The following is a 55,575-nucleotide window of genomic DNA, read 5'->3' as shown; positions in this document are numbered from 1 at the left end:
AAATATGCTCGGCAGCTGTGCGGCCTTCTATTCTGGAAATGAGGGTTCGCGTTGCGATCTGACCGAGTTCCCTGCCCGACTGGTCGATGCTTGCGAGATTGACGAGACCGAGGGCTGCCGTGGACGAGTTGTCGTATCCGATGACGGCGAGATCTTCGGGCACGCGCACACCCATTTCCATCGCTAGGCTCAAAAGGGTGATCGCGTCGAGATCGCTCCAGCAGAACACGGCGCGCGGCCTGTCTTTCCGCGATAGGAATTTTCGCATCGCCTCTTCCCGCTTTGGCGAAACAATGGGAATTTTGCCGATCGCTGGCGAGGAGCCGAGCCCGCCACGCTGCATGGCCCGGCGGAACCCGATCTCACGCTGGCGGACCACGGAGACCGCGTGCCCCTGGCGCTCGCCAAGGCTGAGCATTTCGATATCGCGATAGCCGCAGGCCAGAAGCGCTTCCACGGCGATCTCCGCACCGCGCTGATCGTCTGCATTGATGGTATCGAAAGCCGTGGCGTTGGCATCGTGGTAACCGACCGCGACGATCGGTATCTGGACTGCGAATTTTGCCAGGATCTCCGAGGGCAAACGCGGCGCAACCAGGATAAGGCCATCCATCTTGTAGTCGATCATCGACTCGATCAACGACGTTTCCAGTTGCACGCGCGCATCGCTGACGCCGATCATCGCCTGATAGTGCGAGGGCGCCAGCACCCCGTTGACGCCGGCAATCACCTCCGGAAGAAAGGGATTGCGGATGTCGATCAGGAGCACACCGATGGTGAAACTCCGGCCGCGCAGCCCGCGCGCCGCCCGCGAGGGGCGATATGCGAGGGCCTCGATGGCATCCATCACCCTTGCGCGCAGTGCGTCACTGACGCCGTAAGCATTTCGCATCACCTTGGAAACCGCTGCGACCGATACGCCTGCATGAGCTGCTACGGTCCGGATCGTCACGCGATCGTTTCGTTGCGGCTTTTGTTTTTCTTCGACTGACATGAAATCTCTGACTTGCGGCTGCGGGCCGCCAACATCGCCCGCAGAACCACCATGACAGACTGGCAACGAAAATTCTATTGCGCTTCCGAAGAAAATGTAGAACGTTATATGGAGAACGTTCTACAACTCGTCGGGAGGACTTGATGAACTTTCAGCCGGCAGCCATCAGCGGCAACCTCGTTTTGCGTGCCTGGTCCGGGGATATGATCGCGCCACTATCGGATAGCGGTCAGGGAACGGCCGCAAGCTTCGTCTCCAAGACTTTTGAACATGATGGCGCCAAGCTTCCCGTCGAGCTCTTTATCTCCGCACTTGGCCTCTACCGCTGCTTCATCAACGGCGTTCGCGTCGGCGACGACCTGTTGACACCCGGCTGGACCAACTACGACGATCGCCTTGCCTATCAGCGATATGATGTCTCGGATCTGCTCAAGCCGGGCCAGAACCGCATCGAAATCTGGCTTGCCGACGGATGGTATCGGTCGCCTTTGATGTGGGGCGCCCAGGCGATCCCGAATTGCTGGGGCAACAGGATCGGCGCCATCGCCGATCTGCTCGGACCGGATGGCAACCTTCTTTCCACCGACACCACATGGCGAAGCGGTCTTCTGCCGATCCTGAAGTCCGGGATCTACTTCGGCGAAATCTATGATGCCCGCCAGGAAAATTACGCCGAGACCCATGGCACCGAGAAGCTGGACTTCGACAGGGCGCTGCTTGTCGCGCATGAAACGGCTGCAGTGCGCGAGTTGCGGCCACTCACCCCGGTTGACAGCTGGACCGACGATAACGGCAGGACCGTCTACGATTTCGGCCAGAATGTCGGCGGCTATGCCAGATATACGGTCCGCGGAACCGCCGGTGCCGAAATTCGGGTGGAGCATTCGGAGGTTCTCGGCCCCGGCCGTCATTTCGATAATCGCAACTATCGCACGGCGGCCGCCCATACCGTCTACACGCTGCGTGGCGACGGCGACGAAACCTACGCGCCGCATTTCACCTTCCATGGTTTCCGTTATGCGCGAGTGACCATCACAGGCGACGCAAAGATCCTGTCGATCGCATCCGTCCCGATCTCGTCGGTCCCCGATCCGGCCGGCGGTTTCACCTCGGGCAATGCGCTGGTCAATCGCCTCGTCGAGAATACCATCTGGTCGCAGCGCGCCAATTTCGTCGAAGTACCCACCGATTGCCCGCAACGCGACGAACGTTTGGGCTGGACGGGCGACGCCCAGGTATTTGCCGCAACCGCTTGCTGGCTGAGCGACAGCCAATCCTTCCTGAGGAAATATCTGCGCGACGTGATGGCCGACCAGCGCGAGGACGGCGCCGTCTCGCATTTTTCGCCGGATCCGACACGTCTGCATCCGGCCAACTTCCCGGGCTATGCCGGCTCGACCGGCTGGGGCGACGCGATTGTCGTCATCCCCTGGGTACTCTATACCCATTACGGCGACCGGGCAGTCCTGGCGGAATGCCTGGATTCGATGGTGCGTTGGGTCGATTTCGTCTGGTCGATCTCGGATGGTCCGCTGGTGCGCCCGCCGTCGCATTGGGGTGCCCGCGGCTTCACCTTCGGCGACTGGCTGCAGCCGGTCGGCGACAACCGGAAGCCTCGCCCGACGATCGCCGACGATTGCGCGGCGACGCTCTACCACTTCATCTCGACCGACCTTCTGGCAAGGATCGCAGCCACGCTCGGCGAGCATGCGCTTGAAGAGCGAATGAAAAGCCGCGCCGACGAGATCCGGCGGGCATTCACCAACGAATTCATCACGCCATCGGGACGGCTCGCGCATAACGACCAGACGTCCTATGCGCTCGCCTTCCTCCACGAGTTGATACCGGCCGAGCACAAGCAAGCCGCGCAGCAGCATTTCCGGCAGGTGATCATCGATGCCGACTACAAGATCGGCACCGGCTTCATCGGCACGCCTGCCCTGCTGCCGGCGCTGACGAAGCTTGGGATGGACGATCTGGCCGAAAAGGTCTTCCTGCAGGAAGATGTACCGGGCTGGCTCTATCAGGTCTCGAAGGGAGCGACGACGATCTGGGAGCGCTGGGATTCCATGGCGCCCGACGGCACCATCTACGAACCCGACATGAACAGCTACAACCACTATGCCTATGGCGCCGTCTGCCAATGGCTGTTCGAAAGCGTCGCCGGGATTTCGCCGAGCCCGCGCGCACCGGGATTCGCCGAGGTGATCGTCGATCCCGCACCGATTCCGTCCCTTTCGCCGGTTTCAGCCCATCATGACGTGAGCCAAGGGCGCATCGAGGTTGGCTGGCAGCGCAACGGCAACGAAGTCACCTATGTGCTGACGCTTCCGGAAGGCTGCATCGGTCGTTTCCGGCCCGGAAAGCGACATCAAAACCCGTCGCTCAATGGAGCGCCTGTGGCCGAGGAAGCCGTTCTTCCCGCCGGAACACACAGACTGGTCTTTTCCCTACCCGAATCTTGAGGAGCATACACGTCACACCGTTCAGAGGAGGAACGTCATGACACATCGGATAAAGCTCATTCTTGCCGGCACGTCCGCGCTTTTGGCATTGGTCGCGGCCGGTCCGTCGCATGCGGAAGTCACGCTGTCATTCCTGATCGACAATAACCCGGACACAGTCGCGGCGGCCGAGGCACTGGTTGCCGCCTATCAGGCAAAGGCACCCGACGTGACGATCGAAATCGAGCCGCGGGCCGGTGGCGGCGAAGGCGACAACATCATCAAGACGCGGCTGGCGACCGGCGAGATGTCCGATGTGTTTCTCTACAATTCCGGTTCGCTCTTACAGGCGCTGAAACCGACGCAGACGCTTGTCGATCTGAGCGGCCTGTCGTCGCAAGCGAAGGTCGACGAAAGTTTCAAAGCGGTCGTGCGTGCCGATGGCAAGCTCTATGGCGTTCCCTTCGGCACGGCGATGGCAGGCGGGATCCTCTACAACAGGAAAATCTACCAGGACCTCGGCCTCTCCGTCCCGAAGACATGGGCCGACTTCATGGCGAACAACGCGAAGGTCAAAGCTGCCGGAAAGGTCGCCGTGGCGCAGACCTATCGCGACACCTGGACCTCGCAGCTGTTCGTTCTGGCTGACTATTACAACCTGCATGCGGCCGTGCCGAACTTCGCCGCAGACTATACCGCCAACAAGGCAAAATACGCCGAGACGCCTGCGGCCCTGAAGGGCTTCGAACGTCTGAAGGACGTTCACGACGCCGGTCTGATGAACGAAGATTTTGGCGCGGCAAGCTACGACGATGGCCTGAGAATGGTCGCAACCGGCGAGGCGGCGCATTATCCGATGCTGAGCTTCGCGGTCGGCGCCCTCAAACAGAATTATCCGGACAACCTCAACGATGTCGGCTTTTTCGCGCAGCCGAGCGACGACGCTGCGACCAACGGCTTGACGGTCTGGATGCCGCCAGCCCTTTACATTCCGGTGACCAGCCAGCACGCCGAGGAAGCACGGAAATTCGTCGATTTCGCGGGAAGCGTCGAGGCCTGCAAGATCATGGTGGAAACCAACGCCGTTCAGGGGCCTTCCCTGATCGACGGCTGCGACCTGCCAGCTAGCGTACCGCCTGCGATCAAGGACATGCTCCCCTATTTCGAGGCCAAGGACAAGACGACGCCAGCGCTGGAATTCGTTTCGCCGATCAAGGGACCGGCTCTCGAGCAGATCACCGTCGAGGTCGGCTCCGGCATTCGCCAGCCCGCCGAGGCAGCGAAACTCTACGACGACGATGTCCGCAAGCAGGCCAAGCAGCTCGGCCTGCCCAACTGGTAGCGGTCTTTCGGGCCAGTTATCCTCGCTCCTGACGGAGCGAGGCTCCACCCGATCGAAGAGATTGAGATGACCGAGACACGCCGCCGCTCGCGCAAATCGCCCTACCCGCTCTGGTTTTTCATTCCCGCCGCCGTCATCTACGGCGTGCTGTTTCTGTTTCCGACGATATCGTCTCTCTGGTTCAGCCTGACGCGCTGGGATCTTTCGACGGCCGAATTCATCGGGCTTGAAAACTTTCGGCAATTCTTTTCCGAACCGTTTCTGGTCAAAGGGCTCGTCAACACGCTGATCTACGCCGTGACGACCTCCGGCCTGAAGACGGTCTGCGGACTGCTGCTGGCCGTGCTGCTCACCAGCAATATCTTCGCCCGCGGTTTTCTGCGCACGCTGGTCTTCTTCCCCGTCCTGGTCTCGACGATCGGCATTGGCATCACCTTCACGGTGATGATGCATCCGACCAAGGGCATCATCAATGTCACGCTCGAGACGCTCGGCATTCCGGGACCTGGATGGCTCACCAATCCGGCGCTCGCGCTTTTTTCGGTGGCTCTGGTCGATGTCTGGAAGGGTGTCGGCCTCGCCACCCTGATCTTCATCGCCGGTCTTGCCGCAATCAGCCCCGATTATTACGAGGCGGCGAGAATTGACGGCGCCACGCGTCTCCAGCAATTTTCCCGGATCACTCTGCCGCTCGTGCGTCCGGCCACCGTCATCGTGGTGACATTGTCGCTGATCGGCGGGCTCCGTTCCTTCGATCTGATCTGGGCCATGACCCGCGGCGGGCCCGGTTTCTCCTCCGACGTGATCGCCTCGGTCATCTACAAGCAATACCAGGCGGGTTTCTATGGCCTGTCGACGGCCGGAAACGTCATCCTGTTTGCGCTGATCGCTGCAATCATCCTGCCCTTCACCCTGTGGTTCAACCGGCGCGAGGTCGGGGAATGAGAAACGTCCGCCCTTATGTGACCGGCGCGATAGCCCTTGCGGTGGCTACCGTGATTTTCGTCATGCCGTTCGCCTTCGTCGCTCTCCAGGCGGTCAAATCGAAATCCGAAGCGTCCCGGCTCGATTTCGAATTGCCCGAGCATTGGCTGTTCTGGGATAATCTGGTGGCCGTCTTCAAGGCTCGCGACTATCAGCTTGCGCTTGCCTATTTCAACTCCACCCTGATCACGGTCGTCTCGGTCACCATCCTGATCCTGCTGTCGGCGATGGTCGGATATGTCATGCAGCGCCGCAAGACCGTCTGGAACAGGGTGGCCTCTATTGCCCTCTTCATGGGCCTGATGATGCCGCCGGCCGTGGTGCCCACCATCGGCCTGTTGCAGGATATCGGCCTGTTCAAGACCATGACCGGGATGATCCTGATCCAGGTCGCCTATAATCTCTCGTTTTCAGTATTGCTTTATCGGTCATTCATCTCGACCATACCGCGCGATCTCGATGAGGCGGCGCTGATCGACGGCGCCAAACCCCGGCAGATTTTTTTCAGAGTGGTCCTGCCGCTTCTGAAACCGGTGACCGTGACCAATGTCGTCGTGCAGTCAATCGCGATCTTCAACGATTTCACCAATCCGCTCTACTACCTTCCCGGCAAGGAGAACGTCACGGTGCAGCTGACGCTCTATAATTTCCAGAGCATGTATACGAGCCAGTACAATCTGCTCTTCATGAACATCCTCCTCGTGACGATCCCGCCGCTGATCGTCTTCATCTTCTTCAACCGGCAGATCGTCGCGGGTATGACGGCCGGCGGCGTAAAGGGGTAGCAAAATGGCTGAGCTCACTCTGAAACAGGTTCGCAAGAGCTTTGGCGCCCTCGAAGTCATCAAAGGGGTTGATCTCGAGGTTGCCTCCGGCGAGTTCGTGGTGTTCGTCGGTCCGTCAGGATGCGGGAAGTCGACGCTGCTGCGCATCATCGCCGGCCTGGAAGACACGACCTCAGGCACGTTGACCATCGGCGGCAAGGACGTGACCTATGCCGAGCCCTCCGAACGCGGCATTGCCATGGTGTTCCAGAGCTACGCGCTCTACCCGCATATGACCGTCGCCGAAAATATCGGCTTCGGCCTTTCGCTCGCCCACCGTCCGAAGGCGGAAATCGCCGCCAAGGTCGCGGCGACGGCGGAAACGCTGCAGCTCACCCAGCTCTTGGAGAGAAAACCGAAAGCCCTCTCCGGCGGCCAGAGGCAGCGCGTTGCCATCGGCCGGGCGATCATCCGCGATCCCAAGGTCTTCCTGTTCGACGAGCCGCTCTCCAATCTCGACGCTTCGCTCCGAGCCCAGATGCGCCTTGAAATATCAGATCTGCACGCCCGGCTGAAATCGACGATGATCTATGTCACCCACGACCAGGTCGAAGCGATGACGATGGCAGACAAGATCGTCGTCCTGAATGGCGGGGTGGTCGAGCAGATCGGCAGTCCGATGGAGCTCTACCGTAACCCCACGACACCCTTCGTCGCCGGCTTCATCGGCAGCCCGAAGATGAACCTGTACGGCGGCGAGACGGCACGGCGATTGAACTGCACGACCTACGGCATCCGCCCCGAACATATCAGGCTTTCGCAAGGCGCCGGACAATGGCAGGGCAGGATCCGGCATCTGGAGCGGCTTGGTGCCGACGCGATCCTCTACCTCGAGGTCCCCGAACTCGGCGAGATGGTCGTTCGCGCCGAAGGCGAGACTCCGTTTGCGCCCGGTATGACGGTCTGGGCAAATCCGGTCGAGGGAGCGGAGCATCGGTTCTGAGGCGCGCGCCGCTTGGCATCGATCCAATTGAGTGTCAGACGAAAAGCGCCGGCCAACATCTCGCTGAAAAGTCTGTGGAGTGTCAGGCGAGAAGTCGCGCGGGTTGGCCTTGGCGGACTAGCAGTTCGACGGCCTGCTTGTCGAAAGACACGACGGTCTCGCCGCCAAGCCATGCTCCTTCATGGGCAATCACGCCATCTGCGAAATCGCCACCCGCTTCCAACATCTCCAGTCCTGCTTCGACCGCAGGGCGGTTCATTGCCACATTGCCCGCGTTGAGCAGGTCGTGAACCGTCTGGGCAACATCTTCCTTCGATAGCTTGGCGCCTCGATGCAGTATCCAAGCCAGCTCGCATAGGCTCGACAGCGAAACCGCAATCAGCGATGCTTCCTTGAGGAGTTTTGCCGCTGACTTTCCCTGCTCGGCATCGTCCTGCAGGACGGCCCGAACAAGAATGTTGGTATCCACTGAAACTTTCATTCCTCGCCGGCCCAGCCTGAAGCTGCGATTTCGTTTATCTCTTCGTTGGTCAACGGCTTTTTCGGCTTGCCAGCACGCCGGCCCTCTTGCCGCGATCGACGCCCTCGGCGAGGCCGTTTATCACTTTCATGCCAAGGACACGTTTCTCAACGCATCTGTCCAGGCGACGACGAGCCGGTTGCAGAGCGGCTCGATCGTGAACATCGCCGCTCCCTCGTGGAGCTACATCAAGCTCTGCTACGGCCACGGCGAGAGCTGCTAGCGCGAGTTCTGCTACCGTCTCAGCATGAACGATTACGGCTGGCTGTCGATCGCGCACGAGGACGTCATAACTGTCGAGCACGGAAGGTCTGGTTCGTTCCGTCAACCTTCTCCAAGCCGTCGCTCCGACGGAGCCGAGCGACTACGCACCGCAGGCGATTTGACGAGCAACGATTGCGCGGCGCTGGAAGTTTGAGACGATGCGCTTAGGACTCGTCGGCTATGGAACCCGAGGGCAGCATTTCCATGCTCCGTTCATCCAAGCGGCAAGGGCGTGGAACTGGCGGGTGTCGTCGCCCGCGCGCCCGAGACGATCTCTCGTGTTCGAGCCGACCTGAGCGACATTCCCGTCTTACACATCCATTCTCGGCGGTGATGGCTGGAGCTCCTTCCGCGCACGCGGCAATAGCTCGATGAATGCCAACACACTACCTCAGTCTATTGCGATATTCCGAAGATGTGCTCGGAATAGTGCCTTGAAGTCTCGGAAGCAATTGAAACCGAACGCATGTGCAAGGCGCAGAACCGTCTGCGGTGCGACCCCACACGAGACGGAGATCGACTTGATGGTGCCGAAGGCCATTTCCTCGGGACGCTCGAACGCGAACTGTGCAACCTTTTTAAGTTGATCCGGCAGGACCACTGTCCGGGATACTACCAGACCTTTGAGGTCCTTGATTGTCGTCGGCCGCGCCGATCGCTCTATGTCAATCATGTCCATAGCTCCGGATTGATCGCGGCCGAGTTCGTTGACATCACTTCACGGGCACGGGGGCGTTCTTCTGGACCGACTCGATGCAAGCGAGCGCGATCGCCAGCGCCTGGCGGGCGTCGTGCCCCGTCGCACCTCCGGAGAGCTTGCCTTCGCGAACCGTCTTCGCGAACGAGGCGAGTTGGGCGGTATAGCCGTGGATGAAGTGGTCGGTGTCGCGACGCCATGTGTCGTTGGACACGCCGTCCTTATCGAACATGGTCATGCTGGAGCGGCGGACGTCTCCCATGGTGATCATGCCGCCTGAGCCGAACACCTCGCCGCGGATGTCATAGCCATACATGGCGCAGAAGTTGGCTTCCGCCACGGCCACGGAGCCGTTGTCGAACCGGATGGTGACGACGGCGGTATCGAGAAATCCTTCGTCCTTGGCGTCCGGGCGGACCAACGCGTCGCCAACGGCGTAGACCTCGGTGACCTTCGCACCGGGGTTCAGCCACAGCAGCGTGTCGAAGTCGTGGATCAGGGTCTCGTAGAAGATGGTCCAGAGGGGAATGCGGTCCGGATCGGCACCGAACGGGCCGGGATCACGGGTAAGCGAGCGGATGAGCTGGGGAGTACCGACCTTCCCGGCGTCGATTGCTGCCCGGCCTTCGGCGAAAGCCTGATCCCAGCGTCGATTGAAGCCGACCTGGAGAGGGACGCCAGCCGACTTGGCGGCGGCAACGGCACGCTCGGCGTCTTCGAGGGTAAGAGCCATCGGCTTCTCGCAAAACACGGCCTTTCCGGCCTCCGCCGCCTGAACGACGACATTGGTGTGGAAGCGGGCGGGCGTGGCGATGATCACGGCGTCGAGGCCTGGATGGGCGAGCAGCTCGGCGACATCAGTATAGGAGGCGTCGACGTCAAGCTTGGCGGCTAGGTTTGCGGCGGCACCGGGAGCCGGGTCGGCAATGGCGACGAGTTCGGCATCGACCAGACGACGGGCGACGGTCTCGCCATGGAAGGAGCCGATGCGGCCGGCTCCGATGAGGCCGATGTTGACGGGTTTCTTAGGCATTGTCTTGTTCCTGTTTTGGGAGACTTGAACTGTCAGAGAGTGAAGGCTTTGCGGAAGGCTTCGAGAGCGACGTCGGAGTCTCCGGATGCCCAGGCCTCCATGCCGATCGGACCGGAATAGCCCATGGCGGCCAGCGCCTTGGCGATGCCACTCCAGTTGACCTCGCCTGTGCCCGGTTCAAATCGGCCGGGAACGTCGGCGACCTGAATTTCGCCGATCCAAGGTAGAGATTTGCGGCACAGCTCGATCAGGTTCCCTTCGCCGATCTGCGCGTGATAAAGGTCGAGATTGAGCCTCAGGCGCGGATGATCAATGCTGGAGACCAGCGCCAGCGTGTCCTCGGCGCGGCCGAACGGGACCCCTGGATGGTCGACAGGGAGGTTCAGGTTCTCGAGCGTAAATGTCACGCCTTCCTCTTCGGCGAGGTCGACGATGCGGGATAAGGTGTCGCGGGCCTTGAGCCACATGGCTCCTGTCACGATCTCGATCGGCTGAACCGGGAGGCCGCGGTCGCCAAGTCCGGTGCCGTGAAGGTTCAGGCGTTGAACGCCGAGGCGCTTGCCGACCTGTGCGGTCTCGCGGGCCGTCTTGAGCAGCTCGGCGGCACCATCGTCATCGGTGAGCCGGCCCGTCAGATAGCCATTCATGATCGTGAACGTCGCTCCGGTCGCTTCGAGCTTGCCGATGTCGTGCTCTGGCCAGTTCCAGAGACCCACACCGAAACCGAGTTCTTTGAGACGGGAGGCGCGCCATTCGATCGGCTTGTCGCGCCAGATCATCTCGGCGCAGGCTGCGAGCGGGAACGAAGAAGTCATATCATTACCTGGTCCGGTCGTCGCCGGACTCCTCTTGGCTTGTTTCTGGATCGAGCCGATCATCGATCGGAGTGAGGTGTGGCTCCGGACTCCGGGGCCACGGAGCGGGCTAGATGGTGCCTCCGAGTTCCTGCGAAACGGACTGCAGCTCCTTGCCGCCGGCCATCAGGTTCTGAAGCTCGTCGATGCTGATCTCGCCCTTCGTGAAGGTGCCGAGCGTCTTGCCGCGGTTGAGAACCGTGAAGCGGTTTCCGACTGCGTAGGCGTGGCGCACGTTGTGGGTGATAAAGATTACGCCGAGGCCCTTCGCGCGGACCTGGTTGACGTATTTTAGCACCATCGAGGTCTGGGCCACGCCGAGGGCCGACGTCGGCTCGTCGAGGATCAGGACCTTTGCGCCGAAGTAGACCGCTCGTGCGATGGCGACGCACTGGCGTTCGCCACCGGACAGCGTACCGACGGCCTGCTGCGGATCGCGAACATCGATGCCGATACGGTGCATTTCGTCGCGCGTGACGTTGTCGGCGAGGTCCATGTCCATGGTCTTGAACGGGCCGAAGCCTTTCAGGGGCTCCCGGCCCATGAAGAAGTTCCGGGTGACCGACATCAGCGGGATCATGGCGAGGTCTTGGTAGACTGTGGCGATGCCCGAATCGAGAGCGTCGCGCGGGCCTGAGAACAGCCTCGGCTGGCCATCGACGAGGAATTCGCCTGAGCTGGGTTTGTGCACGCCAGCGAGCGTATTGATCAGCGTGCTCTTGCCCGCGCCATTGTCCCCTAGCAGGCACAGAACTTCGTTGGAATGCACCTTCATCGACACGCCGTTGAGGGCGATCACGGAACCAAAGTGTTTGACGAGGTCCTTGACCTCGATGAGGGGCGTCTGGGAATTGCTCATCACCGTTCTCCCGTAACGCGCTTGCGGATGACGTTGTTGAAGATGACCGCGATCAGCAGCATGCCGCCGAGGAAGACGAGATACCAATCCTGGTCGATAGAGGTGTAGGTCAGGCCAATCAGGACCATGCCGAACACGATGGAGCCGAAGAAGGCACCGATCGCCGAACCGTAGCCGCCCGTCAGGAGGCAGCCGCCGATCACCGCGGCGATGATCGCCTCGAACTCTTTCTGGAACCCGCGACGCGCATCCGTAGAGCCGGCATCGAGGACGGTCAGGATGGCAACGAGGGTGGCGCAAAGCGCGGTGATCACAAAGAGCGTCGTCTTGACCCGACGGACCGGAACACCTGACTTCTGGGCCGCCCATGCATCGCCGCCAGCGGCGAATATCCAGTTGCCGAACCGGGTCCGAAGGAGGAGCCAGGTCGCACCGAGCGCGATGGCGATGAACCACAGGATTTCGACGGGAACGCCGGGCACCTGCGGATTGCCGTTGGGAAGCTTGGCGATTACGCCGAGCTCGGCCATCCAACGGAACAATCCCGCAAACGCATCGCCCGAGAAGATGGGGGCAAGCGGACTGTTGGCGGCGGCTTCCTTCATTCCACGGAGCTGGGTGGAACCGCCGCTGGCCCATTTGAGACCCACGAGTGTCAGGCCTCGTAGAATGAAGAGGAATGCAAGCGTCACGATGAACGATGGTAAACCCGTCCGGATCGTGATCTGGGCGTTGGTGACGCCGATGCAGACCGCGAAAGCCATGGCGATGAGGATGGCGACGCTGAGGGGAAGCTGGAGCACGACGAGAGCTGTGCCGAAGACGAGGCCGGCGAAGGCCACCATCGACCCGATGGAGAGGTCGAACTCCCCGCCAATCATGAGCAGGGCAGCTCCTATCGCGAGGATGCCGAGCTGCGCGGCGGGGGCCATGAAGTTCATGATGCCCGCGAGCGTGAACATCGCCGGGTTCGCGGTGAAGACGAAGAATATTGCAACGAGCACAAGTCCGGCGACGGCCCCGAGTTCAGGGCGGCGCAGAAGCGAGGTGACGGTCGACACCTTCTTGAGCCGCTCATCGGCGCGCGAAGCCGTCGCGCCGTTTTGTTCATTGACGAGGGACATGGCCCGTTCCTTTGCGAATGGTCGTTCAAGTCGCGCCGAAGCCAGAGTGTGCGAGGGACTCCATGGCAATGCGCGTCAGGCAAGAGTGGCGGCCCCCGTGGAGGTTGGGGACCGCCGGGCTTCGCTTAGCGAATGCCCTGGGAGGACTTCTCGATGACGGAAGCGGCGGTGTCCTTCTCGACGAAGCTCGGACCCGACGGGACATTGCCTGCCGGGATGGTGCCGTAACGGGCGTTGAGCGCGAGGAAGGTCACGGGCAGGTAGCCCTGCAGATAGGGCTGCTGGTCGACGGCGAACAGCGCCTTGCCGTCGGCGACGGCCTGGAGGAAGTTGGCGGACAGGTCGTAGGAAGCCACCTTCACCTTGTCGGCAACGCCCATCTTCTCAACGACGGCTACGGCGCGCTCGCCGACAAGCGGAGCGGACAGACCCAGGACGACGTCGATTGACGGATCGGATGTCAGGGCAGCCTGAATCTTGGCTTCGATTTCGGCCGGATCGGCGGTCGTCGGAAGCACGGTTAGCTTGCCGCCTTCAAAGCCCTTCTCGGTTCCGGCGCAACGCTGGTCAAGCGCGGCATTGCCGACTTCCTGGTTGACGCAGAGGACATGCTTAAGGCCGAGCGACTTGAGCATCGCGCCGACCTTGATGCCTGCCGGAGTTTCGTCCTGGCCCACATGGAGCCTGATGCCCAGCTTCTCTTGGGCGGCGATGCCCGAGTTCATCGAGATGACCGGGATGCCCGCGGCGACGGCCTTTTCGATCGCCGGGCCGAGAGCGTCCGGATCGGGATTGGAGATGACGATGCCAGCAGGATGCTGGTTGACGGCGGCTTCGATCAGCTGGCCCATCGCGACCATGTCAAAGGTTTCGGGCGCGCGGTAGTCGACCTTGACGTTGCTGTCCTTGGCAGCCTGCATCATGCCGTTCTTGACGATTGACCAAAACGGGTCCGAAGCCTGCCCGTGCGTGACGGCGATGATGGAGATTTCCTGCGCCTTGACGGCGACGGCGGCCGAGGTGGCGACACCGAATGCGATTGCGCTCATGGCGAGCGTCTTCAGCAGAGCTTTCATTTCTTCCTCCTGGTATGCCGTCCCACTCCTCAGGTCGGCCAAAAAACATCTTGCACCCGGGTGCAAAATCGCTTGCACCCGGGTGCAAGTGGATGCATATTATTGTCAGATGTTATAAAAGCAAGAGATATTTCATCGGCAGGCGATGATGGAATATTTGTTCCATCCCAGGGGAGAGGCATGCGAAAGCGGGCTACGGCAAAGGAAGTGGGGGAGGCGGCGGGGGTGTCTAAATGGACGGTCATTCGCGCGTTCAAGCCCGGCGCGTCGATCACCGACGAAGCCAAACGCAAGATCATGGAGGCGGCGGAGAAACTGAACTATTCGCCCAATCTGCTCGCGCGCAGCCTTTCGACGAATGTGACCCATCAGGTCGCCGTGCTCGTCGACGACTTCGCCAACCCGCAGAAACTTCCGTTTCTGGAATCCCTGACCGAGCGCCTGCAGGCCGCGGGTCTCGTGGCAATGCTCATCAACATCAACAATCACTTCGACCATGTACATGCGCTTCTCAATGCCGACCAGCGCCTGGTCGATGCCATCATTCTTCTCGGCACCGCATTTCGGGACGAGACGTTGAACGACCGTCGCTTGGGACCGGGCATGCCGCCCATGTTTGTCCTCGCGCGCGATAGCCAGATCGAAGGTGTCCCGGCGGTCGTCTGCGACTCGGAAGTCGGCCTGAGGGATATCGTGGACCACCTTTATGAACGGGGCTACCGGCGGCCAGGCTTCATGACCGGGGCCTCGGCGCTGTCGACCGCATTGAAGCGGAGGCACCACTTCGCCGAGTTTTGGAGGCAGAAGGGTGTCGAACACATCGTGGACATCTCAGCCGAGCGCTACAGCCGGGAGGACGGAGGAGCCTCGGCCCGTGAATATTTGAAGAAGACCTCCCCTGAAGACCGGGTCGACGTCCTGATGTGCGAGAACGACATCCTGGCGATCGGCGCGATGGAGACGATCCGCAGCGAGTTCGGTGTTAGCGTGCCGGAGGACATCGCTGTCGTCGGCTTCGACAACTACGAACTCGGCGCGACACCCGCGTTCGGCCTCACGACCTACGAGCAGCCGTGCCGCGAGATGGTCGACCTCATCGTGGAAATGGTCACTGGCAAGCGCGAAGGAGAGACCATTTCCCTTCCGGGCAAGCTCGTCGTCCGGTCGTCCACGTGATCTGAAACCTGTCATTCGAATCTGCGCCCTGCGGCGCGGGATCGAGCACCCATGCGCAAAATTTGGAGACGCAGATGAACCAGTCCCTATCCTCCCTCCCGCCAGGCGTCCGTCTTGGAGTGAGTCCGTTGTCCTGGGCGAACGACGTTCTTGAGGACCTGGGCGCGAACATCCCGCTCGAAACCTGCCTGGATGATGCGGCCGCAATCGGCTACCAGGGGGTCGAACTCGGGCGCAAGTTTCCCCGCGACGCCGCCGCTCTTCGACCGCTTCTGGATTCGCGTGGTTTGGCCTTGGCCTCGGGATGGCATTCAGGCGAACTGGCCGAGAGGGACGTCGAGGCCGAGATGGCTGCGGTAGCTCCTCATGCCAGCCTTCTTCGCGACATGGGCAGCTCGGTCATGGTCTATGGCGAGGTGGCGATGATGACCCCTGGAGCGCCGCTCGACGCCCCGATGTCAAAAAGGCTTGTCATGCCCACCGACGAAATCGCTGCGTACGCGGTCCGGCTTACGGAATTCGCCAAGCGCCTCCAAGATGCCTATGGCCTCCGGCTCGCGTATCACCACCATCTCATGATGGTCACAGAGACCCTTGACGAAATTTCCACATTGTTCGACCGAGCTGGAGGTGATGTCGGCCTTCTTCTGGACACCGGACACGCGGTTGGCGGCGGCTTCGACTACAAGCACCTTATCGATCGCTTCGGCGACCGGATCGCCCACATCCATCTCAAGGATGTTCGTGGCAAGGTAATGGAGGTGGTGAGGGCGGTTGATCTCAGCTTCAATGAGGGCGTGCGCCGGGGCATGTTCACGGTTCCCGGTGATGGCGACGTTGATTTCGCCCCCATCGCCGATTTCGTGCTGAATGGCCGCTATCGCGGATGGTTGGTCGTTGAGGCTGAGCAGGACCCCGAATTGGCTCCGCCTAAGCCTGCCGTGACAGACGCATTTGATCGCGTCCGTCGGCTTTTCGCTTGAGGATGTCCGCTATTGGCGGATTATGTTGACAAACGCCGCAACGGATCAGCGTCTCATTTTGCCTGAAGTGATGTTGCGCGACTACGGCTTGCACAGGCTCTGCGCAATCTTGTTTCGCCACAGGCAAACAGTTGGAATTGTGTTCATCGCGTTTCGCGTGAAAATCACTTCGAATGCGGCCCTAGTGGAGTCTTCCAACACAATCTGCCCAAAGCGACCACGAGCTCCCGTCGACCGGTGACACTTGCTGACGAATTCGTCCATTGCCCCAATCCGCTTCTGGAAATCGTGGGCAGCAATCCGACGCGGATCCTCAGCGCAACCATTTGGCTTGCTGATATCTCCGAGTTCGAAGAGATGAATATCGTCTGGGACGCCTGGATGTCCCCAGGTCATGCGCCGGTGCGCGCCACGGTCGAAGCGAGGCTCGCCGGGCCAGAATTCGCCGTGGAGATCGGCATTATCGCAGCGACTGGCAATTGACGGTCCGTGCCTCGACCCAGCCGTCACATCAGCGAGCGGCTCCGATGTGACATACAGTCGACGCTGACGAGAGGCATTCTGGTCCCGGCCAATTTAGGCAATGCCACCGAGGCATACGTATTTAAGCTCGGTATATTCGTCCAACCCGTGCCTTGAGCCTTCGCGGCCGAGGCCCGACATCTTCACGCCGCCGAACGGCGCCTCGGCGGTGGAGACGAGACCGGTATTGACGCCGACCATGCCATATTCGAGCGCTTCAGCGACGCGAAATACCCGCGACAGATCGCGCGCGTAAAAATAGGAGGCCAGTCCGAACTCGGTGTCATTTGCCTGTTCGATGACGTCCTCTTCGTCGCGGAAACGAAACAGCGGGGCAAGCGGCCCGAAGGTTTCCTCGCGGGCGACCTGCATGCCGGCAGCGACATCGCGCAGGATCGTCGGCTCGAAGAAATGGCCGCCGAGCGCGTGGCGCTTGCCGCCCAAGACGATCCCGGCGCCCTTTGAAACGGCGTCGCTGATATGGCTTTCGACCTTGGCAAGGGCGTTGTCGTCGATCAGCGGGCCGAGCACGACGTCACGGTCGAGACCATTGCCGACCTTTAAGCCCGAAACCGCCTTGGCAAGCTTGGCGGCAAAGGCCTCATAGACGCCGTCCTGGACATAAAGCCGGTTGGCGCAGACGCAGGTCTGGCCGTTGTTGCGGAACTTGGCGATGAGCGCGCCTTCGACGGCAGCGTCGAGATCGGCATCGTCGAAGACGATGAAGGGGGCGTTGCCGCCAAGCTCGAGGCCGAGCTTTTTGATCGTCGGCGCGCATTGCCGGTAAAGCAGTTCGCCCGTCCGGGTGGAGCCGGTGAATGTCAGCACTCTGATGTCACGGCTTGATGTCAGCGCACCGCCAATGGCCGCTGCGTCACCGGTCACGATGTTGAGCAGCCCCGGCGGCAGGCCGGCACGCTCCGCGAGAACGGCAATCGCAATGGCGGAGAATGGCGTCTGCAGCGCCGGCTTGAGGACGACGGCACAGCCGGCGGCAAGCGCGGGACCGATCTTGCGGGTGATCATCGCGTTCGGAAAATTCCAGGGCGTGATCGCCGCCACCACGCCCGCGGGCTGGCGCAGCACCAGGATCCGCTTGTCCGGCTGATGCCCTGGGATGGTCTCGCCGTTAATGCGCCGTGCCTCTTCGGCGAACCATTCGATGAAGCTCGCACCATAGGTGATTTCGCCCTTGGCTTCGGCCAGGGGTTTTCCCTGCTCCAGCGTCAGGATCATCGCCAGATCGTCGCGGTTTTCGATCATCAGGCGGTGCCATGCCTTGAGAACGTTGGCGCGCTCCCCGGCGGTCTTCTTCGCCCAAAGCTTCTGGGCAATGACGGCGGCGCGGATCGCGTCCTCCGTTTCCGCCGCACCAAGGTCTGGGACCACCCCCAGCGTCTCGCCCGTCGCCGGATTGCGGACCGTCGCCGCCTTGCGGCCTTCGGCTTCGATCCAGCGATCGGCGATGGGGCATGCCTGGCGGAACAGCGAGGGATCATTGAGCTTCATAGGACAACTTTCAACAGAATACGTGAGCGGCGCCGGGATCGAAATCCAGATGGACTATATCTCCACGGCTAAGCCCGGCAATAGCCTCATGACCGAACGGCAAGCGGACTGAAAGCGCCTCGCCTGCCGCCGTCTCTGTCGAGACGTGGATATTGTTGCCCAGAAAGGTAATGTCGCTGACCGTCGCGGCAAGACCCGCGCCGGCCGCCCGGGCGCGCGACAATCGAATGCGCTCGGGCCTCAGCATCAGAGCTGCCCTTGCACCGGAGGTCCCTTTGCCATGCACCGGAATTTGATTGAAAATGGTCCCGCCGCCCAGGGTAATGGTGGCTTGTCCGTCGGAAGATGACACCAGGTCGCACGAAATGAAGTCGCTGTCGCCGATGAATTCGGCAACGAAGCGGGTCTTCGGATTGGCATAGAGTTCGGGGCCGGTCCCGATCTGGTCGATGACGCCCTTGGAAAAGACGGCGATGCGGTCGGAGAGCCGCAGCGCCTCCTCCTGGTCGTGCGTGACATAGAGGATCGTCACTTCGGTCTGCTGGTGGATGCGGCGGATCTCATGCTGGATTTCCTCGCGCAGCTTCTTGTCTAGCGCCGACAGAGGCTCGTCCATCAGAAGCACCGGCGGATCATAGGCGAGGGCTCTGGCAAGAGCGACGCGCTGCTGCTGGCCGCCGGACATTTGCGCGGGCTTCCGATCCTCGAAGCCTTCGAGCCGAACGAGGCGCAGCATCTCCTTCACCTTGCTGTCGACCTCGGCCTTGGACTTGCGCCGGACCTTCAGCGGGAAGGCGATGTTTTCCCCCACCGTCAAATGCGGAAACAGGGTGTAGCGCTGGAACACCATGCCGATGTTGCGCTTGTGCGACGGCGTGGCGAGCAGGGTCTTGCCCTCCAGCGTGATGTCGCCTTTCGTCGGATTTTCAAAGCCGGCCAGGATGTAGAGGGTCGTGCTCTTGCCGGATCCGGACGGTCCGAGAAAGGTGAGGAACTCCCCGCGCCGGACGTCGAGATTGACGTCGTGCACGGCGACGACAGGGCCGTATTCCTTGCGTATTCCGCGGATCTGAAGGAATGGTTCTTTCATTGTTTCAGTACCTTACGCACGACGGCAACAAGCGCCATCAAGATGATCGTCAAAAGGATGAGAAGGGTCGACGCGGCGGCGACTACAGGCGTCAGATCTTGTCGCAGCGTCGCCCATACCTTCACCGGCAGCGTCTGCAGGGTCGGACTGGACATGAAGATCGCCACCACCACCTCATCCCAGGATGTCAGGAACGAGAAGACGGCAGCCGAAAACAACCCATGGCTGATCGCCGGCAGGGTGACCCTGATCTTTGCTTCCAGAGGCGAGGCGCCGCAGAGAACCGCCGCATCCTCGATCGATTTGTCGAAGCCCTCCAGCGCACTTGATATGGAGAGGATCGAGAAGGGCAGCGCCAGAACGAGGTGCGAAATGACGAAGCCCGCCAAGGTGCCGCCAAGGCCGATCCTCAGAAAGAAGGCATAGAGGGCAACCGCAAGGACCACGACGGGAAGGATCATCGGCGTCAGGAACAGTGCTTTCAGCGCGTCGCGGAACAGGAACGAACCGCGCACCAGCCCGAAGGAGGTCACAAGCCCGAGCAGCACCGACAGGATGGTGACGATGACCGCGATCTTGAAGCTCGTCAAAGCGGATTCCAGCCAGCGCGGATCGGCAAAGAGCTCGCCGTACCATTGAAATGTCCAGCCGGGCGGCGGGAAGATCAGCCACTGGGAGGAGCCGAAGGAGAGCGCCGCGATAAAGACGATCGGCAGCAGCAGGAAGGCCGCGGTCAGAAGCGTTATCGTCAGCAGGATATATTTCCACCAGCCGAGGCGGTCGAAATTGAGCAGCATGTCAGCGCCCTCCCGGGTTCTGGTTGCCGAAGAAGCGCAGTTGCACGGCATAAAGCGACAGGGTCACCACGAGGAGAACCAGCGCCGCAGCACCGCCCATGCCCCAGTTGACCAGCGACTGCACGAATTGCGCGATCAGTTCTGCGAGCATCATGTTGGCGGTGCCGCCAAGAAGCGACGGCGTGACGAAATAACCAAGCGACATGACGAAGACCATGAGGGCGCCGGCCGCCATGCCGGGCATCGCCAGGGGCAGCAGGACACGGGTCAGGCATTGCCACCGGTTGGCGCCGCAAAGGGCGGCCGCCTGCAGGGTCGACGGATCGATCTTCTTGATCACGCCGTAGAGCGGCAGGATGATGAAGGGCAGCATGATATAGGTCATGCCGATCGTGACGCCGGTCAGATTGTTGACGAGTGCCAGGGGCTTGTCGATCAGGCCCATTCCGATCAGCATCTTGTTGATGAGGCCCGTCCGCTGCAAAAGCACCATCCAGGCATAGGTGCGGGCCAGCAGGTTGGTCCACATCGACAGGAGCAGGATGGCAAAGATCACCGACGCCAGGCGCCCGGGCATGATGGCCAGCGCCCAGGCCACCGGGAAGCCGATCAGCAGCGAGATCACCGTGACCAGACCCGAGACGATGAAGGTGTTGGCGAAAATCTTGAGATAGGTCGCGGAGCCGATCAGCTGCGCATAGTTTCCAAGGCCCGGCACGGGTTCCAGCACGCTTCGCAACAGGAGCACCGCCACCGGTGCGATGAAAAAGATCCCCACGAAGGCGAGCGCCGGAACGACCCCGCTAAAACCTGTTGGCCTGCGCACCTTTGGCAGGGGCGCTATTGCAGCGGAGGCATCGCTATACGTCGACATGACAGTCCTTCCCACCCGTCAGTTTCCACAGGCGCCGAGGCCTGACAAACGGGCACTGACGCTGCGGGAGGCACGGCGAACATTCGCCGTGCCCGTTCATCTCATCTTCCAGGCTATTTCGCCTGCCAAGCGTACCACTTCTCGCCGATGGCATCGCGGTTCTCAGCCCAGTAGTTCATATCGGCATTGACCTGGCTTGCCGTCTGCTGGTCCGGCAGGGTCTTGGCCGTCTCCGGATCCATCAGTTTGGCCGAGTCGACGTTGATAGGCGCATATCCGGTGGCCTTCGCCAGGGCGGCCTGCGGTTCGGCCGAGGTCGCCAGTGCAATGAACTTCATCGCGGCTTCGACATTCGGCGAACCCTTCGGCACGACGAGCGCATCGGCAGCGGTGATGTTCTGTTCCCAGGACGTCTCAACCTTGATGCCGGTCGCAGCAAGTGCGGTCATGCGGCCATTCCAGACACTGCCGAAGGGAGCCTCGGCGGATGCCAGAAGCTGCTGCGACTGCGCGCCGCCCGACCACCAGATGATATCGGATTTGATCGTATCGAGCTTCTTGAAGGCACGATCGAGATCAAGCGGATAAAGCTTGTCGGCAGGCACGCCGTCGGCAAGCAGCGCAGCTTCGATTACACCGGGAGCCGACCATTTGTAGAATGTACGCTTGCCCGGAAACTTGGCGGTGTCGAACAGATCGGCCCATGTCTTCGGGCAGGCGCTGACGGCATCGGCATTGCAGCCGATCACGAAGGAATAATAGAAGCTGCCGACAGAATAGTCGGTGACGAAGCGCGGATCGAGCTTGGATTTATCGATGACGGAGAAATCGAGCTTCTCAAGCTGGCCGTTCTTGCCGGCCTGGGCGGCATAGTCACCTTCGACGTCGACGACGTCCCAGGTGACCTCACCGGCCTCGACCATCGCCTTGAGCTTGCCGTAGTCGGTCGGTCCATCCTGCACGACGGTGATGCCGGTCTTCTCGGTGAACGGGCTTGCCCATGCCGCCTTCTGCGCGTCCTGGGTCGTTCCTCCCCAGCTGGAGAAGACCATGTTGTCGGCGTGTGCCGGTGCAGACACAGCCACGAATGCGGCAACCGCCGCGAAAGCAAATGTTGTTTTCATGTTCCCTTATCCTTGTTCTGGTTTGTCCTACGGGTATGCCTATGCCGTCAGTGCGCCTCGCTCCTGAGAGAAAAGTTAGCTGGCTTCATAATCTTGTTTTCCGCCACTTCGACCAGATCGCGGATCTTGGGCAGGAAGGCCTGCCACCGGGGATCGGCCATAAGCCTCTGGCGCCGCGCCTCCCGGTCGTCCAGGCTGGTAAAGGCCCAGATGTGGACGATCTCGTTGATCGTCCCGATTTCCGAAAAGAAGTAACCGACGAGTGTGCCGAGATGGCCCTTCTGGATCTCGATCCCCTCTTCCTCGACGACCTTGAGATATTGCGGGATCGTGCCGTTCTTCAGCCGATAGGTCCGGATTTCGTAAAACATCGGCGCTACCTCATCACGAAGGGATCGGGGATCGGATCGTCCGATGTCCTGAGCCAGATCGTCTTGGTGCGGGTATAGTCGAGCACTGCTGCCATGCCGCCTTCCCTGCCATGGCCCGACAGGCCGAAACCGCCGAACGGTGCGATCGGCGATACGGCGCGGTAGGTGTTGACCCAGACGATCCCGGCGCGGATCCCCTTCATCAGTCGGTGCGCCCGGGTGAGATTCTGGGTGAAGACGCCGGAGGCCAGGCCATAACGGGTGTCGTTGGCAAGGCGCAGCGCCTCGGCCTCGGTCTCGAACGACACGACGGACAAGACCGGCCCGAAGAATTCCTCGATCAGCGAGGGCGAGGCGACATCGTCGCAGTCGAGGATCGTCGGCGGGAAATAATAGCCTGCACCGTCGATCTTGCTGCCGCCCGTGACAAGGCGGGCGCCGCTTTCGATCGACCTGGCGACGAGCGCGCCGATATGGTCCTGCTGGCGCTTGGTGGCAAGCGGGCCGACTTCGGTCGCCATATCGAGCGGCGCACCGATCCGGATCGCCTCCGCCTTCTCGCGCAGCAGGGCGACGAACTTGTCCTTGACGCTGCGCTCGACGATGAGGCGCGATCCGGCAACGCAGCTCTGCCCCGTTGCCGCAAAGATGCCCGCGACCTGGGCGTTGGCGGCGCTTTCGAGATCCGCATCGGCAAAGACGATGAAGGGTGACTTGCCGCCAAGTTCAAGCGAGGTGGAAGCGAGGTTTTCGGCCGAGTTGCGAACGACGTGCCGGGCGGTTTCAGGACCGCCGGTGAAGGCGACATGCGCGACCTTCGGGTGCCGCCCGAGAGCCGCACCACAGGAGGCGCCGAAACCGGTGATGATGTTGACGACGCCTGCGGGAAAACCCGCCTCGTGCACGAGGCGCGCAAATTCGAGAAGCGGCGCCGGCCCGTCTTCGGAGGCCTTGACCACCATGGTGCAGCCGGCCGCCAGCGCCGGGCCGATCTTGACCGCCGACAGGAAAAGCTGGCTGTTCCACGGCACGACCATCGCAACGACGCCGATCGGTTCACGGCGAAGCCAGACATCCATGTCAGGCTTGTCGATCGGCAGATAGGCGCCTTCGATCTTGTCTGATATGCCGGCATAATAGCGGTAGTATTCGGCGACATAAGCGATCTGCGCCGATGTTTCGCGGATGATCTTGCCGGTGTCGCGCGTCTCCAGCTCCGCGAGGACCTGTGCGTTGGCGGCGACCAGATCGGCCAGCCTGTAAAGCAGCTTGCCGCGTTGCGTGGCCGTCATTTTCGGCCAGGGGCCTTCGTAAAGCGCCCTGTCGGCCGCGTTGACAGCCAGATCGACATCACCTTCGCGCGCTTCGGGCATCTCAGCCCAGACCGCGCCAGAGGCGGGATCGATGCTCGGATAGCTGGCCTCGCCATCGGAGAATTCGCCGTCGATATAGTGCTGGAAACGCCGCATGGTCTTACTCCTGAAATGCCGGCATGACCTCGGTGATGAAGCGTTCGAGCGACGCCTTCTTGCGCTCGAAGCTCATGCCGGTGTCGATCCAGAAGGAATATTCGTCATAGCCGAGCGCTTCATACGCCTTGAGCCTGGCGATGACGGTCTCAGCGTCGCCAACCACATTGTTGGTGCGCATGACCTGATCCGAGAGCATCTCGTTTGCTCTGATCTGTTCGTCCGGAATCCGTTCAATCAGGCCCTGGGTAACCGGCTTCTCATTCTTGAACCAGGCGAAGAAATAATTGTAGTAGACGCTGAGTTCATGGGCGGCCTGGGCGACATCGTCCTCTGACGAGCCGACATAGGTATGGCGCAGCAGCATGATCTTCGGCCGCTCGACATCGGGATTCTTGGCGCAGGCGTCGTTGAAGCGCTCCATCAACGACTGGACCTCGTCGTCGCCCTGCCAGAGCGGCGTCACCTGAACGTTGCAGCCGTTGGCAACGGCAAATTCATGCGAGTTCGGATCGCGCGCCGCAACCCAGATGGGCGGGTTCGGCTGCTGCAGCGGCTTCGGCGCCGAGGTGGTCGAGGGAAACTTGAAGAACTCCCCGTCATGGGCGTAGTCGCCGGCCCATATGCCCTTGACCGCCGGAATAAGCTCGCGCATGCGCTGGCCGGCGCCCCAGGCATCGAGACCGGGCAGCAGACGTTCATATTCGAAGGAATAGGCGCCGCGCGCGATACCGATATCGAGCCTTCCGTCGCAGATGATGTCGGCCATGGCGGCCTCGCCGGCTAGCTTGATCGGGTGCCAGAAGGGGGCGATCACCGTCCCCGTCCCAAGCCGTGCCCGCGATGTGCGGCGCGCCAGATCGGCAATGGTCACGAACGGGTTGGGCGCAATGGTGAAATCCATGCCATGGTGCTCGCCCGTCCAGATCGCATGCATGCCGCCCTTGTCGGCAATCTCGCAGAGCGCGACGAATTCCTCATAGAGGCTTTTGTGGCTCTGGCTGGCGTCGAGCCGTTCCATATGGACGAAGAGGGAGAACTTCATGATTTTGCGCCCTTGGCTGGAATGGGATGAACGGTGCCGCCGGTCTCGTCGCCGAAATAGACGCCGAAATTGCCGATCGAGCTTTCCATCGCAAAACGGTTGACGATATCGGCGGTCGAACTGGTCTTGAACTTTGCCGCAACCAAGGCGTCAGGTTTTACGAACCTGCCGCCGGCAGGCTCGCCCTCGCCGGCAACGGCGTGATAGACGATGTGCTGCTTGCCGTCGCTCTTGCCCTCATAGACCGAATAGAGAAAGCCGATGCTGACCTTCAGCCCGGTGAGCGACTCCAGGTATGTTTGCAACGCCTCGGTCGGGTTGCCATCATAGGCGTCGACGCTTGGCAGGGAGAGCACATCCTCGCCGAGCAGCAGTACCTCTCCGCGGCGCTCGACGACGGCGGCCAGTTTGATATTGCCCTCGCTTGCCGCGGAAACCGCCTTGCTTGCCAGCGTCGGCGTGAAATAACCGCCGCGCGCATAGCCGAGACCGTTGCGGCCGCTATTGTCGAAAGCTTCGATGCGTCCCATCAAAATGACGTGGTCGCCGGCCTCGATGACCTGTTCCATGGCGCATTCGAACCAGGCCGCCACATTCGAGAATATCGGGCAGCCTGCCGATCCCCTCGCCCACTCGACCGCCGCAAACCTGTCTTCGACCGGGCGCGCAAAAGTGTTCGACACGTCTTTCTGCGTTTCCGAAAGCACGTTGATGGCAAAATGCGGCGCTCCGGTCATGATGGCGAAATTGCGCGACGTCTTGGCAAGGCAGACGAGCAGCAGAGGTGGATTGAGCGAGACCGAGGTGAAGGAGTTCGCCGTGAAGCCGATCGGATTTCCATCCCCGTCGCAGGCGGTGACGACGGTCACGCCTGTGGGAAAAGCGCCGAATGCATCTCGCAATGCCCTTGGGTCGACAGTCTGGATTGTCATCGTTCATCCTCCCCGAACGACAGCCACTCAGCGAGCAGCGAATTGACGATATCAGGCGCGGTCAGGTTCACCATGTGACGATGACCTTCGACGATACGGACGTAGCCCTGCGGCGCAAGCTCTGCCATTTGCGTCGCCATCAGGGGTGTCGAATTCGGATCATCGGACCCCGTCAGGAACAGGGCCGGACCGGCCACATCCTTCCAGCCATCGGCGTAGGTCTCGTCTCCGCCCGCAAAGGCAGCGTAAGCGACGGCATAGCCCTGGGGATCAACGAGGTTCAGCCACTTTCGTGTCAATTCACGCGCAACGATGCTGTCCGCATCATCGCCGAACCAGCGGGCCAGAGGCCCTTCCTTGTCGACGCCCGCCACCGGAATGGCCGCAGCCCGCGCCAAGACGGCAGCCTTGGCTTCAGGGTCGCGCCTGTAGACGCCATTGAGGTATGCGACACGGCTGATACGCTTGCCAAAGGTCGCTGCCGCCCCTCCCGATACCAATGCGCCCATCGAGTGCCCGGCAACATTTGCCGCGTCGATCGCCATCTCGTCGAGAAAGCGGCCGAACCAGGCGACGAATTCCTCGAGCCGACTGCCTGCCGGCAGCTTTGCGCTCTCACCGTGTCCCGGCATGTCGACGGCGATGACGCGATGGTCCGCAGACAGAAATGCGATCTGCGGAGCCCAGGCCTCGAGCCGCATGCCGACGCCGTGAATGAGAACCAGCGGCTCACCACTGCCGGCCTCGTGATAGGCCGTGCCGCTTGCCGTCTTCTTTCGGGGCAAGGCACCGGCGGCGTTCGTTGCTGCAGCGGTGCCTGCGGTCGATCCGGCTGTCAGCATCTCAAAGCGCTCCCTCAAACGCCCGCAGGATTGGCGACGTCCTGCCCCAGGTCCTTCAGATCCTGGTAGCGGTCGCCGATGCGGTGATGGGGGCGTCCGCCTATCGAAGCACCGAGGGCCACGACGATCTCGTCGGCGGCAGGCGCGTCGGGGATCGACGTCTGGATGGTCAGGTAGTGCGAGCGGCGACCCTCATCGTTCTTGTCCATCAGCGGGATCATGATCGGCGCGTTGGCAGGACCGCGTGTGTTGCAGAAGGCGAGATAGGACTTGGCGCCGACGGCTTGGCGATAGAAATTGCCGAAGCGCAGCGTATGGATGAGCGCCGATCCGTGTTCGATCTCGCCGTCCAGGCCGACGACCGCGGACTTTCCATATGCTTCGACGGCGTCACCGGAGCCGACCGCATCGATGATCATCTTGGTCAGCAACTCGCCGAGCACCGGAGCGCCTGCATGGATTTCAGGCTTGAGGTCATCGACGAAGCCACGGCCCGCCCAGGGATTCTTCACGACCGCGAAGGCGGTAAACAGCTTCAGCGGAACCGCCGCGGCCTTGCCGCCCTCGATCAACGTCGTCTCGATCTGCAGTCCCGTCTTGCGAATTTGAATGGCCACCGAACACCTCATTTCTCAGTTTCGTATGATGGTATACCATAATATATGAGTGTCAAGTTCGTTCCCGCGAAGACGCGGACTTAGACAATCCTCCCAAGATACTCATTCAAAAACAAAGGCTTATCCGTTGAACGCGATCGCCGCAGATCAGCTGCTGCCAATGTTGGCCGGCTCCCGAATCTCGACGTCGGCACGCGTGCGCATTCGACGCTCCGGAAGCACTTTCCTTCTTTCAGCCTGTGGTGAACCGCCAGGGGCCCCGCGGCGGCCCGCAGGCGCAACGAAGCCGGACGCCACAACCATCCCAGTTCCTATGATACCGCCTCATATATTATTTATTATGGCATACCATCACATTGAGCAAAGTTGAGTGTCAAGCGCGGAGTATGAATTGTCGTGAATTGCACGGGGTCATCATGGCGAATGCCGTCTGCATCCGGCCGGTATGTGGATTCAGTTCCGTGCGGCAGCTCGCTCAACGTCCATGCTCCGCAAAGGGACCTTGATACGGCTTGACGCATTTGTCTGCGGGCGCCTATCGAGCTTTGATCATTCTCGCCCGGGGAATGAGCTTGTCGCCACAAGAAAAACGCATGCGGATGATCCGTCAGGTCGTGATCATCGGCATTGTGCTCCCCGCCTTTTTGGACTTCACCGTCTACCGCCTGAAGACAGGCAATTTTGGATAAATGCGCGCCCTTGCGCAGTGAATGCGTATGTTTCCCAGAAGGATTATGACCGCGGGTCGGGAGAGGGAAAAAGCCGTGTCGTCGATCTATCTCCTTCCGCACATTGCCGAAAGCGGAAATCCACATGCGTCCTGAACGTGGCGCATCGATCGAAGCGAGCTTTGCGTCGGAGAGCGTCAAAGCCGGTCTGCTCGCACGCCTTGCAAGCTCGCAGGGGGTGCCCGCACTTTGACGCAAATTGCCTTGTTCGATGTGCAGAGAAGGTTGCCGGTTTGGCACGCGATGTCGGAGGTGTTCCTCGACAGCGAATTGCAGGCAAAGGACTATCGCCGGATCGCCAAGGCGCTCGACATATCCGGATACTCCCTTGCGGAGCTCCGATCCATCCTGGAGGACGAGGTGGCCCCGGCATTTGCATCAAACCTCTGCTCCGTTGCAGGAGAATGGGCCGGTTGGCGCGAGAACGATGTCCAAACCATCATGTTCCAATCGCTGTCGCGGCGACGTTTTCGTCTTCTGTCATGGCTGAAACGGGTGTTGCGTCGACGGCATATCGAGCAAGAATGGGAGAAGATCGCGCAATTCCTCGAACAGGGATGAGGCCACCCTCGCAATATGCCGCAATACCGCAGCGGCCTGCGCCTCGCCTATTCGGCCGGCTTCTTGGCGGACAGTACCGCTTCGGCGATCGCGCTCGCAGCGGCGACGTGATCCATCGCCGCCCGGTAAGCCCCCTCGCCGTCGCCGCGGCGGATGGCATCGACGATCTTCGACATCTGTGCCGGTCCTTCGATGCCGCGCCCCTCCGTCTTGATCGTCATCGAACGCAAGTGGTTTATGCGCACGGTGAGGAGGTTGACGACGCCCCAGGCAACGTGCCTGTCGACCATCGTGAACAGTGTTTGATAGAAGGAAGAGGTGTTGGTCAGCACACCCGCCATATCGTTATCGCGGTAACTGTTGCGAATCCCACTCAGGGATTCCTCCAGCGCGGCGACGATCTCGGGGCTGCGGCGCTCGGCGCATAGCCGCGCCGCCATGCCTTCGAGCGCGCCGCGGATCTCATAGATCTGTTTGGCTTCCTCGATGTCGAGCTGCGCGACGATCGGCCCCTTGTTCGGCAGATTGGCGACAAGCCCTTCCGATTCGAGATGTCTCAGAACCTCGCGCACCACCGTTCGGCTGACCCCGAGCTGGGCGCAGAGATCGCGCTCGACAAGGCGATCTCCGGGACGGAAATATCCGTTGACGATGGCCTCGCGGACCTTGTCGAGCGCCAATTCCCGCAAGGTCTTTGCAGGACGCTCGACTCTAATGGCGTCCTTCAGAGCACCGCTCATTCTGTACCTCAGTGTTGGACTGACTTCGCACGCTCAAATTCCCCAGCGGCAGCCGAATGCAAGAATCGTATTATGGCGTACCAGATACTGTAGCTGTCGGCGACCGACAATTCAACAAGCGCGGTGCCGCCCGGAAAGGTTCAGCCTCTCGAAACGATCTCCTCGGCTACGGCCTTGGCTTGCACCCGGATATCCGGAACGGCGGTGATCTCCCAGAATTGTCCCGCCGTCAGGGCGCCGACTGCGAAGAGTCGGGCCGGCGAGATCTCGGACGGGGCTGTCACCTCGGAAGCGGCATTCACCTGGATCCCGAGACCAAGGGGATCGGGGACGATCAATTGAAACCGGCTCATCTCCTTCAGGAGCGGTGAGTGGCTGATCCCGGCGCGCTCCATTCCCGTGCAGTTGACGAGCCAGTCCGCATTGATCCCGGCGATCTGCGGCGTTGCTCTCACCCTGTAGCTGGCAAGGAGCCTGCCCTCCTGGGCTCCGAGCGATTTCAGGAAACCCGCGTGGAAACGAACGATTCCGTCCGAGACCAGCTTCTCAAACTTGTCGAACACGTCGGGCGCGACCCGATGGCGATGGATATTCCACCAGGGAAGCGCATGCCTGAGGAATCGCGACCGTTCCTTGCTGGAAAGCCGTTGCCAGAGAGCCTGCGTTGCGGGCCTCAGACCGTCCATCACGCCTCGCCAGTCGGCAACCGTCCTGCTCTTGCCCCGCAAGCTCTTCAATATCTCGCTGATCGTATCCGGAAGCGCCTCGACGTCGATCGGCAATGGCGCCGTCAATTCCCTCGCATGTCCGAGCGGTGCGAGCCCGCGCCGCGAAAGTACATCGATCCTGCCGCTATGGCCGTGGGCGCGTAGCGCCAGAACCTGATCGATCATCGTCAGACCGGATCCGAGGATGCACACCGCATCGGACGATGCGACGCGCCTTAGCCACGAAAGCCGCCACGGGTTCTCGATGATCCGTGATCGCAGCGATGGCGGGACGCCATCCGGATCGACCGGAAGGCTGGCATTGCCGACACCGAGACAAAGCACCACGTTCCTGCCGGCAATCTCGTCGCCATTACCGAGATGGAAGGCCAGCGTGCTGCTGTAACGTTCCACGCATCCGGCCGCCTTGGCCTTGATGAAATCGACCCGGCAACGACCGTCCCGCTTTCGAAGCAGCCGCGCAAGTGTGTCGCGGACATAAAGACCGTAATCGCTGCGCGAGGCGAAATCGCCTGCCTGCATCAGGCGTCCATGACGTTTCAGCCAGTCGACAAAGTCGTCGGGTTGATGCGGCAGCAGGCTCATGCGGCCGGCGGGAACATTGAGGCGATGGAGATAGAGCTCCGTTCGGTACGCCGTCCCGCGCCCGAAACCGGGATCGTCGCCGACGACGGCAACCTTCGCCGAGGCGGGAAGCTGCTCGATGAGATTGCAGGTCACGGCAATCGCTGAAAAACCGGAACCGACCACGATAACATCGTATATCAACGCATTCTCCCTGAAGCTCCGCAACGCCCGGCGAGACATTTCGTCATTCACGCCTCGAGATCGCTCGCCGTGCCTTACGGATCGCACAAGCGGCAGAATCACGAAACAATTATCTCTATCGTCTATAAATATAGTTTGTTATTTCTCCCGCTAGCCCGTTCCCAACCATTACCCTTTTGCGGGTGAGATCGAGGGCCGTGCGGCCCTGAACAAAGGGGCTCAAAATGAATTTCAGGACTTTGGTTGCCGCGATCGCTATCGGCGTCGGCACGCTTGCAACGACTGTTATCGCCGAAGCGGCGGACCAGAAGGTGGTGGTCGGCTATCAAACCGATGCCTTGCCGTCTTCCGTGGCGATCGCCAATGGCGAATTTGCCAAGGAAACCGGGTATGACATCGACTTCCGCAGATTTAATTCGGGCGCCGAGATCTTTGCGGCGATTGCCTCCGGTGACGTTCAGGTCGGTTATGTCGGCTCCAGCCCGTTTGCGGCTGCAGTATCACGCGGGCTCGAGGTCAAGGCCTTTTACCTCGCCTCCATCTCGGGCATCGACGAGGCTCTCGTCGTCCGCAACGGTTCCGGCATCGAAAGCCTGAACGATCTGAAGGGCAAGAAGCTTGCTGCCGCGCCTGTTTCCACCGACCACTATCAGCTGCTGGCGCTGATCAAATCGTTGGGCCTGACCGAAAAGGACGTTCAGGTCTTCGCCATCCCTCAGCCCGAAATCGTCGCCAGCTATAACCGCGGCGATATCGACGGCGGCTTCGTCTGGGATCCGGCGCTCACCGAACTGAAGAAGAACGGGAAGGTTCTTGTCACCTCCAAGGACGTGGCGGACAAGGGTGCGCCGACATTCTCGGCCTGGGTCGCGACCTCGAAATTTGCCGCCGACAACCCGGCATTCCTGAAGGGCTTCGCGTCGGTCATCAACAAATACTACGCATCCTTCGCCTCGGACAAAGCCGCCTGGGGTCCCGACAGCGACAACGCCAAGTCGCTCGCCAAGCTTCTCGGCGGCACAGCCGACCAGCAAGCATCGGCCCTGAAGAACCTCACGCTTCTGACGCCTGAGATTCAGGCATCGGATGCCTGGCTCGGCGGCGGCGAAAAGGCGGGTGCCGGCAAGATCCTCAAGGACACGGCATCATTCCTGAAGGAACAGGGCAAGGTCTCCGACGTGCTGGCCAATTACGGCGCCTTCGTCACCGCCGACGCGCTGACCGGCGTCAGCAACTGATCCTCCCCGACGCCGGCGCGGCTTGCCGCGCCGGCGTCTAACATGCGAGCAGGAATATGCTTAAAGTCGATCACGCCAGTGTTTTCTTCGCAGCCCGCGACGGGCGGACCGTTCACGCGCTTGATCGCGTGTCTTTCGACATTCCCGAACGGGGTTTCGTCGTCGCGCTTGGAGCGTCGGGATGCGGCAAATCAACTCTTCTCAATGCGATTGCCGGTTTCCTTCCGCTTTCGGAAGGCCGGATCACGCTCGACGGCCGCGCGGTCGAACGGCCGGGTGCCGATCGCGGCGTCGTCTTTCAGAAGGACTCGCTGCTGCCGTGGAAATCCGTCGTCGACAATGTCGCGCTCGGTTTGAAATTCGCCGGGGTCAAGCGCAAGGAGCGCGAAGCGCGCGCCCGGGAGTTGCTCAGGCTCGTCGGCCTCGATGAATTCGCCGGCGCGTTTCCCTACGAGCTGTCTGGCGGCATGCGCCAGCGTGTCGGCATCGCGCGTGCTCTGGCGACAAATCCCGACATCCTGCTGATGGATGAGCCGTTCGGCGCGCTCGACAGCCTGACGCGTGAGCAGATGCAGGAACTGCTGGTTTCCATCTGGGATAAAACGGCAAAGAAGGTTTTCTTCATCACCCACTCGATCGAAGAGGCCCTGTTCCTGGGTACGCAGGTCCTGGTCATGTCGCCTCGACCGGGACGCGTCGTGGCGCGTTTCGATCTGGATTTCGTTCGCCGCTTCGCCGAAACCGGCGACGCCCGATCGATCAAGGCGTCGCCGCAATTTGCCGAGCTGCGCGAGGAGATCCGCGCCATTCTGCACAGCACCGAAGATTTAAGGAGCGCCGCATGAGCGATATAGTCCAGGCATCGCCGATTGCGACTGGTAGTGAGGATCGCCGGGTCAAGCTGGTGAAAATGGCAAGCTTCGGAGCCGGTGAGAAGTCGACGGTGGCCATCAGCATTGCCACGGCGCTTGCCATACTGCTGCTGTGGTGGGTCGTATCCGCGCTCGGCGTCGTTCCACACCTATTCCTGCCGCGTCCGGACGAGGTGCTGACACAGATCGGCGCCGTCTATCGCGACGGTTACGCCGGCGCGTCACTGTCCGAGCATATTTTTGCAAGCCTGTTCCGCATCGTGGTCGCAGCCCTCATCGCCATTTCCGCCGGCATTCCGCTCGGCTTGCTCATGGGACTGAACCGCTGGGCAAAAGGCGTGCTCGACGCACCGATCGAGTTCTACTGGCCGCTTCCGCCGCTCTCCTACCTGCCGCTGATGATCATCTGGCTCGGCATCGGCGAGACGTCGAAGATCACGCTGCTGGTGCTGGCGATGTTTGCGCCGATCTGCCTCTCGGCCCAGGCCGGCGTTCGTTCGCTGCCGATCGAGCGGGTCAATGCCGCGCGTTCGCTGGGCGCGAGCCGGCTGCAGCTCTTCCTGGACATCGTCCTGCCCTCCGCCCTGCCCGAAATTCTCACCGGCATCCGCATTGCGCTCGGTGTCGGCTGGGGCACACTGGTGGCGGCCGAATTGATCGCCTCCACGCGCGGAATCGGTTTCATGATCATGTCGGCTTCACAGTTCCTGGCGACCGACGTCGTCTTCGTCGGCATCGGCATCATCGCGATCTGCGCCTTCACCTTCTCGGCCGCCATCCGCTTTCTGGAGGCGTTCCTCGTGCCCTGGAAAGGCAAGCTCTGACCGAATGGCGGGATGGCGCGCCATCCAAACATCGGCTTGCGTACGCGATATTCGGTGCAGCTCGGGGGTTGACGTCAACCTCCGAGCTCGCCCGTTAGGGCCATCCTAGATTCACCGAGTATCGAAAATTCGCGGCATCGCTCGTGGATGTCGCGATCGGTCAGTGCACAGTAACCGCATCGGCCTGGCGCTGCTGCAGGCTGCGGACCAGCATCACGGCCTCCCTGACGATTGCCGAAAATGTTGCATCATCGGCCTCTGCGATCCTTCCGGTCATATTGCGAATGATTGTCGTCAAATGGATAATGGAATGGCGATGCTGCGGATCTTCCGATCCGATTTCGGCATCGGCCATGGCAAGCAGCGTCTGAACCAACCGCTCCATGGTTTGCCGGCGCCTGGTCCTCGGGTCGGCATTCGGATCTTCGCTCAGGCGCAGGAGGTCGGCGGCAATGTCGGACATCCGATTCCACTCACATCGCAAAAGCCGGCGGCATGGCAGCGACATGCCTTCGACCGCGCGTCTGCGCCTTCAAGGTCTGCAACAGGCGGTAGCCGTTGCGCCAGCGGCCGAAGCCGCTGGAAACATTGATATGGCCGGCAAGGCCGATATTCCTGGTCTCGGCATTCCACAGGCGGCCAAACAGGGTCAACCGATCGACCGTCATGTAGGCATCGTTCATGCTGCCGACGACGATACTCGGAAAGGGCAGAGGCGCCGTCGGCATGGCGCCAAACGAGATATGCCCCGGATGCAGAATTTCCGTGGCCGGCAGATCGCACGGAGCGACGAGTAGGGCTCCTTTGACGCGGCGCGCCGCACTTCGCCCGGCCAGCCGGGCGGCAAGCAGGCATCCGAGACTATGGGCAACCAGATAGGCCTCACCGGCCTCCTCAAGCGCGCCTTCCAGTCGCAACAGCCAGCTGTCCAGATTCGGATGATCCCAATCGTCCTGAGCGACGCAACGGCTGTCCGGCTGATCCTCCAGCCAATGCTGCTGCCAATGCCCTTCTCCCGAGCCGAAAAGCCCGGGAAGAATAAGTACATCGATCATCTGGCGCCATCCTCTCCCGGGCGGCGCGCCGGTCCTTTTTCCCATCGGGGCAAACATCTGGCACCATTCATCGGATCAACCCGATCACCAGAGCGAACAGGAATGTGAAAGAGCTGACGATCGTGCAGATCCCGGCCGCATGCCTGAGCTGCGACATGACGCTGCTTCCCGCCCTTCTCGCATTGTGCCGACGCAGCTCGGTCTCAACGACAATCGCCATCACACCGCTCTCCTCAATACCAAAGGCCTGGCATGGCGCCCCAATAATGGAGCTCGTATTCGCGTGCGGACCAATCGCGCTCTTCGTCGCGCGTGAACAATCCATTGGCAGGCGCGTGCGCAGCCGGCGCCTTCGGCTCGAGCAATCGGCCAATCGTCAGTTTCAGCCAGAGGTGAAAATCAAGCTTCATGCGAACCTCCTGTCAGGGACTGGTACTTTTCAGCGAGAACTTTTGTTTTCACGCAATTCCGGACGCAAACCGCTGTGCACTTTTGCTGGAATTGCCCTAGGACATCAGCGAATGACGGCTCGCATTGGCGAGAAGATCGCGGAGCGATGCTGTCGGTCCGTAGAGCATCAGCAGGCGGTTCTCCTCGCGTTTGGCGAGGCGATATCGTCGGGCGAATTCGAAGACGCTCCACAATTGATCGCTTGGCCCCGGCCTTTCCGCATCATCCATTTTCGCCTCCTGAGATCGAACCATGGCGGCGCCCCTTACTCGGCCGCCGCCAGTGCAGGGTTTGCGTCCGGGAAGAAGGCAGCCAATTCGCCGATCACTTCGTTGATGCGGGCCAAAAGCGGATCGGATGAGACCGCATAGTCGGTAAAATCGCGATCGGCCGCATAAACGGCAGTCGGCAAGGTATGGGCCATGAAGAAACCGAACAGCGGCCGAAGCTGATGCTCGACCATCAAGGCATGCCGGTCACCGCCGCCTGTCGCGGTGATGATGATCGGCTTGCCACGAAGCTCGTGCGGATCGAGCAGATCGATGAGGTGCTTGAAATGGCCGGGATAAGAGCCCTTGTAGGTCGGCGAGCCGATGATCAGGGCATCGGCCTGCACGATCTCGTCGACGACATGTCTGGCCTGCTCGTCGAGGTCCTTGCGCCACAAGGCCCTGCCCAGCGATGGACCGACATCATTGAGATCATAGGTCTTGCTCGCAAATCCGTAACGAATGCTCGCGCGGTCGGCGACGTGGCGCACGAGTGCCAATGTCTTCGAAGGACGGTTGAAGCTGCCAGCAATGCCGACGAGTTTGAAACCTGACATGGTTTTTCCTCTCTTTGGATTGCCTCAACTATTGTCTACAAAATTGATAGATTAAAGGAACGTGCATCTCTCCTTATTCGGCTGGTTGAAAAAAACGTTCGCTCTCGCCCCGGCACGCACAGGCTGAAGGGCGATCGTCACCGGTTCTCGCGACCGCAGGCAGAAACGGGATATCGGCTCCAATGGGGAAAGACGTCGTGGAACATGGAAACACCGCGGGGGCGGTCAATGCCGTCACCAGCAAAAAGCGCCGGTGAACCGCTCGGGCTAAATGGCTTTGCCGCAAGGTTGGATATTATTGGTATAAGATTTCCGGTTCAGCGGAACGATTGGATGACACGCTCTGCCCTTTCCGTCGCAGAAAATATACATTCCTTATAGATTTTAGCGGGAGTTTTTCATGCCATTGCAGACGGCTGATGTCATCGATTTCCAGGCTTACCGGCAATCGCGCTGCAAAGATGCGGCTGATGCGTCAAAGGCGCTCGCGCCGGCATCTTTCGCGATGCAGCCCGTTCTGATGTGGGTGCCCTATTGGGGTTTTATCCCGGTGATGGCAATGGGCATTGCCGGATATGGCGTCTGATCAAGCGCTTCTCTCCGACGTCGAAACCATAGACGCCGCCGAGCAGATCACCGTTCAGACAGGACAGAATTTGCGGCGCATTCGCACCCGCCGCGGCTATTCCCTGGACAGGCTGGCAAAGATCGCTGGCGTCAGCCGCGCCATGCTCGGCCAGATCGAAACGGGCAAAAGCAGCCCGACGCTCAGCATTCTCTCGAAGATCGCGCTTGCTCTCGGCATTCCCTGCGCAGCACTGATTGCCGAACGCGGCGAGACCTCGATCATTACAGTGCCGCGGGCAAGATCGAAAATCCTCGCCTCGTCCGAAGGGCGCTTCCGGACACGGGCTCTTTTCCCCTTCGAAGGCGAGCGAAAAGTAGAATTCTACGAGCTGAGGATCGCTCCGCACCATAGCGAAAGTGCCGATGCCCATCAGCATGGAACGGTGGAAAATCTGGTCGTTGCCCAAGGCACCGTCGAAATCATCGCCGGCAGGCAGGCGCCGCATATCCTGGGCGAAGGCGACGCCATCATCTTCGATGCCGACGTGCCCCATATCTACCGCAACATGACGGGAACGGAAGCGATCCTCTACCTGGTGACGACCTATCTCGAAGACGTTCGCGTCTGACGCAAAAAGAGCCCCCGTCTCCGGAGGCTCTTGGTCATTTCCTCTAAGAGGCCAATGGCTCAGGCGGCCATCGTGCAGCACATTATCATGCCGCCGCAGTTCATCATGACAGGCATGCCGCCGGACATCATCGACATCATGCGCTTGCAGCATTCCATGAACATGTCCTTGTCCATGCCTTCCATCGGCTTCATTTCGCAGACCATGCCCTCGGCAGTCATCGTGCACTTCATGGCGCCCATCATCATCATCATCGGCATGGAGGCCATCATCGGCATCATGGCGCCGTTCATCATGGGCATGCCTGACATCATCGGCATCATTCCACCCATCATCGGGTTCATCATGGCGGGCATCATGTTGTTCATCATCGGCATCATGTTCATGGCGGGGTTCATTGTCTCTCTCCGATCAATATAGCGGCGTTTCGCGTTTCGCTGAAACGGGAGATAAAAGAACTAATTAGAGCAAACAATGTAAAAAAATCTTCCCCCATCTTTTCCTCCAATAGAATGGAACGGTTTCGATGGGAATGCGCAATATTGCCAAGATAACGGAATTCCATCCGCTATCATCGCCCGAGCGGGACGATCGCTCTGAACAGTCTCCCTGAATACGCCAGGAGAATTAAGTCCCCCACGCCATTGTGAAGGACTTTCTGAAAGTCTGTCGTTTCCGAACTAAGTTTCCGATATCTCGACCGACAGATCCGGGCCGAGCGCCTGCAGGAAGCTAGCGGCATCGAAAATGGCTGCCGGCGCCTTTGCGCCGATATCGCGGATGCGTCCCGAGAGGATACGCTGGACCGCTTCACAGATGATCGGAGCCGTGACGGCGTAGATGTCTTGTCCCTGTGCGACAATCTGACGGCGCACGTCACCCTGCGTGACGATCACTTCTACTGCAAAGCGCTGCGCCGAACGCCCAGATTCGTCGACTGCCTGCGGCGGAGGCGTCGACGAGTCGCGAACATCCCGCAGAGCGGTTGTGCTCAAGAAGGTGTGCAGTTCCTTCGTCCGGACGTGCCGGGCGATCAGCGGCACTTCCGAAAAGGGAAGCTCGACGAAAGTCTGCCGGCCGAACGGGGCCGGTAAAATCGACACCCTTTCAGCAGGCGGTTGAGGCACCGGCTCCAGCTGCCCACCGCTGACGGCCAGGCGCCGTGCAGTGTTTCTTTCTCCGGTAACGCGTGTGCCTCTCGTCGGCAGCCAGCTGTCAAGCGCAACTCGAATTTCGATGTCGTCAGCGTGCTCCCACTCGTCCATGACAGCTGCCACGAGCAGGTCGGCCAAGCCGCCATAGAAACCCATGGCCGGGATGACGGCTATGCCCGCTTCCCGGGCCGCAACCTCATGCCTCTCGAACGTGGCCTGCACACTCGGTTGCTCGGCCGTCACGTCGAGATAATGAATCCCCGCTCGCAATGCGGCACGCACCACTGCGTCGGCGGTGTCCATGAACGGGCCGGCGCAGTTGATGACCGCCGCCGCGCCGGCTAGCGCCCTGTCCAGTTCCCCGTCATCCTCGACCGCTGCTTCGCGGCATTCGATGCCGCGCTCTGCAAAGCCCGCAGCCGCCAGCCGCTGGGCATTCCGTCCAATCGCGATGGGCTTGAGACCGCGCCGCAACAGTTCGGCGACGACAAAACGACCGGTATGGCCGTTCGCTCCCAAGACCGCGATAGATTGGGACGTCTTCGTGATGTCGGCTTCGTAGATGGTCATTGTTTTCTCCTGCGCTACAGACCTGTCTGTATTCAATAAAACATACAGGTCTGTAGCGTGTCAATCCGTTTGCTGTTATGCTGGCGACCTTGGAGGTACACGAATGTCGAAAAGCGCAACGAACTCCCGTGCCTCTGGCGGCAACGAGGTGCGGGATAGAATTCTCGAGACGGCGTCGGAACTCTTTTACCGGCGCGGCGTGCGTGCTGTCGGTGTCGATCTTGTGGTCGAAAAATCCGGCGTCGCCAAAACCAGCCTCTACCGCCATTTCGGCACGAAGGACGACCTCATCGCGGCCTTCCTCAAGCGCGAAGACCTGGACTTCTGGAGCACCTGGGATCGCGTGACGGAACAGCATCCGGACGATGCCGAGGCCGAGCTCGATGCACATTTTGAGTGGATCGGCGAACGGGTCGGGCGGGAAAACTACCGAGGCTGTCCGCAGATCAACACCGCAGCCGAATTTCCCGAAGCGGATCACCCTGCCCGCAAGGTCGCCGAAGCCCACATGCGCGAGATGCGGCGGCGTCTGAAGACCATCGCCGAGGAGCTTGCGGTTGCCGCGCCCGATCGGCTCGCCGGTCAACTCGCGGTTCTGATCAACGGCGCCTTTGTCAGCATGCAGCTCTTTGAACCCGGCGAGGCCACCGGTTTGCTGCGCGATGCAGCGCACGCCCTGATCGCCGCCAGCCGTAGCTGATCACACTGGACATCCGCTGAAAGTACAAATTGCAGAGCTGTGAAATGGGGGCAAAAGGAAGCCGCAAGACAGGGCGACTGAGCAGCCCCCAAATCCCGGCTTTTCAAACATCATTGCCCGGTCCGGCTCAGGTAGAAATTTTAGGAATGATGAGGATGCGTGGGATCGTCGTGCGGCTTCAGGAAAAACCGGCGCGCAATATCCCCATAGCCATCATAGACAAGCCCGCCATTCAACCGGACAAGCGTTTCGCGGTTTTTGCGATAGACCGCCGGAAGGCGATACCATGAGATGCCCGGCCGGCGGTGATGGAGAACGTGCAGATTGTTGTAGAGAAACAGCAAGCCGAAGAGATGGCTGTTTTCGACGATGGCGGTGCGCTCCTCATGGCTTTCAGCATATCTGTGCTCGGCATAGGATCTCAGCCGCGTCATCGCAGCACCCGTATAGACGAAAGCAAGATAGAGCCACAGCGGCATACCGCAGACGACGGTCGACCAGAATAGGACGCCGACGACGCCGATGCCGTGCGCTGCCCATATCCGCCGCCGTCCCGGTTCGTCCGCCCGTATCAGCCGCCATTCCTGCCCAAGGAAACTCAACAGCATCACCACAGGACCGATGGTCAATCGGCCGAACAGGGTGGTATTCCACCGGGCCAGCAACCGCCCGGTCGCACCGAGCTGCTCCCAGGCGGCCTTGGTGAAATAGGAAGATTCCGGATCCTCGATCGGATCGGTCAGATATTCGTCGCGATGATGCTCCAGATGGCTTTCCCGATAGATCGGATAAGGCAGCCACAGCGACAGCGGTATCGACCCGATCGCATCGTTTATCGCCTGGTTTCCCGTCGGGTGGCCATGAATGACTTCGTGCTGAAGCGATCCGTGCCAGGCAATCAGCCAACCTCCTGCGATCATGACCACGAGCGGCGGCAACGATTGGCACCACCAGGTGAGCGCCAGAAACCCGCCATGAATGACGAGTGCAAGAATGACCGTCGGCCACTCCGTCGAACGCGTGGGAACAATGGTCCCGGCCGCCCGCAAAGTCCTGTCGAGCATGCGTGTGATTTCCCCATCAACCACACCAATTTATCGCAGGGCATCGGCAGAATGGAATAAATTCCATCTATTTTATAGACTTAAGTGAAAAAATCCGTCTCTAAGGCTTGTCGCCGTGAAGATGACGTTCGAGGAAGGACAAATTGTCCTGCCCCCAATAGATCTCGCCATCATAGACATAGGTAGGAAAGCCGAAGACGCCGCTGTCGCGGGCATGCACGCGGTCCGCCGACCATTTGTTCTGGACATCGTCGTCGGCTTGTCGCCGAAGAAGTGCTGCGCCATCGAAACCTGCCGAGGTCACGATCGCCTCGCGCACATCGGGCTTGCCGATATCCTCCGCCTCGCTCCAGAAGGCATGTTGCAGAGCGCGGGAAACGCCGATCCAATCCTGTCCGTCGAGATAGGCGGCAATCACGAATAGGGATGCAGGCGTCGGATCGCTCAAATCCGGGCGATGCTCAAGCCGCAGGTCCTTGCCGCGCACGCGCGCCCAGCGCTTGAGATCCCGCGTCCAGTAGGCACGCCGGATCTCCGGGCGATTGCGCGAAAAGATACCGCCGTTTTCCTCGACCACCGTCGTCAGATAGGGTGTGATGACGACATCGTTCTTCGCCGCAAGTTCGGCAAAGGCGTCGAAGCCGATATAGGCCCAGGGCGAGCCGATCGAAAAGAAATATTCTACCGATTTTGTCACTGATGCATATTCCCTAAGAGGTGATGGTCCGGCGTCGTACGGGCGACGCCTTTCAGGAAGCGGCACGGATGCCGGATTGCGCTTTCCATCCGAGCTCCGGTGCAATTGTCGTCACGAAGTCGTGGAGAATTTGGCGATATTCCGCGTGCTCGAACTCGTAAGGGAGTTCCAGCCTCAGCTCGCTGACCTCGGGCAGGATCGGATCGGCAAAAAGCTGCGCCAAAATCTCGTCCGACGTGCCGACGATATCACGGGCGAAAAGCGTGCGCCGCTCGCCCTGTGGCGAAAGGGTCCGCTCGTGGCGGCCATCGGCATAGTCTCGATATCGGCACCGCGTTGCCGCATCGGCGCTGTCGAAAGGCACGATGACGCGGCCCAGCGCGACGCGGCGCTGCTTGCCCGCGGCGCGAAAGGTTTCGATTAGCCGCGATTGCGCGGTGAAGAAATCATCCGTTCCCTCCCCCGTGATCACATTGCCGGTCAACAGGTTGAAGCCGTTGCGGCCGGCCCATTCGGCCGAGCGCTGCGACCCGCCGCCATACCAGATCCGGTCGATCAGGCCCTTGGCATAAGGCTGCAGCCGCGGCCGCTGCGGGCCGAACGGTGTCTTGATCAAGGTCTGCTCGTCGCCGAGATAGGTGCCGCGCAGATTGTCGGCAAAACGCGCCACGCGATCATGCGAGAAATCGTAACCCGTCCAGTCGCCGTCGAAGACGAGCGGGGCGACCAGGTCTGCGTGCAGCGGCCGGCCGGCGCTGACGCCGATATTCAGCCGCCCGCGCGACAGAATATCGACGGTGGCGAGATCTTCAGCCAGCCGATAGGGGCTTTCATAACCGATCGGAATAACGGCGGTTCCGAGCTCGATCCGGCTGGTGCGCTGCGTCGCCGCCGCCAGGAAGGCGCTCGCAGAAGAGATTCCAGGCTCCAGGTGCCGCTGGCGGACCCAGGCGCTGTCGAAACCCAGATTCTCGCCATATTGCAGCTGCTGCAGCGTCTGCTCCAATCCCGACAGCGGGTCGTCGTCGGGATAGTTGCCGGGGGTGAGGAAGCCGATATGGCCGATGGATATATTGCCCACTCGTGCCATCCCATCAATATTTCGGCAGGCCGGGCGGGTTGGTCTCCGACGCCGGCAGGGCCTCCTCGGACAGGTGCCAGTGGTCGAGGATTTTTGCGTATGTGCCATCCTTGATCAGGCCGTTGGTGGCGACAGTCAGCGCGTCGGCCAGCCCGCTCCCCTTGCGGGTGGTGATCGCAACATCCGAGCGATCAGGCCAGCCGGCGCTCAGCGTGCCGACACGCCTGATGTTCTTGTCGCGCGCGGCAATGAAGACGAGCTGCGCATGCGGCTGGACGATGACATCGGCCCGGCCGGACCGCAGCGCGAGAAGACTTGCTGCCTCGTCGTCGTAATATTGCAGCTCGATCGGCTTCAGGCCGGCGGCGACATCTTCCTGGCTCCACTTCACCAGGATACGCTCCTGGTTGGTGCCGGCGCCGACGATGATCCTGAGGCCGGCGGCGTCCTTCGGCTCCTTGATCGAGGTGACGGCACTGTCGGATTTCACGAAGAAACCATGCAGCCCCTGGCGGTAGGTGGAGAAATCGAATTTCTCCTTGCGCTGCTCGGTGACGCCGACATTGGAGATGACGGCGTCATATTTGCCTGAGGTCAGGCCGAGTGGCCAGTCGATCCAGGCGACGGGCACGATCTCCAGCGTCAGGCCGAGGCTGTCGGCAATGGCATAGGCATAGTCGGGATCTGCCCCGACCACCGACTTGGCGTCCGTGGCATAGGTGGCAAGTGGCGGGCCGCCGGGGCTGACGGCGATGGTGAACTTGCCGGGTGTGACGAACTTGAATTCCCTAGGAATGGCAGCGATGGCCGCATCGTTCCTGGCGGCATGAAGCCGGCCCGGCTGTTCCGGGCTCAGGTCAAAATCCTCGGCCGCGTGGGCGGAACCGAAACCAGTCAATGCTGACACCAGGGCTGCGAAGAGCAAAGTGCGAGATGTCGGATGGATCGTCACGTTCAATATGTCTCCGTTTGCGTCGAGAAGTGGGAACGGACCGGCGCGCTACCCTGTAACGCCGGTCCACCAGACCAAGATTACGAACCGCTCTTCGGCAAGCCGGGCGGGTTGGTCTGAGCCTTGTCGATTGCCTCGGGACCGAGGTTCCACGTATCGAGGATCTTGCGATAGGCGCCACTGGCGATCAGATCGTTGACGACATCGGTCAAGGGCGCTGCCAGGCCACTGCCCTTGCGTGTGGTGACGGCAATTTCTGCCGTGATCGGCCAACCGCCGCTGACGGTGCCGACGAGCTTGGTCTTGCCGTTTATCCCGGCCGAATAGGCCTGCGTCGCGTTTACGCTGAAGACGGTATCGGCTCTGCCGGACTGGACGGCGAGATCCTTGACCGCATCGTCGTCATAATATTGCACCTCGATCGGCTTCAGGCCGGCGGCGACATTCCGGCGGTCCCATTCCAGCAGGATCTTCTCCTGGTTGGTGCCGGCATCGGTGATGACCTTCAGGCCGGCAATATCCTTCGGCTCCTTGATCGCCGCAATCGGGCTGTCGGCCTTGACGTAGAAGCCGAGCTCATCCTTGCGGTAGGTCGAGAAGTCGAATTTCTCCTTGCGCTCTTCCGTGACGGTCACGTTGGAGATCACCGCATCGAACTTCCCCGAGGTCAGCCCCAGCGGCCAATCGGCCCAGGCGACGGAAACGAGCTCGAGCTTCAGCCCCAGGCTGTCGGCGATCGCCTGCGCCAGATCGACGTCGTAACCGATAACGGTCTTGGAATCGGAGGCATAATCGTGCAGCGGCAGATTGCCGCTCGAGCTGATGCCGACGGTGAAGACGCCGTTTTCGACGAACTTGAAGTCCTTGACTTCGGCAATGCGCTTCTCGTTCTTTTCCACCCTCAGCCGGTTCGGCTGCTCGGGGCTGAGATCGAATTTCTGCTGCGCCTGAGCGGAACCGAAACCGATCGCGGCAATGGTGACGGCTCCCGTTATCAGCAGCCTTGCCCTATCTGTAAATGTCATGCCCCTTCTCCATTTCATCTTTGGGTTGTAGTTATTGTCATTCAGCCAGAGCAGCCCGTCGCGGCCCGGCATTTCGCCAGCGCTATCGGGCGCTAGAGAACCTTGGCGAGGAATTCCCGTGTTCGGGGATGTTCCGCTTGCGTGAAGATGCGGGCCGGCGGGCCGGCCTCCAGAATGCGGCCGCCGTCCATGAAGACGACGGTGTCTGCGACTTCGCGGGCAAACCCGATTTCATGGGTGACGATGACGAGCGTCGTACCGGTGCGGGCAAGCTCCTTGATGACATCGAGCACTTCGCCGACGAGTTCCGGATCGAGCGCCGAGGTCGGCTCGTCGAAGAGCAGCACCTTGGGACGGAGCGCCAGGGCGCGGGCGATCGCCACGCGCTGCTGCTGGCCGCCGGAAAGCTGGCGCGGATAGGCGTTGATCTTGTCGCTGAGGCCGATGCGGGCCAACAGCTCCTGCGCCAATTGCACCGCCTCCTCGCGGCTGACGCCGCGCACCTGGACCGGCGCCTCGATGAGGTTTTCAAGCACGGTCAGATGCGGGAACAGATTGAAGCTCTGGAAGACCATGCCGATATCGGCGCGGCGGGTGAGAATATCCTTTTCCTTGAGCTCGTAGAGCGTGTCGCCCTTCCTGCTGTAGCCGACGAAATCGCCGTCGACCGAGATGAAGCCTTCATCGACACGCTCCAGATGGTTGATGGCACGCAGAAGCGTCGACTTGCCGGAACCGGACGGGCCGAGGATTGCGGTCACGCTGCCGGCGGGAAGGCTGAGCTCGACATCATCGAGCACCTTCAGCGAGCCAAAGCTTTTGGAAATACCATGGATACGCACCGCACCACCCGTCCGCAGGGCCGCCGCATCATCGAAGCCGGGCCTGCGCACTCGCTCGCTCGCCGTATCGAGAGCTAGCAGCGGACGGCGGAAGCGTTCGAAGAATGCCTGGAAGGGCAGCGGTGTCGGATTGCGCACGGCACCCTTTGAGAAATAGCGCTCGATATAGTGCTGGGCGACCGACAGCACCGTCATGATGATCAGATACCAGACGGTCGCGACCATCAGCAGCGGAATGACTTCGAGATTGCGGCGGTAGATCACCTGGACGGTATAGAAGAGCTCCGGCAGCGCCAGCACATAAACCATGGATGTGCTCTTCGCCAATCCGATCAGCTCGTTAAAGCCGGTCGGCAGGATCGAGCGCATGGCCTGCGGCAGAACGATGCGGAAAGCCTGGCGGCGGCGCGGCAGGCCGAGTGCGGCGGCGGCTTCCAGCTGACCATGATCGACTGAAAGGATACCGCCGCGCACGATTTCCGCAAAGAAGGCCGACTGGTTGAGCGTGAGGCCGAGAAAGGCGGCGGCAAAGGGTGTCAGCAATTGCACGGTGGGATAATCGAGGAAGACGGTATCGGTGAAGGGGATGCCGATCTTGATCGTCTCATAGAGATAGCCGAGATTGTTCAGGATCAGCAGCAGCACGATGACCGGGATCGAGCGCAGCAGCCAGATATAGCCCCAGGAAAGACCGGAAAGCAGCGGCGACTTGGAAACGCGGGCAAGCGCCAGCGCCGTTCCGAGAATGGAACCGGATATGGCGGCAAGCGCGGTCAGGAGCAGCGTCCTTCCGAGGCCGACGAGCACGGGCTCGGCAAAGAACCATTCGGCAAAGACGCTCCAACCCCAGCGCGGATTGGTGAAGGTGGAATAGAGCACGGCGATGATGACGAAGGCGGCGAACACCGTGCCTGCCAACCGTTCGGGATGGCGCGCCGCCACGATCCGGTACCGGGAATAGTCCTTCGATTCTGCCGTCCTGCTGCCGGGGTCGATGCCGGCGAAATCCGTCGTCAGTGCCATTGTGCTTCCCTTTTATGATTGTCGGTCTTTGCCGCTTTCAGTAATTTGCGCCGGCCACGCGCAACCGCGGCTCGGCATCGTCGAGAGCAGGCTCGGCGAGATGGGTGATGTCCTTTTCGAAAGGCAGGCTCTTGTAGATCTCGGGATCGGCTGACGTGTCGAAGAGCGCGGTGTAGCCATAGTTCAGATAGAGGCCGACGGCCTCGGGTTGGCGAAAGCCTGTCGTGAGATAGATGCGGGCATAGCCCTGGCGGGCGGCCTGGGCCTCCAGCTCCACCAGCACCTTGCGGGCAAGGCCCTGCCGGCGCAGATCGGAGCGCGTCCAGATACGTTTGAACTCGGCCGTGCGTTCGTCATAATGCTTGAAGGCGCCGCCGCCGATGGTTTCGCCATCGCGGATCAACAGCAGAAAATTGCCATCCGGCGGCGCAAAGGCTTCGGGGGGATAGCGGTTGAGCTCGGCGGCCGCACCTTCGGCATTGAAATAGGTGCCGTAGCGGCTGTCATATTCGTAGATCAATTCATCAATCAGCGGCTTGGCGCGCGGGTCGAGAGGACTGGTATAGAGAAACGTATCGCTCATATCGTTCATCACCCGTTGTCATCAGTGAGGAAGGTTTCGGCGAGCCGCACCCAATAGCGGGCGGCGGGCGCGATGATCGCGTCGTTGAAATTGTAATGGGCGCTGTGGAGAGGAGCGCTGTCGCCATTCCCGACGAAGAGGTAGCTGCCGGGGTTCGCCTGCAGCATGAAGGCGAAATCCTCGCTCGCGGTTCTCGGTCGGAAATCCTTCTCGATCGCCGCTGGACCAAGAGCGTCATATGCGACCCGGCTGGCGAATTCGGTTTCCCCGGCATGATTGACCAGCGCCGGAAAGCCGAGGCGATAATTCACATCGGCCTCGGCGCCGAAGCTTTCGGCCTGGGCATGGGCAAGGGCCGGAATGCGCTCTCGCAACAGTTGACGGACGATTTCGCTGTAGGCCCGCATGGTCAGCTGCATCTCGACGCTTTCCGGGATGACGTTCGAGGCGGAGCCGGCATGGATCGAGCCGACGGTGACGACCGCCATCTCCTGCGGATCGACATTGCGCGAGACGACGCTCTGCAGCGCGGTGATGAAGGAGGCCGAAGCGAGCACCGGATCGACGGTGCGGTGCGGTTCGGCGCCATGGCCGCCCTTGCCGATGATCTTGATGATCGCCTTGTCGACCGAAGCCATGGCCGGGCCGGCGACGAAGCCGAATTTGCCCGTCGGCACACCCGGCCAATTGTGCAGCCCGAATACCGCATCGACGGGAAAACGCTCGAACAGACCTTCCGAAATCATCTTGCGGGCGCCGGCGCCAATCTCCTCGGCAGGCTGGAAGATCAGCCGCAGCGTGCCGTTGAAATTGCCGTTCTCTGAGAGATAACGGGCGGCGGCGAGCAGGATCGCGGTATGTCCGTCATGGCCGCAGGCGTGCATGACGCCGGGATTGCTGCTGGCATAGGCCAGTCCGGTCGCCTCCTCGATCGGCAGCGCATCCATGTCGGCGCGAATACCGATCCGCTTCTTGCCGTCGCCGCGCGGGAGGGTGGCGACGACGCCGGTGCCGGCAATGCCCGTCACCACCTCGTAGCCCCAGGCGGAAAGGTGAGATGCCACAAGCTTGCTGGTTCTGAGCTCCTGGAAGGCAAGCTCCGGATATTGGTGGAGATCGTGGCGAAGCGCGATGATTTCATCGAGGTAGGTGGCGATGCCCTTCTCGACCGGATCGTTGCTGCGCGGGTTTTGAGCGATGATATCCATGACGGTTCGCCGGCGCCTCCGGCGCCGACGGCCTTTCCGCGTTCGAGCGGCTCCGCATCCGCCGCATAGCGGCTTTCGCGGAAGGGTAGGCCGAGATGGTCGCGCAGCGTCTCACCCTTCAGGACCGGATCGAAATAACCGCGCTCTGTGAGGATCGGCAGAACGTATCTGGAGAAATCGTCGAAACCCTCGGCGATGACGGGAAAGCCGAGAATGAAGCCGTCGGCCGCGCCCTGATCCACCCAGCGAATGATTTCGTCGGCGATATGCTCGGCGGTGCCGATGAAGGCGGTGCGCGGCGTTGCCGAATCGAGCGCGACCTGGCGGAGCGTCAAGCCCTTCTCCCGCGCCGTCCGTTTGATGCGGTCGGTGGTGGCGCGGAAATTGTTCCTGCCGATATCGCCGAGTTCGGGGAACGGCTCGTCCAACGGATAAACACTGAAATCATGATGATCGAAGAAGCGGCCGAGATAGAGCAGCGCCTCCTCTATCGTGACGAGGTTGCGGATCGCCTGGTACTTGGCTTCCGCCTCTTCCTGCGTCGCCCCGACGATCGGCCCGATACCCGGATAGATGCCGACTTCCGCCGCCGGACGCCCATGAGCGATGACGCTGTCCTTCAACTGGCGATAAAAGGCCTGCGCCTCCTCGAACGGCCCGCCATTGGTGAAGACGGCATCGGCATGCTTGCCGGCGAGCCTGATGCCGGAATCCGAGGCGCCCGCCTGGAACACGACCGGCTGGCCCTGCTTGGAACGGCCGATATTGAGCGGTCCCTCGATACGGAAGAACCGGCCCTTGTGATTGAGGCGATGCATCTTCGTCTTGTCGGCATAGACGCCGGTCTCGCGATTGCGAACGAAGGCGTCATCGTCCCAGGAATCCCATAGACCCTTGATCGCATCGATATAGTCCTCGGCGATCTCGTAGCGCAGTTCGTGTTCGGGATGTTCGCGGCTGTAATTGCGCCCCGAACCCTCTAGCGGCGAGGTCACCGCATTCCACCCTGCCCGGCCGCCGCTGATGAGATCGATCGAGGCGAACTGGCGGGCAATGGTGAAGGGATCGCTGTAGGAGGTCGAGACCGTGCCAACGAGGCCGATTTTCGAGGTCGAGGCGGCAAGCGCCGAGAGGATGGCGATCGGCTCGAACCGATTGAGGAAATGCGGGATCGACTGCTCGTTGATATAAAGCCCGTCGGCAACGAAGGCGAAGGCGATGCCGGCCGCCTCCGCCTTACGCGCCGTCTTGACGAAGAAGTCGAAATTGACGCTGGCATCGGCCGGTCCGCTTGGATGTTTCCAGGCATTCATGTGGCCGCCGGGACCTTGCAGCATGATGCCGAACGTGACGTGTTTCTGAGCCATGGGATCAATCCTTCTTGGAAACGGTCAGGCGACGAGGGAAAGCCGCTCCGCGGCGAGTAGTTCGATGGAGGCAAGACGCTCGGCGACCGAAAGCGCCGGCGTGTCGAGCACGAACTCCTTGACCCCGTAGCTGCGGTGAAGCTCGTCCAGCTCCTTGCGGATCTGCTTCGCCGTGCCATGCAGCACACTCGGCACCTTTTCCTCAGTGCGGTAATCGGTGACGCCGGCTTGGCGAGCGAATTCGGCCGCCTGCTCCTCGCTGCCGACATTCACGATCTGGCCGTTCGGCAGGAACACCTTGACGATGCGCAGTTTGCCGACGCGCTCGCGGGCGTAGTCCTCGCTTTCGGCGGCAAAGGCTGCGAGCGCCAGGATCGGACGCTTGCCGCCGGATACCCGCTCATAGGCCTCGAAGGTCCTGCGCAAATTGTCCGGATCGCCGTTCAGGTGACCGGCAAAGACAAGTTCCCAACCCTTCTCGGCGGCCAGCTCGGCGCTTTCGACGCTGGCGCCGAGCAGGAAACGTTCGGGAGCCATCGGCGGGAAAGGGGTCGCCTGCGCACCGTCGTAATTCGGGTCGGCGGCGAGATAGGTGTTGAGATCGGCAAGCTGGTTGGCAAAATCGGGCTTCCTGGATGGATCGACCGCTAGCTGGAGAGCGCGCGTCGACAGCGGAAAGCCGCCCGGCGCCTTGCCGACACCGAGATCGACGCGGCCGGGCGCAAGCGAAGCCAGAAGATTGAAGGTCTCCGCAACCTTATATGCGCTGTAATGCTGCAGCATGACGCCACCGGAGCCGATGCGGATTTTCGACGTCTTTGCGAGAAGGTAAGCTATCAGCGCTTCTGGCGCAGAGCTCGCCAGATTGGACATGTTATGATGCTCGGCGACCCAGAAACGGTGATAACCAAGTTCCTCGGCCCGGGCAGCAATCTTGACCGTCGCCCGCAGCGCATCTGCGGCGGTTAAACCCTGTTCGATCGGGCTTTTGTCGAGAAGACTGAGGAGGTAGGTCATGACGCCACGATCCGATCCCTGGTTGCAAAGCTTAGTCTATAAAATCAGTAGACAAACATCATTATAAGAAATGGCATTCTCTTTCGAACACGCTGAGTGAAAAAAAGATGGCCGCACATAAGATGGAAATCGCCTGCCAGAACTGGGTCTCACCGGCAGCGGAGGGCTTCTTTCAATCGACCACTCAAGGATCAATTTTCCGGTCGAAAGGGCGTAAGTGAATGAAGCTGTCAAAACAGCTAAAGCCGATCAGCGACCTCAAGGCGCATGAGCCGACGATCCTTCGGACACTTAAGGATCATTCGCAGCCGGTCGTCATTACGCTTCACGGAGAAGCGAAAGCTGTCCTTCAGGACGTCGGCCAATATGAAGAACACAGGAGACGCTGGCGCTCACCAACCGGCAGGTCGAGGAGGGCAAACTGCGCCCCGCTGCGGAATCCTTCGCACGGATCAGCAAACGTCTGGCCGACAGCCAATCCTAATTCATTATGGTGTTCTTTTCGCTGAGGACGCGGAACGCGACATCGAGAGCCCATGCACCGAGCCTGAGGGATTTCCCAACCCGTACACCAGCCTGGCCGCCATCAGGGGCGTCTTACCGCATAGGCGTGCATTATGTGCGCGACGTCCTTGTCCCATATCTTGAAGCTGACCGGCTTCTACGAGTAGGCAAGCTATACGATCCAGCCCCCAGACACGATCCGGCAGTACCATGGCCGATTCCTGCCTGAGGACAAAGCCGCCCTAACCGCCCGTATCTCATAACCCATTGATGCCACAGCAAACGTGCCGTTAACCAGAAGTGATATCGCCTATTACTTCCGCCGCACGGGATGGACTTGTGCATTTCTCCCTCACTTCCGAGAAGGATTCGTTATCGAAGTGAGGTCTTCAAGGTGTTCTTACGTTCCCATAGATCTGGCACCGCGCCGCGACATTCTTTCGCGGGGGCCGACACCACGCAGTAGACCAGCCAAAAACAGCGAGGCTCGCAAGAATTTTGCCGACCTCTTCGAACGCGCCGACCAGGGCGAGTAAATTACCATCATGCGCGCCGACACCGTCTATGCCCGCATCGGTCCAGCCGATACGACATTGTCGAAAAGGGCCTGCTGCACGCCCGTTGCAAAGCTTGGACCTCTTTGCATTGGTGGCACCTCTCATCCATACGATCCGCAAAACCAAAGAGCTCTTTCGAAGGCTTTGGGGATGGAGCTCTTCATAGCAGCCTGCAGAGACTTTTGCCCGAGCTTAGCCACCGCCGCCGCCCACACGGAGCCGAAGACCTATCCAAATTTCCGTCCGGCTGACGCATTTGCCCGCAGAAGAGCCATCAGCATCGGGCCGATCGCGAATTCTCCCTTTTCGCTTCGTCGTGTCAGGCCACGAAGATAGCCACCAGCCGAATTAATGTGGCCACCGCGCTCCAGGATGCATGCCATGACGGTTGCCGCGTTTTCCGGACCCATCACATTGGCGGCCTCTTCGTAGGCCGACGGACTGACGCCGAGCATCGAACGAACCGTGACCGCCGCGGTCATCAGATCGCGCCAGTTGCGGATGATACCGCCCGGACCATAGGCGAGAATTTCCGGGCAGGCTTGCAGAACCAAGCCGAGCGGGAAGGATTTCAGTCGGTCACCATCATTGCGGCCGCCTGTCCGTAGACTGTGCTCTTTCTCGCACCGAGTCGAATGGGCTGCCTCAGCTCTACCCTCTTCTGACGTCGCGGCCCGTCGCCCGTTGTCTTGCTCCGGCATCGCGCCCTGCTTCGTGTCGAAGTCTGGTTCAAGTTCAGAATTAGATTCGGGATTCGAATTCTGTATGTGGCGCTCAATATAATTGGCATTGCCGCGCTCTTTTATTGATTCAATCCGAATTTCCAACCGGTTAAGGACATCTGCCCGCAGAGTCGTCAATTCATCCAGCAACAGTTCGAGCTGCGACGCCGTCGGGGATCGGGGCAGGCCTTCGATCAGGTCTCGGAACTCGCAGTACAGGCCTTGCCAGTCGCCAGGGATCTGTTCCTCGACGGCTGCTTCGATCAATTTTGCGATGTCGCGACGGCAGAGAGTGATGCGTTCGCGCAGACGCTGGACATGCAGCCGCTCGGCCATCACTTCGGCTGCGAGTTGTTCGATCTCGCTAGCACGGGCAAGCAGTGGCGCAAGCGAGAAGCCGAACGCCTCGTTGACCTCCCCTGCCCTGTTCCTGCGGACATAACGCTTGCCGTTGGGGCTGTCCTTGCGCAACAGCAGACCTGCCTGGACGAGCGCGGCGAGATGACGCCGGACGGTCTGCTCGGCCATGCCGTGCGTTCTGAGCGAAAGCTGGATGTTTGATGGGAATACGATCAAACCGTTTTCCTGCGCCAGCTCGTTCTTCGGATAAAAGCTCAAAAGAGCGTTGAGTACGGCAAGCGCTCGATCGCTGATGCCGAGAAGCGGCTTTGCTTCGCAGAGCGCGCGAAACAATCTCCACTTGTCGACGGACTGATCAGTCTTGATCTCGCGTGCCATTACTTGGCTTGTGAGCATGCCAAGCGTCATTAACCGCCGCCCGAAGGGCGTCGTCACATTCCCGGTTTCCATATCTTCCACCTCAACGAGGCAAAAGAAATCCGCTCGCCAAAACGGCGCCAAAAACTCTTGACAGCGATTCTCGGAAGTGCGATTCTCGGAGGTGTTCAAGACTACGAGGAAAGCTTCCGTGACGGTGACGTTCGGGGGCTTTTTTCTTTTGCGCGTTATCTCCTATCCGGATTGTCAGCTGACAATCCGGTCTGACTGCCTCATTTTCCCTCATTCTCCTCTTCGAACTCGGCGGCGAGGCTTACCAACCGCTGAGCCAGGAATTCCGAAAACGCCGCCGATTTGACGGTGATGCGAAAGGTTTTGCCGGAGCGGGCCACCAAAGCAAGCGGAGCGCCACCCTGGGCCCGGAGGGTCTGCTCGGCCCGCTGCGGTGGGGTCTTCTCCTCCAGCGCTTTCCAGATGACATCAAAGCGGCTGTTGGTGTCCAACGCCAGGAAGCCGCGGGCACCGATTGCGGCCTGGGCCTTCTTCTGCCCGCCCGTCTCCCTGAATTTTTCGGCAAACGCCAGCCAGCGCGGGCGTCCAACCTTGGGAGCCGGCCCAATGGCGAGAATAATCTCGGGGTCGATGGTCTGAGCCACCTGCAGGAGCCGTGAGGTTTCCGGCTTGTCGGTTGTCAGCGCCGTGGCGATCATCTCGCGGCTGAATCCATGCTCATCCAGGCGGCGCGCAAACAGTGCCCGCTCGATAAAACTCAAGTCGACTCGGGGGCCGTTTTCCTGGCCCTGTGCGAGGATCAGCTCTTCATCCGTGAGCTTTCGCACGACGGCCTTGACGGGAACCCCGATCTCTGCCGCGGCTCGCAGGCGCCTGTGGCCATAGGCGGCCTGGTAGTGCCCAGCCCTTACCGGGTCCGGCCGTACCAGGATCGGAACCTGCTGGCCGCTGTCCCGGATCGATTGCTTCAATCGCTCGAACTCTGCATCCCTATCGACCGGGATACGGTCGCGGATAAAGGACATTTCGACGGCAGCCGGATCGATCTCCAGTACCTTGTCGCCGGAGGCCAGCGATTCACGCAGCGCCTTGGCGGCAGCCGCTTCCTCTCCCAACCGGCCAAGCGACAAATTCATCGCCTTGACCGCTCCCGATGGGCGGTGCGGCGGCTGCGCGATTGGCGCCTCCGGCCGTGTCGGCTCGACGGCGCCGACCATGCTTTTCAGGATGTCGCGTCCCTTTGGGCTCATGTCCTGCTCCATGCGCTGCGGATGAGTTGCTCGACCTCGGCATTGACGCTGTCGACGGATTCCACCCCGCGGTCATAGGTCTGACGATGCATCGTCTCGCGTCCTGCCTCGTAGATTGTCTGCTTAGAGAGTCCCGCATCCGAGACAGCCGTCGACTTGACCATCATCGCCGTCAGCACGCGCTCGCCGAACAGACTGCGCAAGAAGGCGACGATCTGCGCCTGCGGCCCATCATTGGGCTCATAGCGGGTAATGAGATAACGCATCCAGTCGTAATCCAAATTGCCGCCTGCCTGTTTGACTACGGCCAGGAGGTCGGAGGTCATCGTCAGGAACTGGTTCATCGACGCCACGTCGAGCATCTGCGGATGGACGGTGATCAGGACGGAGGTTGCGGCGCAGAGGGCAGACAGCGTCAGGAAGCCCAGGGTCGGTGGGCAATCGATGATGACGACGTCATAGTTCTGCTCCAGCGAATGCAGCGCATTACCGACCCGCATGAAGAACATGTCCTTGTCGTCGCGGTTGGTGTCGGCAAGCGCCTTTGGCGTATCGTGTTCGAACTCGTGCAGTTCGAGATTGCCGGGAATGAGATCGAGCCCGGGGAAATAGGTCTGACGGACGATGTCGCTAACATCGCGGCGCGTCTCGTCATATTTAATGGCGCCGTAAAGTGTCTCGTTTTCGCCGACATCGAATTCGGGCTGATATCCAAGCATCGCCGACATCGACGCCTGCGGATCGAGGTCGACGGCGAGCACGCGGTAGCCACGCAGAGCCAGGAACTGCGCCAGGTGGACTGATGTCGTCGTCTTGCCGGAGCCGCCCTTGAAATTGGTCACGGCGATCACCTGGAGATGGTCGCCCGGTCGGCGCATCGGCAGATAGGAGGGTTTGGTGCGCCCTAGGTGCTGGCGCATCGCATGGATTTCCTCGAGCGAGAATACCCGACGGCCAGCCGCTGTCTTTTCCGGACTGATGCTCTCGACCTGGGCGGCGAGATGACGAACATAGCTGTCGGTGACGCCGAGCAGCTTGGCTGCCTCGGTGCTGCTGAACCGCCGCAACGATTTGCGGGCATTGGGTGAAAACAATCGCTCGAACAGCACCTGCAGCTGGCTGCCGAGCATCGTCGAGTCCTGCGCAATCGTCTCGTCGATCGAGACTGGACTCGCTCTCTTGGCTTTCTCAACAATCGCGACCTTGGTCGGCAT

At 60.9% G+C, this 55,575-nt stretch carries 56 protein-coding genes and 7 pseudogenes (1 of these 63 only partly in view); 19 read left to right on the top strand and 44 right to left on the bottom strand.

Annotation, left to right across the window (positions count from 1 at the left end):
- Positions 1 to 994 carry the 5' portion of a LacI family DNA-binding transcriptional regulator gene (locus tag NE851_RS00320; RefSeq protein WP_183907666.1) on the bottom strand. The gene continues 68 nt to the left of window position 1, outside the view, so the window shows 994 of its 1,062 coding nt (coding positions 1–994); its start codon is at positions 992 to 994; its stop codon lies beyond the left edge, outside the window.
- A 143-nt stretch (positions 995 to 1,137) separates the two neighbouring features.
- Between NE851_RS00320 and NE851_RS00315 the strand changes: the two genes are divergently transcribed.
- The 5 genes from NE851_RS00315 to NE851_RS00295 all read left to right on the top strand — a co-directional run bounded on the left by NE851_RS00315 (position 1,138) and on the right by NE851_RS00295 (position 7,531).
- Entirely contained in the window at positions 1,138 to 3,459 is a 2,322-nt protein-coding gene (locus tag NE851_RS00315) for an alpha-L-rhamnosidase (protein WP_127429922.1), read from the top strand.
- A 37-nt stretch (positions 3,460 to 3,496) separates the two neighbouring features.
- Positions 3,497 to 4,780, top strand: coding sequence for an ABC transporter substrate-binding protein (locus tag NE851_RS00310; RefSeq protein WP_047612371.1), 1,284 nt, complete (start codon positions 3,497 to 3,499; stop codon positions 4,778 to 4,780).
- A gap of 66 nt (positions 4,781 to 4,846) precedes the next feature.
- On the top strand, positions 4,847 to 5,725 hold the full coding sequence (locus NE851_RS00305; RefSeq protein WP_097622488.1) for a carbohydrate ABC transporter permease: 879 nt from the start codon (positions 4,847 to 4,849) through the stop codon (positions 5,723 to 5,725).
- A complete protein-coding gene (locus NE851_RS00300; RefSeq protein ID WP_097622487.1) occupies positions 5,722 to 6,549 on the top strand; it encodes a carbohydrate ABC transporter permease in 828 nt (275 codons plus the stop codon). Before NE851_RS00305 ends, NE851_RS00300 begins: the two co-directional genes overlap by 4 nt.
- 4 nt (positions 6,550 to 6,553) lie before the next feature.
- A complete protein-coding gene (locus NE851_RS00295) occupies positions 6,554 to 7,531 on the top strand; it encodes an ABC transporter ATP-binding protein (protein WP_097622486.1) in 978 nt (325 codons plus the stop codon).
- A gap of 82 nt (positions 7,532 to 7,613) precedes the next feature.
- Here NE851_RS00295 and NE851_RS00290 read toward each other — a convergent pair whose 3' ends face one another.
- Together NE851_RS00290 and NE851_RS00285 are read right to left on the bottom strand one after the other, a co-directional pair.
- Entirely contained in the window at positions 7,614 to 8,012 is a 399-nt protein-coding gene (locus tag NE851_RS00290) for a type II toxin-antitoxin system VapC family toxin (RefSeq protein ID WP_097622485.1), read from the bottom strand.
- Positions 8,009 to 8,095, bottom strand: a pseudogene (locus NE851_RS00285) (AbrB/MazE/SpoVT family DNA-binding domain-containing protein); the annotation flags it as partial. The pseudogene NE851_RS00285 and the gene NE851_RS00290, both read right to left, overlap by 4 nt.
- On the opposite strand from NE851_RS00285, the pseudogene NE851_RS00280 reads away from it, so the two are divergent.
- Together NE851_RS00280 and NE851_RS00275 are read left to right on the top strand one after the other, a co-directional pair.
- Positions 8,089 to 8,437 (top strand): annotated as a pseudogene (locus tag NE851_RS00280) (sugar phosphate isomerase/epimerase); the annotation flags it as partial. The pseudogenes NE851_RS00285 and NE851_RS00280 overlap by 7 nt on opposite strands.
- A gap of 36 nt (positions 8,438 to 8,473) precedes the next feature.
- Positions 8,474 to 8,625: pseudogene (locus NE851_RS00275) on the top strand (gfo/Idh/MocA family oxidoreductase); the annotation flags it as partial.
- Between the two features lie 81 nt (positions 8,626 to 8,706).
- On the opposite strand, the gene NE851_RS00270 reads toward NE851_RS00275, so the two are convergent.
- From NE851_RS00270 to NE851_RS00245, 6 genes are all read right to left on the bottom strand, one after another.
- Positions 8,707 to 8,988, bottom strand: a complete 282-nt coding sequence (locus NE851_RS00270; RefSeq protein WP_164735888.1) for a MurR/RpiR family transcriptional regulator — start codon at positions 8,986 to 8,988, stop codon at positions 8,707 to 8,709.
- Between the two features lie 40 nt (positions 8,989 to 9,028).
- Positions 9,029 to 10,045: a Gfo/Idh/MocA family oxidoreductase gene (locus NE851_RS00265; RefSeq protein WP_097622483.1), complete on the bottom strand. Its 1,017-nt coding sequence runs from the start codon at positions 10,043 to 10,045 to the stop codon at positions 9,029 to 9,031.
- 32 nt (positions 10,046 to 10,077) lie between these two features.
- Entirely contained in the window at positions 10,078 to 10,860 is a 783-nt protein-coding gene (locus NE851_RS00260; RefSeq protein ID WP_097630375.1) for a TIM barrel protein, read from the bottom strand.
- Positions 10,861 to 10,969: 109 nt separating this feature from the next.
- Complete coding sequence (locus tag NE851_RS00255; protein ID WP_097622482.1) at positions 10,970 to 11,758, bottom strand: ATP-binding cassette domain-containing protein; 789 nt, start codon at positions 11,756 to 11,758, stop codon at positions 10,970 to 10,972.
- Positions 11,758 to 12,882: an ABC transporter permease gene (locus NE851_RS00250; RefSeq protein WP_097622481.1), complete on the bottom strand. Its 1,125-nt coding sequence runs from the start codon at positions 12,880 to 12,882 to the stop codon at positions 11,758 to 11,760. Before NE851_RS00250 ends, NE851_RS00255 begins: the two co-directional genes overlap by 1 nt.
- 125 nt (positions 12,883 to 13,007) lie before the next feature.
- Positions 13,008 to 13,958 (bottom strand): sugar ABC transporter substrate-binding protein, encoded by a 951-nt coding sequence (locus tag NE851_RS00245; RefSeq protein WP_097622480.1) that lies wholly within the window; start codon positions 13,956 to 13,958, stop codon positions 13,008 to 13,010.
- 180 nt (positions 13,959 to 14,138) lie between these two features.
- Between NE851_RS00245 and NE851_RS00240 the strand changes: the two genes are divergently transcribed.
- The 3 genes and pseudogenes from NE851_RS00240 to NE851_RS00230 form a co-directional block, all read left to right on the top strand.
- A complete protein-coding gene (locus NE851_RS00240; protein WP_097622479.1) occupies positions 14,139 to 15,134 on the top strand; it encodes a LacI family DNA-binding transcriptional regulator in 996 nt (331 codons plus the stop codon).
- Between the two features lie 74 nt (positions 15,135 to 15,208).
- Positions 15,209 to 16,117 (top strand): myo-inosose-2 dehydratase, encoded by a 909-nt coding sequence (gene iolE, locus NE851_RS00235; RefSeq protein ID WP_097622478.1) that lies wholly within the window; start codon positions 15,209 to 15,211, stop codon positions 16,115 to 16,117.
- 276 nt (positions 16,118 to 16,393) lie between these two features.
- Positions 16,394 to 16,600, top strand: a pseudogene (locus NE851_RS00230) (RidA family protein); the annotation flags it as partial.
- 93 nt (positions 16,601 to 16,693) lie between these two features.
- On the opposite strand, the gene NE851_RS00225 reads toward NE851_RS00230, so the two are convergent.
- From NE851_RS00225 to NE851_RS00170, 12 genes are all read right to left on the bottom strand, one after another.
- Complete coding sequence (locus NE851_RS00225) at positions 16,694 to 18,148, bottom strand: NAD-dependent succinate-semialdehyde dehydrogenase (RefSeq protein ID WP_097622475.1); 1,455 nt, start codon at positions 18,146 to 18,148, stop codon at positions 16,694 to 16,696.
- A gap of 10 nt (positions 18,149 to 18,158) precedes the next feature.
- Positions 18,159 to 19,238: an ABC transporter ATP-binding protein gene (locus NE851_RS00220; RefSeq protein WP_047612341.1), complete on the bottom strand. Its 1,080-nt coding sequence runs from the start codon at positions 19,236 to 19,238 to the stop codon at positions 18,159 to 18,161.
- Complete coding sequence (locus NE851_RS00215; RefSeq protein ID WP_047612339.1) at positions 19,235 to 20,035, bottom strand: ABC transporter permease; 801 nt, start codon at positions 20,033 to 20,035, stop codon at positions 19,235 to 19,237. Before NE851_RS00215 ends, NE851_RS00220 begins: the two co-directional genes overlap by 4 nt.
- 1 nt (position 20,036) lies before the next feature.
- A complete protein-coding gene (locus tag NE851_RS00210; RefSeq protein ID WP_097622474.1) occupies positions 20,037 to 20,909 on the bottom strand; it encodes an ABC transporter permease in 873 nt (290 codons plus the stop codon).
- A gap of 113 nt (positions 20,910 to 21,022) precedes the next feature.
- Positions 21,023 to 22,033 (bottom strand): ABC transporter substrate-binding protein, encoded by a 1,011-nt coding sequence (locus NE851_RS00205; RefSeq protein WP_097622473.1) that lies wholly within the window; start codon positions 22,031 to 22,033, stop codon positions 21,023 to 21,025.
- Between the two features lie 47 nt (positions 22,034 to 22,080).
- Entirely contained in the window at positions 22,081 to 22,404 is a 324-nt protein-coding gene (locus tag NE851_RS00200; protein WP_097622472.1) for an NIPSNAP family protein, read from the bottom strand.
- A 5-nt stretch (positions 22,405 to 22,409) separates the two neighbouring features.
- The gene (locus tag NE851_RS00195) at positions 22,410 to 23,873 is read right to left on the bottom strand and encodes an aldehyde dehydrogenase (protein ID WP_028756785.1); all 1,464 of its coding nucleotides are present in this window, start codon (positions 23,871 to 23,873) and stop codon (positions 22,410 to 22,412) included.
- 4 nt (positions 23,874 to 23,877) lie between these two features.
- Positions 23,878 to 24,918, bottom strand: coding sequence for an LLM class flavin-dependent oxidoreductase (locus NE851_RS00190; protein WP_028756784.1), 1,041 nt, complete (start codon positions 24,916 to 24,918; stop codon positions 23,878 to 23,880).
- Positions 24,915 to 25,850, bottom strand: coding sequence for a flavin reductase family protein (locus NE851_RS00185; RefSeq protein ID WP_028756783.1), 936 nt, complete (start codon positions 25,848 to 25,850; stop codon positions 24,915 to 24,917). Before NE851_RS00185 ends, NE851_RS00190 begins: the two co-directional genes overlap by 4 nt.
- The gene (locus NE851_RS00180; protein ID WP_028756782.1) at positions 25,847 to 26,692 is read right to left on the bottom strand and encodes an alpha/beta fold hydrolase; all 846 of its coding nucleotides are present in this window, start codon (positions 26,690 to 26,692) and stop codon (positions 25,847 to 25,849) included. Before NE851_RS00180 ends, NE851_RS00185 begins: the two co-directional genes overlap by 4 nt.
- A 14-nt stretch (positions 26,693 to 26,706) precedes the next feature.
- On the bottom strand, positions 26,707 to 27,309 hold the full coding sequence (locus NE851_RS00175) for an amino acid synthesis family protein (protein WP_028756781.1): 603 nt from the start codon (positions 27,307 to 27,309) through the stop codon (positions 26,707 to 26,709).
- Positions 27,310 to 27,647: 338 nt separating this feature from the next.
- Positions 27,648 to 28,178 (bottom strand): hypothetical protein, encoded by a 531-nt coding sequence (locus NE851_RS00170; RefSeq protein WP_127429919.1) that lies wholly within the window; start codon positions 28,176 to 28,178, stop codon positions 27,648 to 27,650.
- 72 nt (positions 28,179 to 28,250) lie between these two features.
- On the opposite strand from NE851_RS00170, the gene NE851_RS00165 reads away from it, so the two are divergent.
- Entirely contained in the window at positions 28,251 to 28,598 is a 348-nt protein-coding gene (locus NE851_RS00165; protein WP_425299636.1) for a DUF7079 family protein, read from the top strand.
- Between the two features lie 47 nt (positions 28,599 to 28,645).
- On the opposite strand, the gene NE851_RS00160 is transcribed toward NE851_RS00165, so the two are convergent.
- Both NE851_RS00160 and NE851_RS00155 read right to left on the bottom strand, forming a co-directional pair.
- Positions 28,646 to 29,338 (bottom strand): GntR family transcriptional regulator, encoded by a 693-nt coding sequence (locus NE851_RS00160; RefSeq protein ID WP_028756780.1) that lies wholly within the window; start codon positions 29,336 to 29,338, stop codon positions 28,646 to 28,648.
- 140 nt (positions 29,339 to 29,478) lie between these two features.
- A complete protein-coding gene (locus NE851_RS00155; RefSeq protein WP_254956325.1) occupies positions 29,479 to 30,873 on the bottom strand; it encodes an FAD/NAD(P)-binding protein in 1,395 nt (464 codons plus the stop codon).
- Between the two features lie 185 nt (positions 30,874 to 31,058).
- Here NE851_RS00155 and tauA point away from each other — a divergent pair, with 185 nt between their 5' ends.
- The 3 genes from tauA to NE851_RS00140 are packed head-to-tail and all read left to right on the top strand — an operon-like array spanning position 31,059 to position 33,768.
- A complete protein-coding gene (tauA, locus tag NE851_RS00150; protein ID WP_028756778.1) occupies positions 31,059 to 32,072 on the top strand; it encodes a taurine ABC transporter substrate-binding protein in 1,014 nt (337 codons plus the stop codon).
- Between the two features lie 56 nt (positions 32,073 to 32,128).
- Complete coding sequence (locus NE851_RS00145; RefSeq protein WP_028756777.1) at positions 32,129 to 32,917, top strand: taurine ABC transporter ATP-binding protein; 789 nt, start codon at positions 32,129 to 32,131, stop codon at positions 32,915 to 32,917.
- Positions 32,914 to 33,768: an ABC transporter permease subunit gene (locus tag NE851_RS00140; RefSeq protein ID WP_028756776.1), complete on the top strand. Its 855-nt coding sequence runs from the start codon at positions 32,914 to 32,916 to the stop codon at positions 33,766 to 33,768. The genes NE851_RS00145 and NE851_RS00140 overlap by 4 nt, the downstream gene beginning before the upstream one ends.
- Positions 33,769 to 33,928: 160 nt before the next feature.
- Here the strand turns inward: NE851_RS00140 and NE851_RS00135 are convergent, their stop codons facing one another.
- The 6 genes from NE851_RS00135 to msuE form a co-directional block, all read right to left on the bottom strand.
- Entirely contained in the window at positions 33,929 to 34,231 is a 303-nt protein-coding gene (locus NE851_RS00135) for a hypothetical protein (RefSeq protein ID WP_028756775.1), read from the bottom strand.
- Between the two features lie 10 nt (positions 34,232 to 34,241).
- Positions 34,242 to 34,823, bottom strand: coding sequence for an RBBP9/YdeN family alpha/beta hydrolase (locus NE851_RS00130; RefSeq protein ID WP_028756774.1), 582 nt, complete (start codon positions 34,821 to 34,823; stop codon positions 34,242 to 34,244).
- Between the two features lie 67 nt (positions 34,824 to 34,890).
- Positions 34,891 to 35,043: a hypothetical protein gene (locus NE851_RS00125; RefSeq protein ID WP_165932218.1), complete on the bottom strand. Its 153-nt coding sequence runs from the start codon at positions 35,041 to 35,043 to the stop codon at positions 34,891 to 34,893.
- A gap of 13 nt (positions 35,044 to 35,056) precedes the next feature.
- Positions 35,057 to 35,233 (bottom strand): hypothetical protein, encoded by a 177-nt coding sequence (locus NE851_RS00120; protein WP_164735886.1) that lies wholly within the window; start codon positions 35,231 to 35,233, stop codon positions 35,057 to 35,059.
- Between the two features lie 96 nt (positions 35,234 to 35,329).
- Positions 35,330 to 35,527 carry a hypothetical protein gene (locus NE851_RS00115; RefSeq protein ID WP_028756773.1) on the bottom strand — a complete coding sequence of 66 codons (198 nt, stop codon included), beginning with the start codon at positions 35,525 to 35,527 and terminating at the stop codon, positions 35,330 to 35,332.
- A gap of 11 nt (positions 35,528 to 35,538) precedes the next feature.
- Positions 35,539 to 36,099, bottom strand: a complete 561-nt coding sequence (gene msuE / locus NE851_RS00110) for an FMN reductase (protein WP_028756772.1) — start codon at positions 36,097 to 36,099, stop codon at positions 35,539 to 35,541.
- Positions 36,100 to 36,499: 400 nt separating this feature from the next.
- Between msuE and NE851_RS00105 the strand changes: the two genes are divergently transcribed.
- Both NE851_RS00105 and NE851_RS00100 read left to right on the top strand, forming a co-directional pair.
- The gene (locus NE851_RS00105) at positions 36,500 to 36,685 is read left to right on the top strand and encodes a hypothetical protein (RefSeq protein WP_028756771.1); all 186 of its coding nucleotides are present in this window, start codon (positions 36,500 to 36,502) and stop codon (positions 36,683 to 36,685) included.
- A complete protein-coding gene (locus tag NE851_RS00100) occupies positions 36,675 to 37,295 on the top strand; it encodes a helix-turn-helix domain-containing protein (RefSeq protein WP_028756770.1) in 621 nt (206 codons plus the stop codon). Before NE851_RS00105 ends, NE851_RS00100 begins: the two co-directional genes overlap by 11 nt.
- A gap of 59 nt (positions 37,296 to 37,354) precedes the next feature.
- Here the strand turns inward: NE851_RS00100 and NE851_RS35400 are convergent, their stop codons facing one another.
- A complete protein-coding gene (locus tag NE851_RS35400; protein WP_165932217.1) occupies positions 37,355 to 37,693 on the bottom strand; it encodes a hypothetical protein in 339 nt (112 codons plus the stop codon).
- Between the two features lie 282 nt (positions 37,694 to 37,975).
- Positions 37,976 to 39,019, bottom strand: a complete 1,044-nt coding sequence (locus NE851_RS00090; protein WP_028756768.1) for a saccharopine dehydrogenase family protein — start codon at positions 39,017 to 39,019, stop codon at positions 37,976 to 37,978.
- 103 nt (positions 39,020 to 39,122) lie between these two features.
- Here NE851_RS00090 and NE851_RS00085 point away from each other — a divergent pair, with 103 nt between their 5' ends.
- Positions 39,123 to 39,719, top strand: coding sequence for a TetR/AcrR family transcriptional regulator (locus NE851_RS00085; protein WP_028756767.1), 597 nt, complete (start codon positions 39,123 to 39,125; stop codon positions 39,717 to 39,719).
- A 140-nt stretch (positions 39,720 to 39,859) separates the two neighbouring features.
- Here the strand turns inward: NE851_RS00085 and NE851_RS00080 are convergent, their stop codons facing one another.
- The 10 genes and pseudogenes from NE851_RS00080 to NE851_RS00030 all read right to left on the bottom strand — a co-directional run bounded on the left by NE851_RS00080 (position 39,860) and on the right by NE851_RS00030 (position 50,578).
- Complete coding sequence (locus NE851_RS00080) at positions 39,860 to 40,783, bottom strand: fatty acid desaturase (RefSeq protein WP_028756766.1); 924 nt, start codon at positions 40,781 to 40,783, stop codon at positions 39,860 to 39,862.
- A gap of 100 nt (positions 40,784 to 40,883) precedes the next feature.
- Positions 40,884 to 41,480, bottom strand: coding sequence for a 2-hydroxychromene-2-carboxylate isomerase (locus tag NE851_RS00075; RefSeq protein ID WP_028756186.1), 597 nt, complete (start codon positions 41,478 to 41,480; stop codon positions 40,884 to 40,886).
- 52 nt (positions 41,481 to 41,532) lie between these two features.
- Entirely contained in the window at positions 41,533 to 42,570 is a 1,038-nt protein-coding gene (locus NE851_RS00070) for an LLM class flavin-dependent oxidoreductase (RefSeq protein WP_254955537.1), read from the bottom strand.
- 4 nt (positions 42,571 to 42,574) lie between these two features.
- Entirely contained in the window at positions 42,575 to 43,513 is a 939-nt protein-coding gene (locus NE851_RS00065; RefSeq protein WP_028756188.1) for an ABC transporter substrate-binding protein, read from the bottom strand.
- Positions 43,514 to 43,593: 80 nt separating this feature from the next.
- The gene (locus NE851_RS00060) at positions 43,594 to 44,538 is read right to left on the bottom strand and encodes an ABC transporter substrate-binding protein (protein ID WP_254955536.1); all 945 of its coding nucleotides are present in this window, start codon (positions 44,536 to 44,538) and stop codon (positions 43,594 to 43,596) included.
- Positions 44,539 to 44,630: 92 nt separating this feature from the next.
- Complete coding sequence (locus NE851_RS35205; protein ID WP_097542522.1) at positions 44,631 to 46,403, bottom strand: amino acid ABC transporter permease/ATP-binding protein; 1,773 nt, start codon at positions 46,401 to 46,403, stop codon at positions 44,631 to 44,633.
- Positions 46,404 to 46,440: 37 nt separating this feature from the next.
- Positions 46,441 to 46,998 carry a GNAT family N-acetyltransferase gene (locus tag NE851_RS00045; RefSeq protein WP_028756190.1) on the bottom strand — a complete coding sequence of 186 codons (558 nt, stop codon included), beginning with the start codon at positions 46,996 to 46,998 and terminating at the stop codon, positions 46,441 to 46,443.
- Positions 46,995 to 48,194: a M20 aminoacylase family protein gene (locus tag NE851_RS00040; RefSeq protein WP_097595497.1), complete on the bottom strand. Its 1,200-nt coding sequence runs from the start codon at positions 48,192 to 48,194 to the stop codon at positions 46,995 to 46,997. The genes NE851_RS00045 and NE851_RS00040 overlap by 4 nt, the downstream gene beginning before the upstream one ends.
- Positions 48,195 to 48,214: 20 nt before the next feature.
- Positions 48,215 to 49,561, bottom strand: a pseudogene (locus tag NE851_RS00035) (LLM class flavin-dependent oxidoreductase); the annotation flags it as partial.
- Between the two features lie 24 nt (positions 49,562 to 49,585).
- Positions 49,586 to 50,578 carry an MsnO8 family LLM class oxidoreductase gene (locus NE851_RS00030; RefSeq protein WP_097595499.1) on the bottom strand — a complete coding sequence of 331 codons (993 nt, stop codon included), beginning with the start codon at positions 50,576 to 50,578 and terminating at the stop codon, positions 49,586 to 49,588.
- Between the two features lie 221 nt (positions 50,579 to 50,799).
- Here NE851_RS00030 and NE851_RS00025 point away from each other — a divergent pair.
- Positions 50,800 to 51,062, top strand: a pseudogene (locus NE851_RS00025) (type II toxin-antitoxin system Phd/YefM family antitoxin).
- Between the two features lie 68 nt (positions 51,063 to 51,130).
- Positions 51,131 to 51,345 (top strand): annotated as a pseudogene (locus NE851_RS00020) (hypothetical protein); the annotation flags it as partial.
- Positions 51,346 to 51,866: 521 nt separating this feature from the next.
- Here NE851_RS00020 and repC read toward each other — a convergent pair.
- From repC to repA, 3 genes are all read right to left on the bottom strand, one after another.
- Complete coding sequence (repC, locus tag NE851_RS00015; protein WP_028758368.1) at positions 51,867 to 53,171, bottom strand: plasmid replication protein RepC; 1,305 nt, start codon at positions 53,169 to 53,171, stop codon at positions 51,867 to 51,869.
- Positions 53,172 to 53,371: 200 nt separating this feature from the next.
- The gene (gene repB, locus NE851_RS00010) at positions 53,372 to 54,361 is read right to left on the bottom strand and encodes a plasmid partitioning protein RepB (RefSeq protein WP_028755938.1); all 990 of its coding nucleotides are present in this window, start codon (positions 54,359 to 54,361) and stop codon (positions 53,372 to 53,374) included.
- On the bottom strand, positions 54,358 to 55,575 hold the full coding sequence (gene repA, locus NE851_RS00005; protein WP_028755939.1) for a plasmid partitioning protein RepA: 1,218 nt from the start codon (positions 55,573 to 55,575) through the stop codon (positions 54,358 to 54,360). The genes repB and repA overlap by 4 nt, the downstream gene beginning before the upstream one ends.

Source organism: Rhizobium anhuiense bv. trifolii (genome assembly GCF_024346605.1).
Taxonomy (GTDB): domain Bacteria; phylum Pseudomonadota; class Alphaproteobacteria; order Rhizobiales; family Rhizobiaceae; genus Rhizobium; species Rhizobium anhuiense.
This window is presented reverse-complemented; position numbering and strand designations above follow the sequence as displayed.

Coding starts and splice junctions, on each gene's coding strand:
- tauA (WP_028756778.1), top strand. CDS start 31,059: ATGAATTTCAGGACTTTGGTTGCCGCGATCGCTATCGGCGTCGGCACG.
- NE851_RS35400 (WP_165932217.1), bottom strand. CDS start 37,693: ATGAACCCCGCCATGAACATGATGCCGATGATGAACAACATGATGCCC.
- NE851_RS00140 (WP_028756776.1), top strand. CDS start 32,914: ATGAGCGATATAGTCCAGGCATCGCCGATTGCGACTGGTAGTGAGGAT.
- NE851_RS00130 (WP_028756774.1), bottom strand. CDS start 34,823: ATGATCGATGTACTTATTCTTCCCGGGCTTTTCGGCTCGGGAGAAGGG.
- repC (WP_028758368.1), bottom strand. CDS start 53,171: ATGGAAACCGGGAATGTGACGACGCCCTTCGGGCGGCGGTTAATGACG.
- NE851_RS00255 (WP_097622482.1), bottom strand. CDS start 11,758: ATGAGCAATTCCCAGACGCCCCTCATCGAGGTCAAGGACCTCGTCAAA.
- NE851_RS00295 (WP_097622486.1), top strand. CDS start 6,554: ATGGCTGAGCTCACTCTGAAACAGGTTCGCAAGAGCTTTGGCGCCCTC.
- iolE (WP_097622478.1), top strand. CDS start 15,209: ATGAACCAGTCCCTATCCTCCCTCCCGCCAGGCGTCCGTCTTGGAGTG.
- NE851_RS00030 (WP_097595499.1), bottom strand. CDS start 50,578: ATGACCTACCTCCTCAGTCTTCTCGACAAAAGCCCGATCGAACAGGGT.
- NE851_RS00290 (WP_097622485.1), bottom strand. CDS start 8,012: ATGAAAGTTTCAGTGGATACCAACATTCTTGTTCGGGCCGTCCTGCAG.
- NE851_RS00205 (WP_097622473.1), bottom strand. CDS start 22,033: ATGAAAACAACATTTGCTTTCGCGGCGGTTGCCGCATTCGTGGCTGTG.
- NE851_RS00160 (WP_028756780.1), bottom strand. CDS start 29,338: ATGAGCGGTGCTCTGAAGGACGCCATTAGAGTCGAGCGTCCTGCAAAG.
- NE851_RS00210 (WP_097622474.1), bottom strand. CDS start 20,909: ATGTCGACGTATAGCGATGCCTCCGCTGCAATAGCGCCCCTGCCAAAG.
- NE851_RS00070 (WP_254955537.1), bottom strand. CDS start 42,570: ATGGCACGAGTGGGCAATATATCCATCGGCCATATCGGCTTCCTCACC.
- NE851_RS00245 (WP_097622480.1), bottom strand. CDS start 13,958: ATGAAAGCTCTGCTGAAGACGCTCGCCATGAGCGCAATCGCATTCGGT.
- NE851_RS00040 (WP_097595497.1), bottom strand. CDS start 48,194: ATGGATATCATCGCTCAAAACCCGCGCAGCAACGATCCGGTCGAGAAG.
- NE851_RS00125 (WP_165932218.1), bottom strand. CDS start 35,043: ATGGCGATTGTCGTTGAGACCGAGCTGCGTCGGCACAATGCGAGAAGG.
- NE851_RS00195 (WP_028756785.1), bottom strand. CDS start 23,873: ATGCGGCGTTTCCAGCACTATATCGACGGCGAATTCTCCGATGGCGAG.
- NE851_RS00080 (WP_028756766.1), bottom strand. CDS start 40,783: ATGCTCGACAGGACTTTGCGGGCGGCCGGGACCATTGTTCCCACGCGT.
- NE851_RS00155 (WP_254956325.1), bottom strand. CDS start 30,873: ATGTCTCGCCGGGCGTTGCGGAGCTTCAGGGAGAATGCGTTGATATAC.
- NE851_RS00105 (WP_028756771.1), top strand. CDS start 36,500: ATGCCATTGCAGACGGCTGATGTCATCGATTTCCAGGCTTACCGGCAA.
- NE851_RS00250 (WP_097622481.1), bottom strand. CDS start 12,882: ATGTCCCTCGTCAATGAACAAAACGGCGCGACGGCTTCGCGCGCCGAT.
- NE851_RS00305 (WP_097622488.1), top strand. CDS start 4,847: ATGACCGAGACACGCCGCCGCTCGCGCAAATCGCCCTACCCGCTCTGG.
- repA (WP_028755939.1), bottom strand. CDS start 55,575: ATGCCGACCAAGGTCGCGATTGTTGAGAAAGCCAAGAGAGCGAGTCCA.
- NE851_RS00190 (WP_028756784.1), bottom strand. CDS start 24,918: ATGAAGTTCTCCCTCTTCGTCCATATGGAACGGCTCGACGCCAGCCAG.
- NE851_RS00310 (WP_047612371.1), top strand. CDS start 3,497: ATGACACATCGGATAAAGCTCATTCTTGCCGGCACGTCCGCGCTTTTG.
- NE851_RS00270 (WP_164735888.1), bottom strand. CDS start 8,988: ATGATTGACATAGAGCGATCGGCGCGGCCGACGACAATCAAGGACCTC.
- repB (WP_028755938.1), bottom strand. CDS start 54,361: ATGAGCCCAAAGGGACGCGACATCCTGAAAAGCATGGTCGGCGCCGTC.
- NE851_RS00180 (WP_028756782.1), bottom strand. CDS start 26,692: ATGCTGACAGCCGGATCGACCGCAGGCACCGCTGCAGCAACGAACGCC.
- NE851_RS00120 (WP_164735886.1), bottom strand. CDS start 35,233: ATGAAGCTTGATTTTCACCTCTGGCTGAAACTGACGATTGGCCGATTG.
- NE851_RS00185 (WP_028756783.1), bottom strand. CDS start 25,850: ATGACAATCCAGACTGTCGACCCAAGGGCATTGCGAGATGCATTCGGC.
- NE851_RS00200 (WP_097622472.1), bottom strand. CDS start 22,404: ATGTTTTACGAAATCCGGACCTATCGGCTGAAGAACGGCACGATCCCG.
- NE851_RS00085 (WP_028756767.1), top strand. CDS start 39,123: ATGTCGAAAAGCGCAACGAACTCCCGTGCCTCTGGCGGCAACGAGGTG.
- NE851_RS00090 (WP_028756768.1), bottom strand. CDS start 39,019: ATGACCATCTACGAAGCCGACATCACGAAGACGTCCCAATCTATCGCG.
- NE851_RS00315 (WP_127429922.1), top strand. CDS start 1,138: ATGAACTTTCAGCCGGCAGCCATCAGCGGCAACCTCGTTTTGCGTGCC.
- NE851_RS00225 (WP_097622475.1), bottom strand. CDS start 18,148: ATGAAGCTCAATGATCCCTCGCTGTTCCGCCAGGCATGCCCCATCGCC.
- NE851_RS00265 (WP_097622483.1), bottom strand. CDS start 10,045: ATGCCTAAGAAACCCGTCAACATCGGCCTCATCGGAGCCGGCCGCATC.
- msuE (WP_028756772.1), bottom strand. CDS start 36,099: ATGTCAGGTTTCAAACTCGTCGGCATTGCTGGCAGCTTCAACCGTCCT.
- NE851_RS00145 (WP_028756777.1), top strand. CDS start 32,129: ATGCTTAAAGTCGATCACGCCAGTGTTTTCTTCGCAGCCCGCGACGGG.
- NE851_RS00115 (WP_028756773.1), bottom strand. CDS start 35,527: ATGGTTCGATCTCAGGAGGCGAAAATGGATGATGCGGAAAGGCCGGGG.
- NE851_RS00135 (WP_028756775.1), bottom strand. CDS start 34,231: ATGTCCGACATTGCCGCCGACCTCCTGCGCCTGAGCGAAGATCCGAAT.
- NE851_RS00060 (WP_254955536.1), bottom strand. CDS start 44,538: ATGACATTTACAGATAGGGCAAGGCTGCTGATAACGGGAGCCGTCACC.
- NE851_RS00220 (WP_047612341.1), bottom strand. CDS start 19,238: ATGAAAGAACCATTCCTTCAGATCCGCGGAATACGCAAGGAATACGGC.
- NE851_RS00300 (WP_097622487.1), top strand. CDS start 5,722: ATGAGAAACGTCCGCCCTTATGTGACCGGCGCGATAGCCCTTGCGGTG.
- NE851_RS00260 (WP_097630375.1), bottom strand. CDS start 10,860: ATGACTTCTTCGTTCCCGCTCGCAGCCTGCGCCGAGATGATCTGGCGC.
- NE851_RS35205 (WP_097542522.1), bottom strand. CDS start 46,403: ATGGCACTGACGACGGATTTCGCCGGCATCGACCCCGGCAGCAGGACG.
- NE851_RS00215 (WP_047612339.1), bottom strand. CDS start 20,035: ATGCTGCTCAATTTCGACCGCCTCGGCTGGTGGAAATATATCCTGCTG.
- NE851_RS00240 (WP_097622479.1), top strand. CDS start 14,139: ATGCGAAAGCGGGCTACGGCAAAGGAAGTGGGGGAGGCGGCGGGGGTG.
- NE851_RS00100 (WP_028756770.1), top strand. CDS start 36,675: ATGGCGTCTGATCAAGCGCTTCTCTCCGACGTCGAAACCATAGACGCC.